We start from the raw sequence: 57671 nt of genomic DNA on the forward strand, positions 1-57671 counted from the left end.
CCTGAAGCCGTGGGTACCATTGAGGTATTCCATAAGAATATGCTCTTTTTCTTCGTAGGAATACTTATGTTTATATGCCATAATAATACTCCCTTCTAAGTGACAAGTTTTTATTATTTCACTTGTCTACCTAGAAGGGAGCATATCAGATGGTATTGTCCATGGTATTTTTATTCACTGCCTGCAGCGGGGGAGGCAGTTCATCCGGAACGCAGAGCGAAAACACAACGGAAGCGTCCGGCGCATCTGACGCTTCAACAGATACCGCGGCAGATGATACTGTAAAAGCCGATGGAAATATTTTAGTTGCTTATTATTCCCATACCGGCAATACAGAAGCAGCAGTTAAACAAATTGCGGATCTGACGGATGGAGATCTTGCCCAGATTCAGCGAAAGGAAGACTATCAGGATCTTCAGACGGAAGCGAAAGAAGAGATCGATCAGGGCGTCCGGCCGGAAATTACAGTGGATGTGGAAAATGTGGAAGATTATGATACGATTTTTGTGGGATATCCTAAACTGGAGCAGGGTTTTGCCCGTGTATAGAGTGTATAGCGTTTGAAAAATGAGATAGAAAACTACGCTATACACAAATAGAAAGACATACTGTGTATAGCGATGATATAGATCAAGAAAGAGTGAAAGGAGACTCTAAGCATGAAAAAGAGATTATTATCATTACTTATTGCAGGTGTTATGACAGCAGGTTTGCTGAGTGGATGTGGTGCTTCAGAAGATACTCAGGATCAGAGTGACAGTACGGCACAGTCAGATCAGTCTGCAGATGAAACAAGTTCAGATACAGAAGCGAATACGGAGGATACGTCAGACGGCGGTACATCAGATGGAAAAATGCTGGTGGTATACTATTCCGCAACAGGAAATACAGAAGCAGTGGCAAACTATATTGCGGATGCTACAGGAGGAGATTTATTTGAACTAGAGCCGGTAGAACCTTATACAGACGACGATTTGAATTATAATGATGAGAACAGTCGCGTGTCTCAGGAATATGCGGATGAAAGTCTGAGAGATGTGGAACTGGTTTCTGCGACGGTAGAAGGATTTGATGAGTACGAAAATATTTTTGTGGGTTATCCTATCTGGTGGCAAGTAGCTGCATGGCCGGTAAATCAGTTTATTGAGAATAATGATTTTACTGGAAAAACGGTGATTCCATTCTGCACATCGGCGTCTTCTGGAATCGGTGACAGTGGCACATTATTAGAGGAAATGGCAGGATCAGGTAACTGGTTAGAAGGGGAGAGATTCCGGTCAAGTGCTTCGGAAGAGGATGTTGTAGCTTGGGTGGGCAGCCTGGGATTGTAATTGAATAGGTGATTAAAAAAGCATGATTCGGGAACGGGTCATGCTTTTTTAGAAACGACAAATAAGAAGAAGTCTTGTAGATATGGTCAGATGCTTGTAGCTTTGCAGGCTTTGGAGTATAATGACATTGTATGGAAAATTTGACCTTTTTAGCAATTAGTATAACATGGATTTAAAAGGTGAATGACGAATATGAAAACAAGACCAATTTTGACTCCCAAAAAACCGAAAGATGCATCCCGTATATTTGATACTACAGAGCCTTTGTTAAGACTTAGAAATATGGGGGATGATGAATTTGAGCGTGTAGTTGGAGAGTGGGCCTATTCTTGTTTAAGAAGTTCAAAAAAGTATAGTAATGTAGCTTTGCTGGGAGGATCTGGGGATTCTGGAAGAGATTTGGTTGCTTACATTGATTCGGATATGAAAAAATTTGATATTTATCAATGCAAGCGGTATAATAAGCCATTGTCACCATCAGTTTATATGATTGAATTCGGGAAGTTGTGTTATTATACGTTTATAGGGGAATATAGTGTACCGCGGAAATATTATATAGTGGCAAGTAATGGAATTGGTAATTTGCTAAGAAGTTTAATAGAGAATCCTTCAGAAATAAACCTAAAATTGATTGAGGAATGGGATGAAAAATGCGGAAAGAAAGGACAGATTATTTCAAAAGGGATACAATTAACAGATGAACTAAAAAAGTATATTGAAGAATTCGATTTTTCGATTGTTTCAGATATATCCCCCATAACGTTGATAGAGGATTTTAGTAGCTCGGTGTGGTATAAATATCATTTTGGGGGAGGCTTAAAAAGACGTCCGAAATTTGAAAAGCCATCAGAAACATTACAGGCAGAAGAGAAGAAATTACCTTATGTTAGACAATTGCTACAGGTATATTCTAAGGAAGCAAAACAGGAATTTAAAACGCAAGAGGAACTAAAGCAGGAGCAAGGGTTCTATAGACATTTTTTACGACAGAGAGAAGGTTTTTTCTCGGCACAATCATTAAAAAGATTTGTAAGAGACGAATTAGTTGATGAAGAAAGCTATGAACAATTAAAAGAACAGGTAGAATATGGTGTAATGGATATATATGAGCGTGAATATGATAGCGAGTTAGAACGAGTGAAAAACACTACACAACAGGCAAATACATTATCTATTAGTACTGATGAAATAAAAAATGTTACTATACAAGATAAGACGGGAATGTGTCACGAACTTGTAAACGAGGATCGATTAACATGGAGTGAAATAAGTGAAAATATATAATACTAATGCAGAAATAGGGTGCAGAATATTACTATTGTTGGGAAGCGTAAAGGGACCATGTTCAGTTGAAAGGTTGAGCTATTATGACTACTTTTCTTTACATCTTAATGATTTAATAGATGGGTGTGAGGGCCTACATCCATCAAATCCTAATCATTCGTCTGAAATCATCATAAAAAGAAAAACTATTAAAAATGCGATAACATATTTGATAAGCAAAGGTTTGCTTACAGTTGTTTACAGTGCTTCTGGATTTAAGTACAAAAATACGAACTTGGCAGATCGTCTGATAGAATTGCTAGATAATACCTATTCATTGAAGTATAAGAAATGTGTTATAGAAGTTGACAAATTTTTCCGAGATATGCAAGATGACGATATAACAAAATATGTAAGAAACAATATCGGAAAATGGGTCGGACAATTTGAAAGTGAAAGGGACTAAAATGCATAGCAGATTGATATTAAAGAAGCTAATATTGACAGGAGATGGAAAACAGGATGCTGTTATCGATTTTCATGAAGGATTAAATGTTATTGCAGGAGCCTCGGATACTGGAAAGTCATTTGCATTTGAGTGTATAAATTTTATTTTGGGCTCAAGTGAAGTTCCATCATGTCCACCAGAAGCAAAAGGTTATCAGACTGTATTTATAGAAATTAAAGATTCATGTCAACAGGAAGTTTTTACTTTAAAACGCGATTTTTCAAAAGATAATTATAAATCAATTTTTATTTGCTATTCTGCGTACAAAGATATTAGACAGGGCACTTTTGAAAAGTTGTCAGTATCACATAAAGCAAAAAAAAGTCTATCCAAAAAGCTATTAGATATGTGTGATTGCCCATATGAAACGGTGATAGCTAAAAAGGCAAAAGGAACTACTCAGAGTTTTACATTTAGATCGTTTATTCCTATGATAATGATGGGAGAATTGCGGGTAACAGAAAAGCATTCAGCTATTTATAGAATAAATCCAAAAGGAAGTAATTCTTCTACGGCAGAATTGACATCATTTCAAACGGTTATTTCTGGTAGAGATTATGAAAAGAAAGAGAAAGAAGTCAGTCCTGAAATTATAAAAGCAAAACTTAGAGGGCAAATTGAAGAACTAAGTTACATGATAGATGAGTTGAGAACTGAAAATGCAGGTTTAGAAGTTCAGGATAAAATAAGAGATGGACAGGACATTGTAGAAAAAATAAAGGAAATCAACGAATTTATCGATTGTAAAAAGGAAGAAGTTAAAAAATATGAAACTGAGTATGAGCAACTTCAAAGTAAAAGCGGCGAAATAAGAAGAAAAATATTTAGATTAAATGACAATATAGATAAATTCCATTTATTGAAGAAAAATTATTTGTCTGATTTGGAAAGATTGGAATTTATTTTTGATGCACATGATTTAACACAACAGTTGATTGATGTTGAATGTCCGATATGCCATTCCCCTATGCGGGTAGAAGACGCGGAAAGTTCGAATGATTATTTTATTGCATTATCTAGTGAAAGGACAAAAATTCAAATCCAGATTTCAGAGTTAGATGATACGATTTTAGATCTGCAAAATGAAGTAAAGGAAAAGGAAAGGTCTCTTGAAGACATAACATTAAAGAGCGAGTTAATATCTCAGGAACTTAATGCTATATTGTTGCCGATTATTTCAGAGAAAGTTGCAGAAGTTCAAGCATTACTTGATATTCAAGAGCAGGTAAATATTGTTTTGAGAAATAGTGAAAAAGTTAAAAAATATAATGATAGAATATCTGAGTTGACAAATAAGATAGATAATACAAAAGCAGATAAAGGAAATGAAATAGAGCCTGTTGCAGAATCGTATTTAACGGGATTGTGCAATGAGATTTCTGCTTTATTAAAAGAATGTAATTTTATTGGTAAAGAAGAAAAAGTGGAGTTTAATAATAGAACCCATGATCTTGAAATAGATGGTAAACCAAAGGCTTCTTATGGAAAAGGAGCTAGAGCGATTATTAATTCTGTTTTTTTGTTGGGGATAATGAATTATTGCTTAGAACGAGATTTGTGTCATCCAGGGGTAGTAGTTTTAGATTCACCGTTGACAACATATAAGGAAAAGGATAAGAAAAATGGAGAAAATGACGAGAGTGTAGGACGAGGTATAAAAGAAAAATTCTATAAAATGCTTGCAGATGAAGGGACTTCAAAGCAGATAATAATTTTTGATAATGAAGAGCCGGATGAAGAAGTGAAAGGAAAGATAAATTATTTGCATTTTTCTGGGGAAGCAAAGATTGGAAGGAAAGGATTTATACCTGAATGAATCAAATAGATTAATAAGTATATATGGGGACAAGTGTATAAGTCCACAAAACTTGTAGAAGATGGTCTAAGTCTTATACTATCGAGTTAGTTTGTGTTACGTGAAAAAATGCTTTCTGATAGCATAGTTGACACAGGGTGTCTGGCTGCAATTTCAAAAGCAAAAATGTCTTAATCACATCATTTTATATGGTCATTTGTGCAAAACTTATTCGACACGGAAATTATTTCATAAAAGTGTTTGTGGATACTATGAATGATATGGTATCACATTTTGGAGCATTAGGACATTTTAAATGATCAAAATGTCCTAATAAACAACTAATTAAATGTCCTATAAGATGATTCTTTGGAGAAAAAGGGCTTGTCGAGCGTATTGGCAGCCGCAAATCAGGACAATGGATTATAAAATAGGATTTTACTCAGAGAAAAGATATGAAGAAAAAACTTCCGCTTAATCAGGAAATCTATCTGCCGGAATATCTCAGCGGTACTGTTGCCAGATCTTTTGAGAAAGAATCAGACCAGAGAATACTGTACTGGGATTTCAGCAAAGCTCTTGATGAAAAGCTTAAAATGCAGATAGAATTACTTCTGAACGAGATTGCAAAATCAATAAAAAATCGAGAAGAGAGACGAAACAGGTACTTGCTTCCACTCAAGTGCCTGTTTTGCTATGCTGAAAAAAGTGGATTGAAAGATATTATGAAAATGGAGAAAGCTCAGGAACAGGAATACTCTCTCATGCTTAAGCGGGAATATGGCAATCTCTGTTTGAGTCCAAAGAAATTCATCCTATTTTGCCGCAAGTTGTTGTTTCTGGAATCTAAGAATATAGACTGGGAGGCTAACGTCTGGTTTACGGAAAGACTGAATATTTCATCAGAGAGATATAGCCGTAGTAATGCCGTGGAGAGTTTTTCCTTTTTAGACATTCATTTTCATGAGAATCGTCAGGGCCTGCAAAGATACCTGAAATATCTTTTGACAGTTACGTCTTTAAATTTAGGAACCATTCGTATTCATCATACCTATATTAAAGAATTTTTAAGATTTCTAGAAGATGGTGGAAAGGTCATAACAGATATTGATCGTAATTCTATGGAAGAATATTTAAAAAGCCTGTCCATGAGTCGTATTACAGCTTAGAGTTATAATAATAAGCTGAAGATCATTTCAACATTTTTACATTATCTGCATGTGACAGATTATATTGGAAAGTTTTCAAATCCGATTCCACTGTATTATAAGAAGAGTTATCCGGGGGTAAATGAAATTGATAACCTGGATCAAAAATTGAATCTGCTGATAGCTCATCTTGGAGAATTTCTGGAGAATCTGCGGATTATGAGCCTCATTCTGCTTACTACAGGTATAAAAAAGGGCCAACTGTTTCTTTTGAGAAATGCAGATTTTTACTATAAAGATGAGAATAGTTGGATGAAGGTACCGGATACCGCCAGAAGTATACCAATTCCGGATATTTTGCATTGGCTTGTTCTGAGATATTCGGATAGAAATCACATATCTGTGGAAAACCTGCTTTTCCTGAATAACGGCAAAAGGTTTACTGCTGAAAGATTTCAAAATGCGATTATGAAACAATGCAGAAAGTCCGGTATTTTGACGGATGTGTATGTGTTTAAAGGTAATGGCTATCAAAAAGAAGTGCGTAAAGCATTTTATAGAAGTGGCACTTCGATTCAGGTAATCCGTGATTATATGGGTTATCAAACAGATGAAATTGTAAAGAAAAATATCGGATTGCTGGATGAAGAACTGGTGAAAAAGTCGATGGAGTATTATGCAAAAATGGAAAGCAGCCTGGGAGGAAATTTACTGATGGCAAAATACGATAAGATGAATGAGGCTAATCGGCAGGAAAGCAGAAGAAAAATTGAACTTGCTGTAGAAGAAATACGTAGAGCTGCTTCAGCGGGGAAAGATCTATCAGTGTCTGAAGTTTCAGAAAATACAGGACTGTCCAGAGGCTTTTTTTACAAGAACGAAGAAGTAAAGTCTGTGCTAGAGGAAGAGCGCGAAAAGATAGATCAAGGTAAATTGGCGCAGATTAAGCGGGAAGTTCGTGAGAAAAGCATGGAGAAACAGGTGGAAATCTATCAGAATGAGATAAAAAAGTTGTTGGAAGAAAATGAACGATTGAAAAAAGAGAATATAATGCTGACAAGAAAACTGGAAAGGTTGACAATGAAATAGGGGATCAGATTATCAGAAAGCATGAGAATGCTGAAAAAGTGTGTATTGTGTTAAAACGCTATAAAACAAGTGTTTTTAATAAATTATCCGATTTTATACCCCAATCTGGTGGAATGAAGTGCCGGCAATGATCGGAACATTTCTGGATTCCTATGATTTTTCAGGGAAAACTCTTGTTCCATTCTGCACCAGCGCCAGTGACAGGATTGACAACAGTTTGCACATCTTCAGCGAACTGTGTCCAGATGCCAATATTGCAGAAGGACTGACAGCAAATGATGACGCGGACATTGAGCCGTGGCTGCAAAAAACAGGGGCCGTTTAAGGGGCCCCGTTTGTATGTATATGAAATTAGGATTCAGATACCATTCCGGTTCTGCGGTAAGCAATGTATAGGTGTCCAAGGAAATGTTTCAGAGCCACCCAGTTGGATTCTGCCCAGACAAGAAAAGATCCGGTCAGGATCGGAAGGAAGCAGATCCATGCGCCGATCAGTCCAAACTGACGGCATGAAAGATAGGAAATCACAACGCCAATATGGAAGAAAGCCAGCACTTTGCCGAAAAATTCTCCCTTGTGGAGAGCTTTCGGATCTTTGCTGCATAGATATTCCGTCAGAGATGTAATGAACTGACGGAGATTGTTTGTTGAAAAAATACTGGATGCAGTATAGCCGTCAGCCCCGGAAAAAGAACACCACTGAATCGCCATGGCAAAAAACAGCGGATACAGGGCAATGAAGTCATTCAGATCAGATGGCAGCAGGCCGGTGATCAGCACGGCAGCGGCATCGACTCCCAGGCTGAAAGGCTTCATAGGCAGCCTGGTGTATTTGGGGAGAATGACGGTCAGGGACAGGGCAGCCGCATAGACTGCAAGTCCGATGATCCGGATCAGCCAGTCGGAATCCGGGTGTCCGGCAGTATCCATGGCAATAGAGATCAGATTGGAGGTCTGGGCGGAACCAAAAAGATCATGGTGGTTCAGAATCGCGAACCCGCCGAGAAATCCTCCGATTACAGCCATATTAAGATGAATCCAGCGTTGTAAATTTGATTTCATATTTTATCCTGCTTTCAAATTTTCTTTCTTTGCTATTATAGTTCGCAGAAGGAATGTTGTAAAATTGATATTTTGCTTATATAATATAAAAATAATTTATATTTTGTGAGAGAAGGTGAGAAATTTGGATTATATGGATGTTCATACGTTTCTTACGATCGTGTCCTGTGAGTCTTTATCAAAAGCGGCAGACCTTTTGTTTGTATCACAGCCGGCATTAAGCCACAGACTGACCAAACTGGAAAAAGAACTGGGCGTAAAATTAATGGTAAGGGGAAAAGGAGTCAGAAATATCCGATTGACGGAAGAGGGGAAGCATTTTATACCGATAGCAGAGAAATGGGAGAATCTTTATTTTGAGACACAAAAGATCCGGCAGTCGGACGCGAAAGAGCTGCTCCGGGTTTCCAATGTAGACAGTCTGAATGAGAGTCTGATGACAAGTGTATGTACAGATTTTCTGTCCAGGAATCGTCAGTGCAGACTGCATCTGACGACTCTTCGATCAGATGCCGCATATGAGGCTGCGGAGAATCATGAGATCGATCTGGGGCTGATCATGAATCCGAGATTTTCAAGAACGATACGTACAGTGCCATTATTTGAGGAAAATCTATCGTTTGTCTGCTCCGTGTCATCGGATTATAAAGGGCCTTTGGTTTCTGCCAGCCTGGATGCATCGGATGAAGTGTATATCCCCTGGGGAAATACTTTTTTAAGATGGCATGATTACTGGTTCGGTCCTGCGGCAGAAACAAGAATCACCATGGATCATATGGCTCTTCTGGAAAGGATGCTGAGTCTCGATCATACATGGGCTATTGTTCCTGCGACCATAGCAGCGAAACTGGTGAAGACAGGGAAGATCAGAAGAGTGCCTTTGGAAGACGGTCCTGCGCCAAGAACCTGTTACGGGATTCTGAAGCAGAATGAGAAAGAACGGTCATGGATTGCCGATTTCATAAAAGAATTCATACGGCAGGCAGAAAAAACGCCGGAAATCCGGGTGCTGGAAACATCACGCCAGCCGTCCTATGAATAAAAAATCCCGAAAGACTGTTTATGGATCTTTCGGGATTCGTTCTATATAGAAGTATTTATTATTTTGTCAGCATTTCCATGATCTTGTTGCTGCGGGCGATGAATTTTGTCATAGCTTCCGGCTCCAGCGGTTTATGGCTTAACATTGCCAGGTCATAGAGCTGCTCACAGATGATCTTGGCATTATCAGCATCTCCGTGTTCAAACAAATACTGAACCAAAGAGTTATTGGCATTTAATGTCAGAGATTCCTGAGCGCCTCCGAACATGTTCGGATCCATGCCAGGCATGCCGTACATCTTCATCATGTCCTGCATACGTCTGCTTTCCTCGGACAGCGTAATAATAGAAGAAATTTTCTCATCCTTTAATTTTTCCACATGAACATCCAGGTTTTCTTTTCCAAGAGTTTTGCGGAATAAGTCAGTCAGAGCTTTTGTAATATCTTCCAGTTCTTTTTCGTCGGTCTTTTCTTTCAGAGCCTCTTCCACATCGGCGTCAATTCGTTTGAATTTGATATGCTGGTTCTGCTGTTCAATCTGCGTAATAAACGCGGAATCAATGTTCTGATTTAAAATTACTGCGTCCATGCCCTGTTCTTTGAACATATTGATGTACTGGCTCTGCTGTACTTCATCTGTAATATAGTAGAGGGTTGTCACATCGTCATCGCTGGCAGGCGCAGGCACCAGATCGCTTAAAGTAACGTATTTGTGTTCCATATTCTTGAACAGAAGATAATCTTTGATCTTTTCTGCGAATTTCTGATCACGGATAAAGCCGAACTTGATGAACGGGCTGATATCGTCCCAGTATTTTTCATAAGACTCACGGTCGTTTTTGCACATACCGGTCAGTTTATCTGCTACTTTCTTTGTGATGTAGCTGGAGATCTTCTGTACGAATCCATCGTTCTGCAGTGCGCTTCTGGATACATTCAGCGGAAGATCCGGGCAGTCGATAACGCCTTTTAACAGCATCAGGAATTCCGGAATGACTTCTTTGATGTTGTCCGCGATAAATACCTGGTTGTTATATAATTTGATCGTTCCTTCAATGGAATCATATTCTGTATTGATCTGCGGGAAGTAAAGGATTCCCTTTAAGTTAAACGGATAGTCCATATTCAGATGAATCCAGAACAGAGGCTCCTTAAAGTCATGGAAGACTTTGTGATAGAATGCCTTGTATTCCTCATCGGTACAGTCGTTTGGACGTTTCATCCACAACGGATGAGTGTCACTTAAAGAAACCGGCCGTTTGTTGATCTTGACCATTTCTCTTGCCGGAGAAATTTCTACGGTTTCTTTTGTACCGTCCTCTTTTTCACGTTCTTCTGTCTTAGCATCCTCATGGATGTGTTCCACAACAACGTCATCTTCCTTCAGATCTTCTTCCGGGATGGTCTCATATTCCTGTTCTTTGCCTTCTACAGACAGGAAAATTTCCGTTGGCATAAAAGAACAGTATTTTTCGATGATTTCTCTGGCGCGGTATTCGTTGGTGAATTCCGTGCTTTCTTCATTCAGGAACAATGTAATCTCTGTTCCAACTTCAGATTTTGTACCTGTTTTCATAGTATATTCGGTACCGCCGTCACATTCCCAGTGAACCGGTTCAGCTCCTTCTTTATAAGAAAGAGTATCAATATGAACTTCATCGGCAACCATGAAGGCAGAATAGAAACCGAGACCAAAATGTCCAATGATCTGATCTCCCTCTGTCTTATCTTTATATTTTTCCAGAAATTCTGTTGCGCCGGAAAAAGCAATCTGGGTAATGTATTCTTCCACTTCATCGGCAGTCATACCAAGACCGGTATCTGTAAATTTCAGAGTTTTCTTTTCCGGATCCAGGATAACTTCTACTTTATTTTTATGACCTTCCGGATAGTTGTATTCTCCCATCATGTCCAGTTTGTTTAATTTGGTGATCGCGTCACATCCGTTGGAGATGAGCTCACGGAAGAAGATATCATGATCGGAATACAGCCATTTTTTTATGATCGGAAAGATATTATCGCTGTTAATAGAAAGATTTCCTCGTTTTTCAGCCATTTGATTACACTCCTTTATATGAATTTTTTCTTTTTTTGTTCTACATGATCTAGGACAATGTTCCTATAAAAGGTATTGTAGAACCATTTTTCCATAAAGTCAAGAGAAAATTAGCACTCATCCAAAAAGAGTGCTAACAAAATCGAATTTTACAAATATTAGAAATGTTTTACCTCTATTTAACCTGAATATGATATGTGATTGACCTATCTTTTTTATAATAAAGAAATCACAGGAAAAAAGGAGAAGGAGAAGAAGTGGAATTTACAGCAGAATGGCAGCCGGAAGCAAAACTTTGGGAAACAAAGAATTACGGCAGATATGATGAAGTGGATTATATCAGGACATTTCTGGGACGGGATCAGGCATACATACCGGTAAAAGATGTTTTGATTTTTGAAACCGCCAAAGGACATTACCGGGCAAATCCTTTTATGAAACAGGCGGCAGATTCCCTTCATTATAATCAGATTGAGATTATTGCATTTGACCAGGGCGGTTATGGCAGAGAAGGGGATTATAAGAAAATCCTGCGGCAGTGCGGATATCCGTATATTGAGAAAATTGCTCTTCCAGCGGCTTTTGGAAAAAAGAAGTGTGGCTTTGGATTTTTTAAGGAGATGACTGCATCTTTTGGAAAAGGTAAAAAATATGGAATCATTTCCAATAAAGCCGAGCTGTTTGCTGTGGCGAAACACGTAGACTTTCTGTTGTATACATCTCCGTCACAGTATCCGGGACGGTATTATCTGGGGAAGAAAAACGGAGAAGAAGAACAGTTTTTTGAAAATTTCATTAACGAACAGCTGCTGAATGGAACGGTGAAGGAATCCAGAGGATATCATTTCGGATATGCTTTTGAGGGAATCCTGATCTACGCATTCTGCAGCTTTTTGAAGAAAAGGATAGAAGCAGAAGGGACAGGGCGAATCTATTTTACGGCTCCATCGAGCACTGCCTTTCAGGCATATGCGGCGCTGCATCCGGAAGAAGAAATGGAAACTCTTTATGTATGGAAGCAGACCAGGAGGGACAAAGAACTGAAAAGTTATCTGGAGAAAAGGGTAGAAGACAAGGCGGTGATCGTGGATTTTTCTCTGGATCCGGAATGGAAAGACGAGCTGGAGGCATTGTGCCGGAGGGGATGCAGGGTGTTAACCCTGTGTGATCTGTTCGGACAGGATAATATCAGAAAGTATGGAAAAACAGTAAAAAAAGCAGTCGGTATGGCAAAAGAAAATAATTTCTCTGTAACATATTACAAAAATGGTCTTCCAGTATGGGAACAGGAGGAAGTAAGTATTCGGAAACTGCGCAACGGACAGGAAATCCAGAGAGGCATCATGGAATTTGTGATGCAGTTTGAAGAGTACCGCAGGCAGGAAAATCTTCCTGAGTTTGACTGCGGGGCAAAAGATATGCAGCTGATTGAGAAGGTCTTAAAGTATGCTTTTAACGAGGAAGAAAGAAAACGCCGGCATATGGAACCGTTCCAGGCATTGATTCAGTCCAGGACGGCGAAATGGGGCGTGCGGCTGCTAAAAAGCATGTATCGGAGGATAAGGAAAAAATGATTTTATATATAGGAGCTTCGATTTATCATATTTTATGCTTCAGTCTGCACAAACTGATCTATCATCCTGAGGAAGAAGCGGTGCTGATAATCTGCGATAATATTTTTTCTAAAAGCGGGATGGAAGAGCTGAAAGCAGATATTGATAAGTCGGAAATTTTTTCCCGCACCCTGATTCTTCATTATATTGAAGGGGCTTACAGCAATCCATATGTGCTGAAAGAAACATCCCCGGCAGAAGAAATCGATCGTTATATCGCATGGAATGAACAGTGGATCGAAGAGTGGATGGAACAGAACCAGCTGGATATCAGCGAGGCTGCAGAATTTAATACAGCGATCGATCACAGACATTTTGGTCTGTATCTGCTGTCAAAGAAAATTCCGTATCAGTATTTTGAGGATGGAAACGGACTGCTGTCCAGAGAACGGGTGCAGATGGAATTTCATAAAAAATCCCAGTATGCTTCCTACGCAGTGACAAAACGTCTCCATGCCCTGGGAAACAGCCGTTATGTGACGAAACGGTATGCTAACTCCAGCGCGCAGGTGCCAGGATTTTACGATGAAAAAATGGAAGATTTTAATGTGATCACTTTGTTCGCCGGATTGAAAGAAGAAGATAAAAAAAGACTTCTGAAGATGTTTCATGCCAAAAAGCTGGAACTGCCCCGGACAAAGAAGGGGCCGGTGCTTTATCTGACCCGGTATGTGAGATATCTTCAAAAACCCACCATACAAAATCATCATTATCTTTCCGCCATGATACTGGATTTATTTGCAGAAGACCATCTGGTGGTCATTAAGCCGCATCCAAGAGATTTTTCCGGAAGATACCGGGATCTGTTTCCGGATGCGGTTGTTCTGGACAAACATTTTCCGTCAGAGCTTCTGCCTTTCCTGTATGATGGAAAATTCCGCAAGATCATTACGATTGGCTCTACGGCAATTGATGCTCTGGAAAAAAATACGGAGGAGATCATAAAACTGGAAGAAGGATTTGAAAACAAGCTGGATTCGGTCTTTGGATATGTGGTGGCAGTCCAGGCGGTAAAATCATTGTTTCCGGAATTGAAAAAAGAAGAAATTACAGCAGCAGGATGCTTAAGAGAACTGCTGGATCCTCTGTGCCGGGATATACTGGGATTTACGGTGCCGGAGGCAGGAAAACAAGGACATTACAAAGTGGTGGTAGCAGACGAGATACCGGACAGGATACCAGAGGCGGATTTGATTTTGTATCTGAATACCGCCTGGGATTTCAAATTCGCAGACACAGATCCCGGTGTTTTTCAGAGACTTGCCTTTTTGGGGGTATCCGTAAAAACTGTTTCCCGAAAAAGTCTAGGGAAAGCCAGCGAGGCAGTTATCCTGGCAGAGGCCGGGGATCCGGAAATCAGAAAAGCGGCGGAGAACTTTCGGTTTCGGAAAGAGTTTCCAAGAACGGGTCTTGTGATGACTGCGGGAAATGAAACAAGACAAGAAAAAGAATATGGAAAAGTTATGGCAGAGATTTTGTGGATGAGTCATAAAACAGGGAAAGAAAACGGAATGCTGCTTCTGCCGAAGCGCAGAAGGAAGGTATCCATGGGAGATGTGGAAGCAGTCCGTCAGCTTTGCTCTGTGTTAAAGAAGGAGGAAGAAACTGATGAAAACCATCGCATTTGTACCAATGAAATTGAAGAATGAGAGACTGCCGGGTAAAAATACGAAACCATTTACTCATGGAAAGCCTCTTTGCAAATATATCCTGGAGACACTGAAAAAGGTAAAAGAGATCGATGAAATTTATGTATATTGTTCGGATCCTGCCATCCTTCTCTATCTTCCGAAAGGAATAAAGTTTTTAAAAAGAGATCCTGCCCTGGATGGAAGTCAGGTAAAGATCAATGAGGTACTGCGGGCATTTGCAGAAGATGTGCCGGCTGATCTCTATGTCCTTGCTCATGCCACGGCGCCTTTTGTCAAGGCGGAAACGATTTCCAGAGGCGTGCAGGCGGTACAATCTGGTGAGTACGACTCCGCTCTCACTGTATTTCGTCAGCAGGATTTCTTCTGGATGGATGGAAAACCATGGAATTATGATACGAAAGAAATTCCAAGAACCCAGGATCTTAAGCCTTTGTACCGGGAAACTACCGGACTTTATATTTATGAGAGCCGGCTGATCCTGGAAGAAAACCGCAGGATCGGAGAGAAGCCGATGCTTCTTGAGGCAGACTGGAAGGAAGCGGTAGACATCAATAATCCGGAAGATTTTGTGATCGCAGATGCCATTTACAATTACTGTATGAGAAAAGGAGAAAAGGTTTATGAATAGAGTTTCTGTATTGGACTGTACACTGCGGGACGGCGGATATGTCAATGATTTTAATTTTTCCAGCCGGACGATCAAGACGATGATTTCCAAATTAGGAAAAGCGCATATTGACATTATCGAATGCGGATTTATACGAGATACAGAATACGACAGGGAACGCTCTGTGTTCAGCCGGATCGAGCAGATAACGCCGTTTATTACCCCAAAGAAAAAGCATTCCATGTATGTAGGCATGATCGTTACAGGTACCATTTCCGCATCTAAAATTTCGCCAAGGACCAAAGATTCCATTGATGGAATCCGGATCACTTTCCATAAGAAAGAAATGGATGAGGCGTTTTCCCTCGGATATGCGCTGATGGATAAAGGATATGAAGTGTTTATGCAGCCAGTGGGGACAACGACTTATACGGATGCGGAGATTCTGGCTCTGGTAGAACGAATCAATGAAATGAAGCCGTTTGCCTTTTACCTGGTGGATACATTAGGGAAATTATACGCAAAACAGCTGTTAAAGTTATTCTATCTGGTGGATGATAATCTGGATGAGGAGATTGCCATAGGATATCATTCCCATAATAATCTTCAGCTGGCTTTTTCCAATGCACAGGAACTGATCGCAAGCTGCGGAAAAAGAAAGCTTTTTATTGACGCTTCCATCCTTGGGATGGGAAGAGGAGCAGGAAATCTCTGTACAGAGATTCTGACGCAGTATATCAATGAAAATATAGAATACCGCTATCATACGGAACTGCTGATCGAACTGGTAGATGAGTACATCAGTCCGATTTCATACATCCATCCATGGGGATATAATGCCGGATATTTTCTGGCGGCAACCAATAACTGCCATCCGAATTATGTGGGATTTCTGATGAATAAGCAGACCCTGAACATCAAGCGGATCTATCAGGTGCTGAAAGAGATTCCGGAGGAAGAGAGGGCTTTATACAATGAAAAGCTGATTAATTCCCTGTATCAGAAATTTCAGGAAAATGAAATTGATGATACAGAAACGATAAAAGCACTGAGAAAGATGATGGATGGAAAAGAAATCCTGATCACTGCTCCGGGAAAAAGCATACTGGATGAAAAAGAAGAGATCCAGGAGTATATCCGGCAGGAAAACCCCTTTATTATTTGTGTCAACAGCATGCCGGATTATATTGTGCCGGATCTGCTGTTTATCAGCAATCAAAAGCGGTTTCATCAGATAAAAAAAGAGTATGGAATGAAAAATCTTCCGTCTCCGGCAGTGGTTACTTCCAACATTGACGCAGGAAAATCCATAAAATACATTGTCAATTATTCAGAACTTACCATGTCAGATACGATGATTTCTGATAATGCCTGTCTGATGCTGTTTAATCTTTTGCAGAAGATGGGAATCGATGAGATCCATGTGGCAGGTTTTGATGGATACCATACTAATGTAGAGAGAAACTATTATGCCCGGAACCTGATCAATAACACAGACCGGGAGAAATTAAGACAGATCAACAAACATATACAAAAATATATGGAAAGGATCGAATCCCATATGCAGGTCCATTACCTGACAGAATCCATGTATGATAGGAGCAGAAACGATGTACAGTCAATTCAAGAGTAAAGTAAAAAATAAAATAAAGACCATAGGCAGGAAGATTCTCGGTATGGAACAAAAAAAAGAAATTGTATCTGCGGAACGATCCGGCAGAGTGAAGCCAACGGTTCTGGCCAGAAGACTTCTGGAATACGATGTGATTTCTTTTGACATTTTTGATACGCTGATCCTTCGGACCCTGTCCAAGCCTACCGATGTATTTATGTCTGTGGGACAGGAGCTGGGCATGCTGAATTACACGACTATGCGGCGTGAAATGGAACTGAGGTTAAGGGACGGGAAAGAGGCAGAGACCGGGAGCAGGGAAGTTACGTTTGAGGAAATTTATGAAGCCATGGAAAAGTACTGCGGCGTCAACGCCAAAGAAGGAATTGAAGCGGAATTCAGGGCGGAATTGAAATACTGCATTCCAAATCCGTATATGAAAGAAGTCTTTGATCTCCTGAAAAACTATGGGAAAACGATCATTATCGTTTCGGATATGTATTTTTCAAAACAATGGATGAAAAAACTCCTGTCAGCCTGTGGATACGAAGGATATGACCGTCTGTTTGTGTCCTGTGATTATGGGTTTGGCAAGAGATCCGGAAAACTGTATCAGAAAATTTCTGAGGAATATTTAAACGGCAGGAGTGTGATCCATGTGGGAGACAATCCGACGGTAGATGTGGAAATGGCTGAAAAACAGGGATGGGTTTCTGAATTTTATGAAGATATCCACACAAGAGGGAAAAAATACCGTCCGTCTCTGATGTCTTCCTGTATTGGAAGCGCATATCGGGCAGTGGTCAATATTAAGATGCATTCCGGGGCTTTTGAATCAGAAAAAGAAAGAGATCTTGCTTATCAGTATGGGTACATCAATGGAGGGATCCTGATCCTTGGCTATGTTCAGTGGATCCACCGTCAGGCAAAGGAAGAGCATATGGATAAAGTCCTTTTCATTGCCAGAGATGGATGGATCATGAAACAGGTTTACGATGATCTGTACGATGATATTCCATCAGAGTATGTTTATCTGTCCAGAAACGCGGCATTGAAGATGACCTGTGACTATAACCGGTATGAATTATTCCGGCAGTTCGTGGAGCGAAGAGTGGATTCAGAGAAACCATATACGATCCGGGATATCCTGGTTTCCATGGAACTTGAGAGCATTCTGCCAATGCTGGAAAAAGACGGAATTCATACAGGGGATATTGTTGATACAAAGGAAAAGGCAGAACAGGTGAAAGAAATGCTCCTGGACAGATGGGAACATGTCTGCGGAGTATATGAATCTTCCGCTCAGGCATTCCATCAGTATATGAAACCGATTCTTGCAGGCTGTCATCGTGTGGCGGCAGTTGATACCGGATGGAGAGGAACCTGTCCGGCCGCCATAAAATATATGATAGAGAAAAAATGGGAGGAAGACTGCGAAGTGACCGGTATGATGATGGGATCATGCAAATATAAGTTCAACAATACGATTCCTCTGATCAAAGATGGATCGATCAGAACGTATCTGTTTTCACCGCAGCATAATGATCATCTGGCGCGATTCCATTACAATAAAAATCTGATTCATAATACCTGTATAGAGTTCATCACATCAGCTCCGCATCCGTCTGTCACCAGTTTCCAAAAAGGAGATGATGAAAGCTATAAAATCCGGTTTGAATATCCGGAACAGGAAAATTATGAAATTACGGAAAATGTCCACCAGGGAGTACTGGATTTCGTAAAGGATTATAAAAAGTATCATGGAGACAGCCCGCTGTTTTGGGAAATTCCGGCGCTGGACGCATATTGGCCGATCCGCTTCGCGATGGAGCGGCGGTTTGAATCTGTGATCAAGAAAGCTTTCGGGGGCTATGTATATAATAAGTATGTCGGCGGACTGGAAGGCAAACGGGATATGGATACATTCCTGGACATGTGCAGAAAGGAGGGAGTATAGATGATCTTATATTACGGAGTCACCAGCTATCATATGCTGTGCTGCATCCTTCACAAGATGACCTGTCACCCGAAAGAAGAAGCGCAGCTGTTCCTTTCCGACACCCATCCGGAGTGCGGAAAACTGACAGCCTCTATTCGAAAAAGCGGGATTTTTCAGAAAGCGGAACTTTTTCCGGATAAAGGAAGGATGCTTCCTTATAAAAAGGAATACCAGAGAAACAAGACAGAAGAAAAGCTGGATTATTTCATAGAGGATCTCTGCAAAAAGACAGAAAAAGACTTTCCATTTAATCCGGAAGAAATCACGGAGTATAATATCTGCGGAGACCAGTATGCCCTGGGAATCTGGCTGATCCGCCGCAAAAAGAATTATAATTTTTTTGAGGAGGGATGCGGCGTTTATACGAGAAAGTATCTTTTGCTGGAAAATCTGGCCAGACTCAACCCGTTTCAGTATGATATGGCGGCAAAATGTCATTGTATGGGAGATTATGAAGGAATCACAAAAAAATATATTGAATTTTCTTCTCAGGAAGGAGAATTTGACCGGGAAAATTGTGAAGATTTTTCTGTGAAACATATACTGGCGGGAATGGAAGAACAAGAACTTGGTCTGGTAAAAGATATCTTTCAGGTGCCTGAAGTTTCTTCCATGGAAGGTTCCGATTCTGTACTTTTGCTGACGCAGCAGTTTGTAAATATGGGATTTTTAACGGTGCGGCAGGAAAAAGAACTGTATGATCTGATGCTGGATTATTTTGCGCTGGAGAGCATGCTGTATGTGAAGCCACATCCCAGTGACTGGCAGGGGCTGTATGGGGACTGGTATCCGGATGCAGTGACTCTTCCGCGTTTTATGCCATCGGAACTGCTGCCTTACACCAGCAATGGAAAATTCAAAACAGGGATCACAGTATCTTCCACTTCGATTTTCGGACTGGAACCTTACATGGAAAATATCATCTGTCTGGATTCTTCTCTGGAAGATCATTATGAAAATATAAACTGGTATTATGCCGTAGGGCAGATTCTGGATCAGGGGATCAGAGAAGCTGAAAGTATCCGCTATGAAGGGAAATGTCCAAGGCTTTTTAAGGCAGTGATGCCGGATATTGCGGAAGGCGGTAATCTGAAGGTTCTTGTAACCAGCCAGAGAGGAGAAAAACCAGCGGAAGATCTTGTGATCTATCTGAACGAAGAAGGAAAGAATCAGATTCCGGAATGGATGTTTGAGGAGACCGATCATCTGTGGCCTGCCGCAGTTTGTATAACCGATATGGAAAGCGGCTGGAAAGGATTTCACTACATATATATTTATTCCAGACAGCTGCAGGTCCTGGAAGCATTAAAGAAAACCGAGGTGAAAAAACAATTGAATTATTCAAAGAAAGAAGTATCAATGACTCCGGAAAAATATCAGGCTCAGTGCCGTGCTCTGGAAGGAATGCTGAATGCAGCCAATCAGAGGATCGAAGAACTGCTGAAGGAAAAAAAGGAGCTGGAACGGAAGTTAAATCAGAAATGAAATAAAAAATTGAAGCGGCGGGACCGCTTCTTTTTTTGAAAGATCAAAGAATTAAAGTTTTGGGGTAGGAGGAAGAAAGATATTCCCACAAGATTCCAAAAAACTGACTGACCGTAGGTTTATGGTTCATCGGATATCCTGCAATGTATTGAAGCAGGATGGGATTCCTCTTCCATATGACTCCGATCAGAGTTCTTATATCACGTTCTACAGTTTTCCATTCGGTTTGATAATGTTTTGCAATGTCTGGATACAGCCATTTTGTGACGAGCTGGAGTCTCATTTCATTGTTTTCTGACAGCAGCTTGAGGCCGTAAATTACGTATCGGAAACCAGCGTAGTTAGGGGTTCCGCCCAGCATGAAAAGTAGTCGCCGGGTACTGGCAATGCAAGGCATTAGGCTCACTCCCTTCTAAAACAAATCTTAAATCTTTAAAAAATTCCAACAGATCTTCCTCTGAAAGAAGAAGGATAAAGAATACCAGAGACATAGCGGAAAAACCGTACCGTCCGTGTTCCTGATCAAAATAAGATCTTGGCGATACGTGGAGGGCTTCTGCCATATTCTCTTGTGTCAGATGATTCTGGTGACGATAATCCTGGATCTGATGCCTAAGAAAATCCTGAAGCAAATGTTTATAATCATCCATTCATAATCCTCCTTTATTCGACGAGTACAGGGAAATTTTACCTTTAAATAACAAAAGTTACCATGAGGTGCACTTCAGGATGCAGGAGGGTTTTCCTTTCTATTTTGAAAAGCCGGAAAGAGGGCAATGAGGGAAGAAAAATAAGGGAAGTTTTGTAAAAAGATCTGGGAAATGAGAAACCATAAAAAGAAAATAAAAAAGGCAAAGAAGCTGTAAAAAACTTCTCCGCCGGTTGAGAAACCACGCAAAACCGCCATTTCACGCAAAAAATAAGGACACCAGCATAATTGCTGATGTCCTGTTATAAATCGGGGCGACAGGATTTGAACCTGCGACCTCGTAGTCCCGAACCACGCGCTCTACCAAGCTGAGCCACGCCCCGTGCATTTGCTATTATAGCTCCTTTTCCACTCATTTGTAAAGAGGAAATTTAAAAAAATTTGAAATAGTGTTACAATAAGGAAAAGGAGGACGGTAATGAAACAAGTTTACAGCATGTATTTCAGCGGAACCGATACGACAAAAAAGGTAACGGAGTTTCTGGCTGGCCGCCTTGCCGAGAATCTGAACAGAAAAAAGATTGTATATGATTTTACGCTGCCGGATGCAAGAAAAGGGTATCCGGAATTTACAGAAGATGATATAGTAATCTTTGGAACTCTTATGAGGATGAAGGCTGTCTTTATCATAAGAAGGAACTGGAAGAAATGTATGAAAGGCGGGCAGAACCGGAACTTTTTCTTTGATGAAAAGTCAGAGACAAGAATCTGCCGGAATCTGCCGCAGCAGGAACAAGGAAATGAATAAAATAAATTATCAAAAAAAACTGGATCAGATCATTGAGCAGGAGGCAGACCGAAGGCCAAGGCTTCTGCTGCACAGCTGCTGTGCGCCGTGCAGCAGCTATGTGCTGGAATATTTATCCCGGTATTTCCGGATCACGGTCTTTTACTACAATCCTAATATAGATTCCGCAAAGGAATACGAAAAAAGGGTAGAAGAGCAGAAAAGGCTGATCCGGGAGATGAAACTCGGAGAGATCAGCGTAATCGACGGCAGATATAATCCGCAGGTTTTTTATCAGGCTGTCCGCGGCTTTGAGAAAGAACCGGAAGGCGGAAAGCGATGCTATCTGTGTTATCAGCTGAGACTCAGGGAAACGGCGAAGTTAGCGTCGGCAGAGAAATTTGACTATTTTACAACGACTCTGACGATCAGTCCGCTGAAAAATGCTCAGTGGTTAAATGAAATCGGCGAGAAAGCAGGGCAGGAGTACGGAGTGGCATTTCTGCCGTCGGACTTTAAGAAAAAGGGTGGTTATCAGAGATCCATCCAGCTTTCGAAGGAATATTCTCTGTACCGTCAGAATTTCTGCGGCTGTGTTTTTTCAAAAAATGAAAGCCGGGAGCGGCAGAAGAAAAATACACAAGAGAGCCAGACGGAAAAACAAATTGAAAAAAATAAATGAGCAGGTGCGAAAAAAATCGGAAAAAGTACTTGCGTAAATGTTTAGAATGTGGTAAAATTTTTACAATTTGTAGAGAAATATTTCTAGGATAATAGCACAGGTTAGTATTGGGAAATGATCGGTTTTTCTAATACTTGGGTTTGTGATTTTTATTTTAGTTTTATTTCTCTTTTTTGCTAAAATTGGAACTTTTTTCAAAAACAGCAAAATGAAGAAAACAATTTCTACGAATTTTATTTAGGAGGAAATTTTCATGAATGCATTTTTGATACTGGAAGATGGACATGTCTTTAAAGGAAAGAGCTTCGGGGCACAAAAAGAAGTCATTTGTGAAGTAGTATTCAATACTTCAATGACAGGCTACCTGGAAGTGCTGACAGATCCATCTTATCAAGGACAGGGAGTGGTAATGACCTACCCGTTGATTGGAAATTATGGAGTCTGCCTGGAAGACGCAGAATCAGATAGGCCTTGGCACTCTGCCTTTATCGTAAGGGAGATTTCAAGGATGTCCAGCAATTTTCGCAGAGAGGAGGAGCTGGAAGCATATCTGAAGGAACATGATATCCCTGGAATCTGCGGTGTTGACACCCGCGCGATCACAAAGATTTTAAGAGAAGACGGATGCATGGGCGGAATGGTCACAACGAATCCAGATTATAATTTAGATGAAATTCTTCCAAAATTAAAAGCATATAGAGTCACAAACGCAGTTAAGACAGTCACAAGAAAAGAAAAGACTCATGTGGCAGGAGACGGACCAAAAGTCGCGCTGCTGGATCTTGGAACAAAGAAAAATATCATAAGATCTCTGAGCAAGAGAGGATGTGATGTAACGGTATATCCGGCCTTTACTTCCGCAGAAGAGATCCTTGGAGATCAGCCGGACGGAATCATGCTGTCCAACGGCCCTGGAGATCCGAAAGAATGTACAGAGATCATCAAAGAGATCAAAAAACTCTATGACAGTGATGTGCCGATCTTTGCCATCTGTCTTGGACATCAGCTGATGGCGCTTGCGACAGGAGCGGATACAGAGAAGATGCGCTGGGGACACCGGGGCGGAAATCATCCGGTGAAAGATCTTGCTACCGGAAGAGTTTATATTTCTTCCCAGAACCATGGATATGTGATCAAGAATGAATCCATTCCAAAGGATGTCGCAGAAGTTTCCTTTATCAATGTAAATGACAGGACAATCGAAGGATTAAACTATAAAAACAAGAAAATCCGTACTGTACAGTTCCATCCGGAAGCATGTCCGGGACCACAGGATACGGCTTACTTATTTGATGAATTTTTGGATGTGATGAAAGGAGCAAAAAATGCCTAAGAGAGAAGATATAAAGAAAGTACTTGTCATCGGATCAGGACCGATCGTCATCGGACAGGCAGCGGAATTTGACTACGCGGGAACTCAGGCCTGCCGTGCGCTGCAGGAAGAGGGCGTTGAAGTTGTACTTGTCAACTCCAATCCTGCTACGATCATGACAGATAAAGATATTGCAGATAAGGTATATATTGAGCCTCTGACTGCCCCTGTGATCGAAAAGATCATCGAAAAAGAAAAACCGGACAGCATTCTTCCGACTCTGGGAGGACAGGCAGCCTTAAACCTTGCTATGGAATTATGCGAGAGCGGATATCTGGAGAAAGCAGGCGTTGAGCTGATCGGAACATCTCCGGATACGATCAAAAAGGCTGAAGACCGTCTGGAGTTCCAGAAAACCATGGAAAAGATCGGAGAACCGATCGCAGCCGGACAGGTTGTAACAACCATCGAAGACGGTGTGAAATTTGCGAAAGAGATCGGCTATCCGGCAGTTCTTCGTCCGGCATATACGCTGGGAGGAAGCGGCGGCGGAATTGCCCATAACCAGGAAGAGCTGGAGGCCATTCTTGAGAATGGACTGCGCCTGAGCCGTGTTGGAGAAGTACTGGTAGAGCGTTACATCGGCGGATGGAAAGAAATCGAATATGAAGTAATGCGTGATGAAAACGGAACCTGCATCACAATCTGTAACATGGAAAATATCGATCCGGTCGGTGTGCATACAGGAGACAGTATCGTTGTGGCTCCTTCTCAGACACTGGGAGATAAAGAATATCAGATGCTGCGTACATCCGCTCTGAATATTATCACAGAGCTGAATGTGCATGGAGGATGTAATGTTCAGTACGCGCTGAATCCGGACAGTTTTGAGTATTGCGTAATCGAGGTAAATCCTCGTGTCAGCCGTTCTTCCGCGCTGGCTTCCAAGGCGACAGGATATCCGATCGCCAAGGTAACTGCCAAGATCGCGATCGGCTATACGCTGGACGAGATTGAAAACGCAGTCACAAAGAAAACATACGCAAGTTTCGAGCCGATGCTTGACTATTGTGTAGTCAAGATGCCTCGTCTTCCATTTGATAAATTCATTCATGCAAAACGAACGTTAACGACACAGATGAAAGCGACCGGAGAAGTTATGAGTATCGGAACCAACTTTGAGGGAGCTTTGATGAAGGCAATTCGTTCTCTGGAACAGCATGTGGACAGCCTGATCTTTGGTGATTACGATAAGCTGACAGATGAAGAACTGTTAAAAGAACTGGAAAAGATCGATGATTTAAGAATCTATGTGATCGCAGAAGCAATCCGAAGAGGATTCGACTATGATACGATCTTTAATATTACGAAGATTGACCGGTGGTTCCTGGACAAGATTGCCGTTCTCGTAGAGATGGAAAAGAAACTGAAAGAAGCAGATGCGCTGGATTATGACCTGCTCCTGGAAGCGAAACGTCTGGAATTCCCGGATAAAGTGATCGGCCAGCTGGTTGGAAAAACAGAACGTGAGATCAAAGAACTGAGAAATGAAATGAACATCCACGCTTCTTATAAGATTGTAGATACCTGCGCAGCAGAGTTTGATGCGGAGACACCGTATTTCTATTCCTGCTACGATGGGGAAAATGAAGTGGAAGAAACGTCTGGAAAGAAAAAAGTTATGGTACTTGGATCTGGTCCGATCCGTATCGGACAGGGAATCGAGTTTGACTACTGTTCTGTTCACAGTGTATGGGCGCTGAGCAAAGAAGGATATGAGACAATCATCGTCAACAACAATCCGGAAACGGTTTCTACAGACTTTGACGTAGCGGATAAACTGTATTTTGAGCCGTTAACAGCAGAAGATGTGGAAAGCATCGTAGAGCTGGAAAAACCGGATGGAGCAGTCGTACAGTTCGGCGGACAGACAGCGATCAAATTAACAGAGGCCCTGATGAAGATGGGAGTTCCAATCCTTGGAACAAGTGCGGAAAATGTAGATGCGGCAGAAGACAGAGAACTGTTTGATGAGATCCTGGAAGAATGCTGCATTCCAAGACCGAAAGGAACTACGGTATTTACCTGTGAGGAAGCTCTGGAAGCCGCTCACAGACTCGGTTATCCGGTTCTGGTACGTCCATCCTATGTTCTTGGAGGACAGGGAATGCAGATTGCGGTTTCAGATGAAGATATCACTGCCTTTATGGAAATCATCAATCGTTATGAGCAGGAACATCCGATCCTGATCGATAAATACCTGGTAGGAAAAGAAGTGGAAGTTGACGCCGTATGTGACGGAAATGATATCCTGATCCCGGGAATCATGGAACATATAGAACGTGCCGGAATCCATTCCGGAGACAGTATTTCCGTATATCCGTCCATTAACCTGAGTGACAAAGTAAAACGTGTCATTGCAGAATATACGAGAAAACTGGCAAAATCCCTTCATGTTGTGGGACTGATCAATATTCAGTTTATCGTTGCCAATGAAGAAGTGTATGTGATCGAGGTAAACCCACGTTCCAGCCGTACGGTTCCTTATATCAGCAAGGTAACCGGAATTCCGATCGTGGCACTGGCAGCCAAAGTGATCACAGGAGCGAAGATCAGAGATCTTGGATATGAACCGGGACTGCAGCCGGAATCAGAATATTATGCTGTGAAAAAGCCGGTCTTCTCATTTGAGAAACTTCGCGGAGCAGAGGTAAGCCTCGGACCTGAGATGAAATCAACAGGAGAGTGTCTTGGAATTTCCAAGAACTATCATGAGGCTCTTTACAAGGCGTTCTTAGGTGCAGGCGTTGACCTTCCAAAATACAAGAAGATGATCCTGACAGTAAAAGACTCTGACAAAATCGACGCGGTAGATATCGGAAGAAGATTTATCAATCTCGGATATGAAATCTTCTCAACAAAAAGTACCTGCAGAGTCCTGAACGAGGCAGGTGTTCCGGCGAAACCGATCAATAAGCTGGAAGAGCCGTCTCCGAACTTGCTGGATTTGATTTTAGATGATAAAATTGACTTAGTCATCGATACGCCATCCCAGGGTGTCGGACGAAGCAAAGATGGATTCCTGATCCGCCGTTACGCGATCGAGACAGGAGTGACATGTCTTACAAGTCTTGACACAGCGGATGCTCTGCTGACTAGTTTGGAAACAGGAAATAGAGATCAATTGACTGTTGTAGACATAGCGACAATTTAGCGAAAAAGAGGAGTGATGTTATGGGTCGATATACCAAGCAGGATATCATAGATCTGGTGAGGGAAAATGATGTCCAGTTTATAAGACTGCAGTTTTCTGATTTGTTTGGCGCGATGAAAAATGTAGCGATTACAGCGCGCCAGCTGGAAAAGGCACTGGATAATAAATGCACATTTGATGGTTCTTCTGTAGATGGATTTGTAAGGATCGAGGAATCAGATATGTATCTGTATCCGGATCTGGACAGTTTTCTGATCTTTCCGTGGAGTTCCGGAGGACGGGTTGCAAGGCTGATCTGTGATGTTTACGGACAGGACGGCATGCCGTTTGAGGGAGATCCAAGGAATATTCTCAAGAGAGTGATGCGCGAATGCAAGAAGATGGGATATAAGTTCAATGTAGGTCCGGAATGCGAATTCTTCTTATTCCATACGGATGAAGAAGGACAGCCAACGACATTGAGTCATGAAAAAGCGGGATACTTTGATGTGGCGCCTCTGGATCTGGGAGAAAGCGCAAGAAGAGATATGATCCTGAATCTGGAGGAAATGGGATTTGAGATTGAAGCTTCCCATCACGAGGTTGCGCCGGCTCAGCACGAGATCGATTTTAAATATGATAATGCGCTTCGGACGGCCGATAACATCCTGACATTTAAATTCGTAGTAAAATATATTGCAAAAAGGCATGGACTGTATGCAAGTTTTATGCCGAAACCAATTACCGGTGTGGATGGATCCGGAATGCATCTGAATATGTCTTTATGGAAAGACGGAAAGAATATTTTTGCGGATTCCAAAAACCATATCGGAGTCAGTGATGAGGCTTTCTATTTTATGGCAGGAGTTATGAAACATGCCAGGGAAATGAGCCTGATTACCAATCCGCTGGTGAACTCTTATAAGCGGATCGTTCCGGGATACGAGGCGCCGGTAGACGTTACCTGGTCTCCGGCAAACCGAAGCCCGCTGATCCGTGTGCCTGCGGCGAGAGGAAGCGGAACCAGACTGGAATTTCGAAGTCCGGATCCGGCAGCCAATCCATATCTTGCCCTGGCGGTCAGCCTGGCGTCAGGTCTGGAAGGAATCCGCGGCAAACTGACCCCTGGAAAAGGTACATCCAAGAACCAGTATGAGATGGCGGAAGGAGAGAAAAAAGAGGCAGGAATCATGATGCTGCCAAGAGATTTAAAGGAGGCTTTGGATATTTTCGAGAACAGTGATTTTATCAGAAAAACACTGGGAAATCATATTTTTACGAAATATTATGAAGCAAAGAAGAAGGAATGGGAGTCTTACCAGAAATTCGTATCACAGTGGGAAATTGATGAGTATTTATATAAGATTTAGTCCCCACGATAAGCAGATGCGAGGAGGTGAGAAGTCTGGTTAGCGTCATCGTTTTGTTCCCAAAACAGGAAATCGCCAGAAATATAAGGAATCTGCTTGTGCGCAGCGGTTTTGAAGTCATCGGAGTCTGTGTGACTGCGGCGCAGGTAATTCAGCGGATGGAAGGAATGGAAGAAGGTATTGTTGTCTGTGGATATAAATACGCAGATATGGTGTATACTGAACTGAGAGAATATCTCCCTGATGGAATTCAGATGGTGCTGATCGCTTCTCGGGCACATTTGGAGGAAGAGTGTGATATGGCCAACGTACACTATCTCTCCATGCCGTTAAAGGCTCACAGTCTGATCGAAACCATGAGAGAGATCGTCAGCAGTATTTCCAATAATCCGAAAAGGAAGAAACACAGGCCGAAAGAAAGGACCAGGGAAGAATTACAGCTGCTGGATGAAGTAAAAAGATTACTGATGGAGAATAACAGAATCAGCGAGGAAGAGGCGCACCGTTATATTCAGAAACGGAGTATGGACAGCGGTGTCAGCCTGATCGAAATGGCAAAAATGATTAAAGAATCACTTACATACTAGACTATTTTTAGGAGGAACTTATGTTTAAAATCAATGACAATTATTTAAAACTTCCGGGAAGCTATTTGTTTTCCACAATCGCTAAGAAAGTAAATGAATATACTGCAGCGAATCCGGATAAGGATATCATCCGTCTTGGAATCGGTGATGTAACTCAGCCTCTGGCTCCGGCAATCATCGAGGCTCTTCATGGCGCAGTGGATGAGATGGCTCATGCGGAAACATTCCATGGATACGCTCCGGATCTCGGATATGAATTCCTGCGCAGCGCGATTGCAAAAAATGATTATGCCGACAGAGGAGCAGACATCGCTGCAGATGAGATTTTCGTAAGCGATGGAGCAAAGTGTGATTCCGGCAATATTCAGGAAATTTTTGCACAGGATAATAAGATTGCCGTATGTGACCCGGTTTATCCGGTGTATGTTGACACGAACGTTATGGCTGGAAGAACAGGAACATATGATCCGAAAACAGAAACATGGAGTGATGTAATCTACATGCCTTGTACGGCAGATAACGATTTCGCTCCGGATTTTCCGGATGAAGTACCGGATATTATCTATCTGTGCTTCCCGAACAACCCGACAGGCTCCACGATCACAAAAGATCAGCTTCAGGGATGGGTGGATTATGCTAACAAGAATGGCGCTGTCATCATTTACGACGCTGCTTATGAGGCATATATCTCTGAAGACAATGTAGCGCATACAATTTATGAATGTGAAGGCGCAAGAACCTGTGCCATTGAATTAAAGAGTTTCTCCAAGAACGCAGGATTTACAGGAGTGCGTCTTGGATATGCGGTTGTTCCAAAAGACCTGAAATGCGGAGATGTAAGACTTCATGATCTCTGGGCAAGACGTCACGGAACAAAATACAACGGAGCTCCTTATATTGTTCAGAGAGCCGGAGAGGCAGTTTACTCTGACGCTGGAAAGGAACAGTTAAAGAAACAGGTTGGATATTACATGAATAATGCGAAAGTAATCTTCGAAGGATTAAAAGACGCAGGCTATACGGTTTCCGGCGGAGTAAATGCACCATATATCTGGCTGAAGACTCCGGATCAGATGACATCATGGGAGTTCTTTGATTATCTTCTTGAAAATGCAAATGTAGTAGGTACTCCTGGATCAGGATTCGGACCAAGCGGAGAAGGATATTTCCGGCTTACAGCGTTTGGAAGCTATGAAAATACAGTAGCAGCAATGGAACGCATTAAGAATATGTAAAAAGAAAAAGACGTATCGGAAGAAAACTGGTACGTCTTTTCGCTTTCGGCAGAAATACAGGGTAGAAAAAATTAGATTTTTTATATACGAAAGCTGTCAGTATATGATAGAATATTAAAAAGTTTGAGGTGAAAAAGGAGACATATCTATGAAAATGTTAAATCTGGAACAGGAATTACAGGCAAATGCTTATCCGGGAAGAGGAATCGTAATTGGAAAATCTCCGGATGGTACCAAAGCGGTAACTGCTTACTTCATCATGGGAAGAAGTGAAAACAGCAGAAACAGGATTTTCGCGGAAGAAGGGGAAGGAATCCGCACGCAGGCGTTTGATGAGTCAAAACTTACAGATCCAAGCCTGATCATTTATGCGCCGGTTCGTGTGCTTGGGAACAAGACCATTGTAACCAACGGAGATCAGACAGATACTGTATATGATGGAATCAAGGAAGGACTTACGTTTGAACAGTCTTTAAGAAGCCGTGAGTTTGAACCGGATGGTCCGAATTATACACCGAGGATTTCCGGTATCATGCAGGTAGAAGACGGAACATTTCATTATGCAATGTCTATCTTAAAGAGCAATAATGGAAATCCGGACAGCTGCAATCGTTATACGTTCACTTATGAGAATCCGGTTCCAGGAGAAGGACATTTTATTCATACTTATATGCACGACGGAGATCCTCTTCCAAGTTTTGAGGGAGAGCCAAAGCTGGTAGCGGTGGAAGATGATATTGATACATTTACAAAGACACTTTGGGAGAGCTTAAACGAAGACAACAAAGTTTCTTTGTTTGTTCGTTATATCGATATCGCAACCGGAACTTATGAAACAAGAATCGTCAACAAAAATCAGTAATCAAAAGAAAAAGGAGAAAAGCGAAATGAAAGAATTGGAATTAAAGTATGGCTGCAATCCGAATCAGAAACCTTCTAAGATCTGCATGGCAGACGGAAGCGATCTTCCGATCGAAGTGATCAATGGAAAACCGGGATATATTAACTTCCTGGATGCCTTCAATGGATGGCAGCTGGTAAGAGAATTAAAGAAAGCAACAGGACTTCCTGCGGCAACTTCTTTTAAGCATGTTTCTCCTGCCGGAGCATCTGTAGGCAGACCAATGTCTGATACATTAAAAAAGATTTACTGGGTGGATGATATGGGAGATCTGTCTCCTCTGGCATGTGCTTATGCAAGAGCAAGAGGCGCAGACAGAATGTCTTCTTTCGGTGATTTTATCGCTCTTTCAGATGAATGTGACGCAGATACAGCAAGACTGATCAAACGAGAAGTTTCTGACGGAGTCATTGCTCCGGGATACAGCGAGGAAGCGCTGGAACTTTTAAAGCAGAAGAAAAAAGGAAATTATAATATCATCAAGATCGATCCGGATTATGAACCGGCTCCGTTAGAGCACAAAGAAGTATTTGGCGTTATGTTTGAACAGGGACGTCAGGAACTTCCAATTGACGATGCGCTTTTATCCAACATTGTAACGGAGAACAAAGACATTCCGGAAGAAGCCCTGACAGATATGAAAATTTCACTGATCGTGTTAAAATACACACAGTCTAATTCTGTATGCTTTGTAAAAGATGGCCAGGCAATTGGCATCGGTGCCGGACAGCAGTCCCGTGTACATTGTACAAGACTGGCAGGACAGAAAGCAGACAACTGGTGGTTAAGACAGTGTCCGAAAGTCATGGAACTTCCATTTAAAGATAAAATCCGCCGTGCAGACCGTGATAATGCCATTGATCTGTATATTGGAGACGAATATATGGATGTTCTGGCAGACGGAGCATGGGAAAATATTTTCACAGAAAAACCGGAAGTATTTACAAAAGAAGAGAAGAGAGCATGGCTTGACAAGCTTACAGATGTAACACTGGGATCTGATGCGTTCTTCCCATTCTCAGACAATATTGAGCGCGCTCATAAGAGCGGTGTAAAATACGTAGCACAGCCAGGCGGATCCGTACGAGATGACGCGGTAATTGACTGCTGCAACAAATATGGAATGGCAATGGCATTTACAGGAATCCGTCTTTTCCATCACTAGAGCCGGGATTTTGGTATAAAACAGGCAGAGATGTCTCTGGATAAAAAAGAAGGATGAAAAACAGTTCTCCGTTTAAAAAGATTGTGAATTCAGTCTGCGGAGAACTGTTTTTATTTTATGGAGGATTGGGAAGACTATGAAAAGAGTTCTCGGGGAACTAAAATTGTTAAATATGAATAAAAAGGAATGAATAAATTGACAATGTTTATGAAATGTGCTAAATTAGAAACAACATATTTGTAACAATTTGGTAATTCTGTCAAGAGACTATCGTTTACAGGCCGGAATTGGATGAAGGGGTTTTAGAAGAAGAGGATATGATAAACGGCAGCCTTAGTTTTTACATAAGGAGGCGTTTTATGATCCGAAAGAAAATTCAGGCAGCGGCTGGTGCGGGAATGATTGCCTTTGGCATCTGGATGGAGTCCGCGGCAGCCCAGGGAGAGCAGTTTGCTTCGGCGGGAGTTGGCCGGGCGATTGAGAAGTATGTTGACCGTGTATCCGATTCTTCCAGGAAGAGCCAGCCTGCATATGTATCCTATGAAGGTTATGCGGCGGCAAGAGTGACCAGCCATCTTAACATCAGAAGTCAGCCGTCATCCGGAAGCAGGATTGTCGGTGAACTGAGAGACGGAGGCATAGGCAGGGTCACAGACAGGAAAGGCGGATGGACAAAGATCTGGTCGGGAACCGTAGAGGGATATGTGAATGACAAATATCTGATCTATGATGAAGACATCAGCGCATATGCGGAGAAGAAGAAGTATCCCAGGACAGCGGTTGTCACAGCAGAAGCCCTGAAAGTGAGGAAAGAACCGGATCTGAAGTCAGATGTGCTTGCTGTAGCGGAAAAGGGCACCAGTTATGAGATTATGGACAGCAGGGAAGAAGACTGCTGGACAAAAGTAAAACTTCAGGATGGAAAGGGCTATGTATCCAAAGAACATATTAAGGTTGGATATGATTTCGATGAGGCCAGACCGATAGAAAAAGCGGAAGAGGAGGCATCATCCGGTGAAAAGAAAACCCGGACATCAAAGGCATCCGGGGAACAGAAGGTAAGTGTATCCGGGAAAACTCTTGGAAGTCAGATTGCAGCTTATGCTGTAAAATATGTAGGCAACCCATACGTATATGGAGGTTCCAGTCTGACCAGGGGAGCTGATTGTTCCGGCTTTGTAATGAGGGTATATGAACATTTTGGATATCATTTAAGTCACAGTTCTGCCGCGCAGGCGGGAGAAGGACGGGAAGTGGCGGTAAGTTCCATACAGCCGGGAGATCTGCTGTTTTACCGAAGCGGGGGACGAATCAGTCATGTGACAATGTATATCGGGAATGGAAAAGTTGTCCATGCCAGCAATTCTGCCCCATATCCAAAGGGCGGAATCAAGATTTCAAATGTCAGCTACCGTACGCCGTGCAGGGCGGTACGGATTATAAAGTAGAGAGAGAAGATTAAATTTATCATACAAAAACAGGAGCGGCGAAATTTTTGATTTTGCCGCTCCTGTTTTTTTGATGCTGTCTTATTCGCTCTAAAGCAAAGGACATAGTTTTTTTATTTTCAAAAGTTTATACATTAAACCGGAATACAATAATATCTCCGTCTTTTACAACGTATTCTTTTCCTTCCTGGCGTACCAGACCTTTTTCTTTGCATGCGTGCATGCTTCCGTTTTCCATCAGATCATCATAGGATACGACCTCAGCGCAGATAAAACCGCGTTCAAAATCAGAATGGATCTTGCCGGCTGCCTGAGGAGCCTTGGTTCCTTTCTTGATGGTCCATGCGCGGGTTTCATCTTCTCCGGATGTAAGGAAACTGATCAGACCAAGAAGAGAGTAGCTGGCTGCGATCAGCTTTTCAAGTCCGGATTCCTTCAATCCGAGATCTTCCAGAAACTCTTTCTTTTCATCATCATCCAGTTCGGCAATCTCCTGCTCGATCTGCGCACATACAACGAAAACCTTTGCGTCCACATCTTCTGCATATTTGCGGACAGCAGCGACATAGTCATTCTCCTGGCCGTCCTCTGCCAGTTCATCTTCATTGACATTGGCAGCAAAAATGACAGGTTTTACGGTCAGAAGATTACAGGAATTTAAGATGAGCTGATCTTCTTCATCCTCCACGACAAATGTCTTGGCGAGTTTTCCGTCTTCCAGATGCGCTTTGACTTCCTTGAGAAATTCCACTTCATGGGCAAGGGCTTTGTCATTGCGGGCTCCTCTGGTAGATTTCGCGATCCGTCTGTCCAGAACTTCAATATCAGAGAAAATCAGTTCAAAGTTGATAGTTTCAATGTCACGCAGCGGGTTAACAGAACCATCTACATGGACAATATTGCTGTCATCAAAACAGCGGACCACATGAACGATCGCGTCAACCTCACGAATATTGGCAAGGAACTGGTTGCCTAATCCTTCTCCTTTGGAAGCTCCTTTTACGAGACCGGCAATGTCAACAAATTCGATGGCAGCCGGAATGACCTTCTTGGAATGATACATCTCGGCAAGATGATCCACCCGGGAATCAGGAACGGCAACGATTCCTACATTAGGATCGATGGTACAAAACGGATAGTTAGCTGATTCGGCGCCTGCCTTTGTCAGAGAATTAAATAATGTACTTTTTCCGACGTTTGGCAGCCCGACAATACCTAATTTCATAATCATTTCCTTTCTTATTGTATAATTTTTCATTTAATAGTCTAACACAAGGAACTTGAAAAGGAAAGAGAAATAGGATAAGATATGTATCTTAGGAAGTAAGGAGAAACAAAGCAGGGGATTTTGTATGCGCAAAAGAAAGGAAGAGATGTATGGCAAGTGAAATCCGATTCCCTAATCTGGGGATTGTACTGAAAAATGTAGGGGAAGGATTCCATATTGGAAATTTTGAGATAAGATATTATGGTGTAATGATCGCCTTGGGATTTTTATTTGGACTGACCCTGTCATATTATGCAGCAAAACGCACAAAGGGATTTGATCCGGAAATGGTTTTTGACTATCTGATCTGTATGGTCATTCCTGCGATCGCAGGTGCAAGACTTTATTATGTGATATTTTCCTGGGATTATTATAAGGAGCATCTGGGAGAAATTATAGAAATACGAAACGGCGGTCTGGCAATCTATGGCGGGATTATCGCTGCTGCGCTGGTGCTGTTTATTTTCTGCAGGGTGCGTAAAGTATCCATGGCTCAGTTTACAGATATCGCGGTCAAGGGACTGCTGGTTGGACAGATCCTGGGACGATGGGGAAATTTTTTTAACAGGGAAGCCTTTGGAGGATTTACAGATGGTCTGTTTGCAATGCAGATTCCAACAGATTTTTTCCTGGAACATGGAAGATTATCAGAAATCATAGAATCGGGGCTGTATGACAAAGCTGTATTTTTGGATGCAGGCAGCAGTGCAGCGTCCTATATTCAGGTTCATCCGACTTTTCTGTATGAAAGTGTTTGGAATCTGATGGTGCTGCTGTTCATTTTATGGTTTACCAAAAGAAAAGCTTTTGACGGAGAACTGACAGCGCTGTATGCCGCAGGATATGGAATCGGAAGATTCTGGATCGAGGGTCTGAGAACGGACTCGCTGATGATCGGAAATACCGGGATCAGAGTATCCCAGATGCTGGCAGCGTTTCTTGCGGCAGGAGGGATCATTGTCATTTGCTGGGGAAGACTACGAAAGAAAAAGAAAAAAACAGCAGAATAGATGAAAGAGCAGAGAAAAGCCAAAAAACCGGCAGATAACTCTGCTCTTTTTTGTTTTTAGGGCGGGGAGAGAAAAGGAGGGGGAAAATGTCGAAAAAATGTCGAATTTATAAGAAAAAACTAAGATTTGGTTGTGGATTATTCCTTGCTTTTTTAATATGTATCGTATAAAATGTTCATATAAGTGGTTAAAAGTGGTAGAAGGTGGGGGACAACCTCCCGATACCATAGACGAGAGTGGCAGGCACAAAGAGGTGAGTCCATGTTCATGGGGGAACACAAACACACAATTGATGCAAAGGGCAGGCTGATAATTCCTTCCAGATTTCGGGAAGAACTGGGACAAGAGTTTATCATTACAAGGGGATTAGATGGATGTCTCTTTATTTTCCCTCAAAAAGAATGGAAAGAATTTGAAATGAAACTGAGAGGCCTTCCGCTCATTGATAAAAATGCAAGAAAATTTTCAAGGTTTTTTCTTTCCGGAGCGGCAGCCTGCGAGCTGGATAAGCAGGGCAGGATTCTGATACCGGGAGCGCTGAGGGAATTTGCGGGTATGGAAAAAGAAGTCATGCTGGCAGGAATGCTGAACCGCATCGAGGTGTGGAGCAAAGAGCGGTGGGATGCTAATAACTCTTATGAAGACATGGATGAGATTGCTGCGGGCATGCAGGATTTAGGACTGAATATTTAGGTGGGCAAATGGAATTTAAGCATATTTCCGTATTACTGGAAGAGACAATCAGAGAACTTCATATAAAACCTGACGGCATCTATGTCGATGGTACGCTCGGCGGAGGCGGACATGCCTGGGAGATCTGCCGGCGGCTGTCTGATCAGGGACGTTATATCGGGATCGATCAGGATGCAGACGCAATCGAGGCAGGAAGCCGCCGTCTCAGGGAATTTGGAGACAAGGCAACGATCGTCAGAGATAATTATGTCAATATGCCCCGGATTCTTAAGGAACTGGGAATCGGAAAAGTTGACGGCATACTGCTGGATCTTGGGGTATCTTCTTTCCAGCTGGATGAGAAGGAGAGAGGATTTACATACCGGGAAGACGTTCCTCTGGATATGAGGATGGATCAGCGTCAGGAACTGACAGCCAGAGATATTGTCAATGATTACTCAGAGATGGATCTGTTTCATGTAATCCGGGATTATGGAGAAGAAAAATTTGCAAAAAATATCGCAAAACATATCGTCAGCAGACGACAGGAAAAGCCGATTGAAACGACAGGGGAATTGATTGAGATTATAAAAAATGCCATCCCGAAAAAGGTAAGGGCGGTTGGCGGACATCCGGCCAAACGGACGTTCCAGGCAATCCGGATCGAATGCAATCATGAACTGGATGTGTTAAAAGACAGTCTTGATGCAATGATCGATCTGCTGAACCCGGGGGGAAGGCTTTGCATTATTACATTTCATTCGCTGGAAGATCGAATTGTGAAACGTGCATTTAAGAAAAACGAAAACCCGTGTACCTGTCCGCCGAATTTTCCGGTGTGCGTATGTGGGAAAGTTTCAAAAGGAAGACAGGTGACACGCAAGCCGATTGTTCCCGGGGAGGAAGAGTTAGAACATAACAAAAGAGCAAAGAGCTCTAAGCTTAGAGTGTTTGAAAGAGGTATTTAGGGGGATCGGTTTATGGATAAGACAAGACAGGAACGTTACAATTTGATTTACGGCAATACGGCCCGCAAGATGGAAGCAGAACCAGTCAGACCGGAGCCGGAGAGAAGAAAGAAGAAAGTCAGACATAAAGCCAGACCGAAGACATCTGCCAGAACCAGACAGAATCAGCAGAAGGCAATGCAGATTGACTTCGCTTTTATTCGTGTTCTGATCGCGGCGGTTGTGATAGTTACCGCTGTCAGCCTTTTTTATCTGTCCGAACGTGCAAAGCTGGTGGAACAAAGAGAAGAATTGTCTGATAAGAGAGAACAGTTAAACACTCTTCAGGTGGAAAATGAGGACTTGAATCTGGAAATCGAACAGAGTATTGATCTGGATCAGATTGAAAAAACTGCAAAGAAATATGGAATGAAGGAGCCAGACTCCAGCCATATCATTCATTATGACAGCACGGACGTGGAATATGTCCGGCAGTATGATGATATTCCGGATGCCGACTAAGAGGTGATTGCTTTGAGAAGACGACGTAGACGAAAGAAAATAAAACGACTTAATCATGCTATGAAGGTGAGGACGATCGGAACGATTACCTTCATAGCAATTCTTTTTATCATTCTGGCAGGAAGACTTGTTTATTTCAGCGTTTTTAAAAATGGTATTTATGAAAAGCAGGTATTGTCCCAGCAGAATTATAACAGTGTCACGATTCCTTATAAAAGAGGGGATATTTTAGACCGGAATGGCAATACTTTAGCTACCAGCAAGAAGCTGTATAATCTTGTCCTTGAGCCGAAAAATATTTTAAGAACGGCAGATGTGCGGAAAAAGGTAGTGTCAGCACTGACAAAATATATGGGACTTGATAAGGACGCTCTGCTGTCTTATTTAAAAGAGAATAAAGATTCTTATTATTCTGTATATAAAGAAGACCTGACCTACAGCCAGGTGGCAGATATGAAAGAGTATATGGAAAGCGACGCCGGAGAAGATATTTCAGGGGTTGTATTTTCTGAGAAATATCAGAGAGAATACCCTAATAAATCTCTGGCCAGCCAGGTAATAGGATTTGTTTCTGATAACAGCGGAACCGGCGGAATCGAGCAGTATTACAACAGCACGTTATCCGGTGTGGATGGACGCCGGTATACGTATTTGAATGAGGAACTGGAATCTGATACTTCCATCGTAGATCCGCAAAATGGAAAGACGGTGGTATCGACCATTGATTCCAATATTCAGAAGCTGGCGGAACAGAGACTGGCCGCTTTTGAAAAAGAATACGGAAGCAAGGGAAGCAGTATCCTTGTTATGAATCCGAACAACGGAGAAGTTTATGCCATGGCTTCTTCTACATCTTTTAATCTGGAAGATCCGAGAAATGAGAAAAATCTTCTTACGAAATATAAAAAGAGTGAAATTGATAAAATGAGTGAGAAGGAAAAAGTGGAGGCTTTCAATGAGATCTGGAAGAATCCGATTGTATCCAATACTTTTGAACCGGGATCAACCTTTAAGCCGTTTACCGTGGCGGCGGGACTGGAAGAGGGAATTTTAAAAGGAGACGAGACTTTTATCTGTAACGGATATGAGCAGATCGGATCCAATAGAATCCACTGTTCTCACAGATCCGGACACGGCAGGATCACACTGTCAGAATCTATTTCTTTATCCTGTAATGACGCGATCATGCAGATTGCAGCGAAAGAAGGAAAAGATGTGTTTACGAAATATCAGAGGGAATTTAATTTTGGAAGTCTGACAGGAATCGATCTTCCGGGAGAAGCCAAAACAGACACCCTTCTTCATACTGCTGATAAGATGGAAGATGTGGATCTGGCTACCAGTTCTTTTGGACAGTCTTTTAACTGTTCTATGATCCAGATGGCAAGCGCATTTTGCTCTCTTGTTAATGGAGGCAGTTATTATGAGCCTCATGTAGTGCGCCAGCTGCAAAATGATAAAGGCAGTGTGATCAGCAATGTGGAACCGGCACTGGTTAAGCAGACAGTATCTAGGGATACATCTGACAAACTGAAAGAATATATGAGGGAAACGGTGGAATCCGGAACCGGAAAAAAAGCTCAGCTGGATGATTATACGGTAGGAGGAAAAACCGGTACTGCAGAAAAGATTCCAAGAAGTGCCGGAACCTATGTGGTTTCCTTCTGTGGATTTGCGCCAGTGGAAGATCCGCAGGTTGTTGTATACGTGGTCATTGATGAGATTCAGAAAGGATCTCAGCAGAATACGGGACTTACTGTTGAGATCGCCAGAGATGTGATCGAAGGTTCCCTGAAAGAACTGAAGGTGGCAAAAAGCACGAATCAGTAATATGAGCCGGATTTTTTCATACGTTTATAATAGTATGGAATTATGAGGCGCAGCCGGTGAAAACAGGATATAAAAAGAAGATTCTTGGAATTACAGGACTGATCTGTCTGGGATTTTCAGTTGTAGCGGTCCGCCTTGGATATGTTATGATTGCTCAGTCAGATAAATATCAGGAGCTGGCCAGGGATCTTCATCAAAGGGAGAGAGAAATCAAAGCCCCCAGAGGGAATATCTATGACCGTAACGGAGTAAAGATTGCTTCCAATAAAGCGGTTTATTCGATTTCTGTTATTTATTCTCAGATGACAGATAAGAAAAAAGTGGTTCAGGTTCTTTCAGAAGAACTGGGACTGGAAACAGAAGAAATCAAAGGAAAAGTCTATAAAAATTCTGTCCGGGAAAAGATCAAAAGCAATGTGGAGAAAGAAACCGCAGACCGGATCCGTGAATATAAACTGGATGGAGTAAAAGTAGATGAAGATTACAAAAGAGTGTATCCATACGACTCGCTTGCATCAAAGGTTCTGGGATTTACCGGAGGTGACAATCAGGGAATTGTCGGACTGGAGGTTTTCTATGATAAATATCTGAAAGGAAAATCCGGGAAAATCCTTACATTAACCGATGGAAAAGGAATTGAGATTGAAGGAGCCTATGAAGAGCGGGATGAGCCTGTGGCGGGAAATGATTTGTATACTTCTCTGGATGTGAATCTGCAGAATTATGTGACACAGGCTTGTGAAAAAGTAAAAAAAGAAAAGAATGCCAAACAGGTTTCCATGATTTTGATGAATCCGCAGAATGGAGAGATTTACGCCATGGCCAATGTGCCGGAATATAATCTCAATGAACCGTTTAAACTGAACAGCAGGCAGCAGCAGGCAGACAGCAAAAAGCAGCAGGAATATCTGAACCAGAAGTGGAGAAATTCCTGCATCAATGACACTTATGAGCCAGGATCGGTATTTAAGATCGTAACGGCGGCTGCAGGGCTGGAATCAGGGAAGGTAAAAGTGACAGATCATTTCAACTGTCCGGGATTCCGGATTGTAGAGGATCGTAAGATCCGGTGTCATAAAACTACGGGACATGGAAGCGAAACATTCCGGGAAGGAGTCATGAACTCCTGCAATCCGGTTTTCATGGAAGTAGGGGCCCGGGTGGGGGTCGATGGAATGTATGATATGTTCCGGAAACTCGGGCTGTTTGAAAAAACCGGAATTGATCTTCCGGGAGAGGCAAATTCTATCATGCATAAGAAAAAAAATGTGAAAGCGGTGGAACTGGCAACGATGTCATTTGGGCAGTCCATTCAGATTACACCGCTGCAGCTTCTGCGTGCTGCCAGCGCGGCAGTAAACGGAGGGAAGCTGATAACTCCTCACTTCGGAGTCCGCACGGTTTCTGCGGACGGGAAGAAGGAGAAGATCTTTGAATATCCGGAGAAAAAAGGAGTGATTCAAAAAGAAACATCAGAGACCCTGAGGGACCTGTTAAAAGCAGTTGTCTCAGAAGGATCCGGAAGAAACTGTAAAATCGAAGGGTTTTCCATCGGAGGGAAGACAGCGACCAGTGAAAAACTGCCGAGGGGAAACGGCAAGTATATTTCTTCATTTCTCGGATTTTCAAAAGCAGAAGATCCGACCGTTATGGGGATCGTGCTGATCGATGAGCCGGAAGGCACGTATTATGGCGGAACTATCGCGGCGCCGGTCATGCGCAGTGTTTTTCAGGTGGCGCTGCCGTATCTGGGAATTTCCAAAGATTATACAGCTGAGAAAGAAAATGAATAAGAGAACAGGATGGGAGATAACTCTTATCCTCACAAGCGGCGAGTAACAAATGAGGTGGCGATATGAATTATGGAATTGTAAAGCCGGTTTTGGCTGCCTTTTTCATCAGTGTGGCTTTAAGCCCTCTGATGATCCGATATCTTCATAAGCTGAAATTCGGCCAGTTCATCCGGGGAGAGGGCCCGGAATCACACCTGAAGAAGTCTGGCACTCCAACCATGGGAGGCCTGATCATTTTACTTGGCATCGTGATAGCTTCACTGTTTTATGTGAAAGATTATCCGGCCGTGATACCGATTTTGTTTGTAACTCTTGGATTTGGCTTTATTGGCTTTATCGATGATTATATTAAGGTAGTCATGAAAAGAAATCTTGGCCTGAAAGCATGGCAGAAAATGCTGGGTCAGATTTGCGTTACAGGCATATTTGCATATTATCTGATCAACTATACGGACACAGGAACGCTGATGCTGATTCCATTTACCCATGGGAAATATCTGGATCTGGGAATCTTTTTTGTCCCGGGAATTTTCCTTATTCTGCTTGGCACGGTAAATGGGGCAAACTTCACAGACGGTCTGGATGGTCTGGCGTCCAGTGTAACAGTGCTGATCGCTACCTTTTTTACAGTAGCAGCCATTGGTATGGGAGCATCTGGAAACGACCCGGGGATTTGGCCGATTTCCTGTGCGACAGTCGGCTCGCTTCTGGGATTTCTGGTGTTTAACGTATATCCGGCGCGGGTGTTTATGGGAGACACAGGATCGCTTGCCCTGGGCGGGTTTGTGGCAGCTACAGCGGTTATGCTGAAACTGCCGCTGTTCATACCGATCGTCGCGTTTATTTATATGATTGAAGTGATTTCTGTTATGCTGCAGGTATGTTACTTCAAAGTTACAGGAGGAAAAAGATTATTTAAAATGGCGCCGATCCATCACCATTTTGAACTTTCCGGATGGCCGGAAACGAAGGTTGTGGCGATTTTTGCGATCGTTACAGCAGTAAGCTGTCTGATCGGATTGGTAGCAATTTAGTAAGGAGAAGAACATGGCATTGAAAGATAAGAAAGTTTTAGTTGCGGGAGCAGGAAAAAGCGGGATTGGATCTGTAAATCTTTTGCTGAAAGCCGGCGCTGACGTTGTGCTGACAGATGGAAATAAAGATCTGGATCCAGAAGCCTTGTATCAGAAAATATATCAGGAAACAAAGATTCCTTTGATTTTAGGAGAAGTAAACGAAGAACAGGTTAAAGAGTTTGATCTTCTCGTTCTGAGTCCTGGAATTTCCGTAAACGCGCCGATCGCCTGTCTGTTTGCAGATCAGGGGAAACCGGTCTGGAGTGAGATTGAACTGGCTTATCAGGCGGGAAAAGGCAAAATCGCGGCGATTACAGGAACCAATGGAAAAACGACGACAACGGCTCTGACCGGAGAAATCATGAAAGGATATTATGACAGCACTTTTGTGGTGGGAAATATCGGAACTCCGTACACCAGTGTGGCTCTGGATACGAAAGAGGACAGCAGGATCGTTGCGGAAATCAGCAGCTTTCAGCTGGAAACGATCGTTGATTTCTGTCCGGATGTCTGCGCGGTATTAAATATCACGCCGGATCATCTGGATCGTCACGGCACGGTGGAAGTCTACGCAAAAACCAAGGAATCCATCGGGAAAAATCAGAGACCGGATCAGGTCATGGTTCTGAACTATGAAGATAAGACAACGAGAGAGATGGCAGACCGTGCAAAAGGCAGGGTGGTATTTTTCAGCCTTCATCATAAAGCAGAAGAAGGAGTTTATATGGAGGGAGACCGGTTTATCATCGAAGACGATGGAACAAAGACGGAAGTCTGTACTCTGGAAGACACCTGTCTGCTGGGAGACCATAATTATGAAAATATCCTGGCTGCCATTGCGGTATCTTATTATATGGGGGTTCCTGCCGAATATATCAGGGAAGGAATCAGGAAGTTTAAAGGAGTGGCGCACAGGATTGAATACGTAGATACGGTAAACGGAGTGGCTTATTATAATGATTCCAAAGGAACAAATCCAGACGCGGCCATCAAAGGAATCCAGGCGATGAACCGCCCGACTTATCTGATCGGCGGCGGATATGATAAAAAGGCAGCTTATGATGAATGGATAGAGGCCTTTGACGGAAAAGTAAAAGAGCTGATCCTTATGGGGGCTACGGCTTCGAAAATTGCCGAGACCGCAAAGGCGCACGGTTTTGAAGCTGTTGTATTTGTGGATTCCATGGAGGAAGCCATTCAGTACGCGGCAGACAAAGCAGAGGATGGAGATGCGGTACTGCTGTCTCCGGCGTGCGCAAGCTGGGGAATGTTCCCGAATTATGAAGTACGAGGGGATATCTTTAAAGAATGTGTAAAAAAATTAAAGGAGCTGTAGGCTGTGGCAAACCGGATTAAAGAGAAGTATTTGGCCAGAAAGAAATATTTTGATTATCCCATGCTGTTTCTGGTGATATTTTTGATATTATTTGGAATGGTTATGATTTTCAGCACAAGTTCATATAAGAGTACGATCACATATGGAAATCCGTATCACTGGCTGATACGTCAGGCGGCGGCAGTGGTAATTGGCGCGGTGTTTATGATCGCCTTTTGCAAGATCGACTACCGGGTATTTAAACATTTATTTTTTGCCAGAGGATGCTATGGACTCAGCATTGCGCTGCTGGTTATCGTGCTGGCGATTGGCGCGGCAAAAAAGGGATCCGTCCGCTGGATTTCTATTGGAGGATTTCAGTTCCAGCCGTCAGAGTTTGCCAAAATCCTTTTGGTCATGTATCTGGCGTACACGTTATCAAGAAATGCCGGTAAAATGAGGAGTTTCTGGGATACGCTGAAAGTGCTGCTCAAATGTGTGCCGGTCATCGGGCTGGTAGCATATCAGAATCTGAGTACGGCTCTGGTTATTTGTGCGATTACAGGTGTTATGGTCTTTGTGGTAAGTCCGAAAACAAAGGAACTGATCGGAGTTGCCCTCGGAATGGTGGGCGTTCTTGTGGCATATCTGGCATTTTCCAGCAGCTACCGAAACGAAAGGCTTCAGATCTGGCTTCATCCGGAATCTCATGAAAAGGGGCTTCAGACCATGCAGGCCTTGTATGCGATCGGTTCTGGAGGAATCTTCGGAAAAGGACTGGGACAGAGCATGCAGAAAATGGGATTTGTGCCGGAGTCTCATAATGATATGATTTTTTCGATCATTTGTGAGGAGCTGGGGCTGTTTGGAGCTATTTGTCTGATTCTTGTATTTATGGCACTGATCTGGAGGATGCTTCTGATTGCCATGAATGCGGAAGATCTGTTTGGATCTCTGATTGCGATTGGCTTTATGACGCATATTGCCGTGCAGGTGTTTATCAATATTGCGGTTGTTACCAACACGATACCGCCGACAGGAATCCCGCTTCCGTTTATCAGTTACGGAGGAAGCTCGATTCTGGCTATTATGGCGGAAATGGGAATTGTGCTTTCCATCTCCAAGAGAATACGGTTATAAAAGGATGAGTGCTTATGAAGGAAAAAGACGAGAAAAAAGTAATCCGGATGAGCGAACGCAAAGAACCGGAGAAGAGGAAGATCCATATTCCGGTGAAAAGAATACTGATCGGCCTGATTTTATGCCTGATTCTTGCGATTGGAGGAATCGCGGCATTTTGTCCGATCAAGACGATCAGGATCGCCGATGTGGAGGATTATACAAAGGCAGAAGTAAAGCAGGCTGTGAAGAAAAAAGGATATGTAAACAATACGGTCGCCTATTTTCTTTTAAGCAAAATCAAACAGCCGGAGCTGCTGCCATTTATTGAATCTTATGATGTGGAAATCAACGGACCAAATACGGTTACGATACATATCAACGAAAAGAAACGGGCCGGATGTCTTTTGTATAATGGAAAATATGTTTATTTTGACAAAAACGGGTATGCGCTGGAGAGCAGTCAGAAAAAATTTGATGATGTGCCTCTGGTTACAGGTTTGAAATTTGAAAAGCTGGTCATGCAGGAGAAAATACCGGTAAAGAAAAAGAATGTATTTTCTTTTATTCTGGAACTTGCCACGACTATTGGCAAATATAACATTCCGATTGACCAGATTTATATGGAAGATGACGGGACAGCGCTGCTGATCAGCGGTGATATTACTGTAGATTTATGTGACAATGAAAATATAGATATTAAAATTCCGGAATTGGCTGGAATTTTGAAAAAACTAAAAGGAAAAAGCGGAACTGTAGACATGAGATACTTTGATGAATACCAGAAAATAACGATTTTTCAGCCAAAAAATAGTTGAAAAAACATAGCAAAAACGGTATCATTAGATTAATGTATAGAATTATAGTGGGTTGTCGTTAGTGACATGAAGGAGGAGCAACGTGGTTGAGATTATGCCTAGTGTAGAGAATACACAAGCCAGGATTTTAGTGATAGGTGTTGGGGGAGCAGGAAATAACGCCGTCAATCGAATGGTAGATGAGAATGTCCAGGGCGTAGAGCTCGTAGGAGTCAATACAGATAGACAGGCTTTATCTTTATGTAAAGCTTCAACAAAGATACAGATTGGTGAGAAACTGACAAAAGGACTTGGAGCAGGAGCAAAACCTGAGATTGGGGAAGCTGCTGTGGAAGAGAACAGAGAAGAGATCACAGAACTTGTAACAGGCGCGGATATGGTATTTGTTACATGCGGTATGGGAGGAGGAACCGGAACAGGCGCGGCTCCGATCATTGCGGAGATTGCGAAAGGACTGGGCATCCTGACGGTCGGAGTTGTGACAAAACCTTTCTCATTTGAGGGAAAACCCAGGATGAACAACGCCATGTCAGGAATTGCGAGACTGCAGGATCAGGTGGATACGATGATCGTAATTCCGAATGACAAGCTTCTGCAGATTTGTGACAAGAGAACAACGATCCCGGACGCGCTGAAGAAGGCAGATGAAGTTCTCCAGCAGGGCGTACAGGGAATTACAGATATGATTTATAATCCGGGACTGATCAATGTGGACTTTGCAGACATTCAGACGGTTATGAGAGACAAAGGAATTGCTCATATCGGTATGGGAGTCGCAGACGAAGAGCTGGAAGCAATCAAGACAGCGATGGAGAGTCCGCTGCTTGAGACAACCGTTGCAGGTGCTACAGATGTTATTGTTAACTTCGCAGGCGCTGTCGGCATGCTGGAAGCTCAGCAGGCTGTGGAATACTTGAAAGACGAAGCCGGAGCGGAAGTCAACGTGATCTTCGGTACGGTCAATGCAGATTTTGGAGATCAGATCAGCGCAACGATCATTGCCACAGGCATCAAGAATACGGATGGAAGAAGCGCTGCGCGGACTGGATACAAGCCGCACACAGCATCAGGTCCGGCATTTTCCGGACAGCCGATCCATAATGGCAGAGTTGAGACGGAAGACAATACAGCAGCTGCATATGAACCAGACAATCAGACTGCAACTGTGGAGGACAAGGATTCCAAGATTGTGATTCCTGAATTTTTGTTAAAGAGCAGAAGAAAATAAGAAATACATATGCCGTTCAAGGACGTTTCTGATGGAAAGATCAGAAGAATGCCTTGGACGGCATTTTTGTTTTCAATGGATACAGAGAAAATTTCTTTGGAATTGGAATAAGAGAGTGTGAGAAACACTGCCGCCCGATCAAGGACGGTAGTTTCCCTGGGAAAATTCCAGCTGATAGCCAATGCTTTCAACTCTCTGGCTCAGACATCCGATGCATTCCGCGGCTTCCTCCCCTGTGCAGATTTTGTTGTCATAGAGCGCATAATCTTTTCGGACATCCGTAGGAGAGAGATTCGGCATTACGACATTGGCCCCGGCAAGAATTCCTTTTTCACGGCCGCTGGGATCGATAGTTCCCAGAGCTGTGGTGGACGGAAGGAGCAGATGGTGATCCATCAGCCGGAGAATACTGATCAGAAAGATGGTGAGTTCGGCAGTTCCGGCGGCAAAGTCACGGAACCGGGTGTCATGATGAGGGACAAAAGGACCGATCCCTGTCATTTGCGGATGAAGTTTCTGAATAAATAAAAGATCGTCCGCAAGATTTTCAAGAGTCTGAAAAGGAGCGCCGACCATAAATCCGGTACCTACCTGAAAACCGGCCGTACGCAGGTCATAGAGACATTGGATCCGATGCCGGAGAGACATTTTTTCAGGGTGAAGTTTTCCATAAAGCCGTGGTGAAATGGCTTCGTGGCGCAGAAGATATCTGCGGCCTCCTGCGGCGTGAAGCTTCTGATAGCTTTCCAGGGAACGTTCTCCAAGGGACAGGGTAATAGCGCAGTCAGGGAATGATTCATGGATGGCTTCCACAACCGGTACCATCCGTTCATCAGAAAAATAAGGATCTTCTCCTCCCTGCAGGACAAAACTGCGGTATCCCAGATCATATCCGTTCTGGCAGGCGCTTAAAATCTGTTCCTGAGACAGACGGTAACGGCTGATATTCCGATTAGAAGCCTGAATGCCGCAGTAATAGCAGTTATTTTTACAGTAGTTGGTAAATTCGATCAGTCCTCTTGGAAATACCTTGTTTCCGTAGATTTTCTGAGCTTCTTTTCTGGCCAGTTCTCCGAGACAGGAAGCAGTTTCCTCATCACGGTGTTCCAGAAGAAATACAAGTTCTTCTTTCTCCAGAGTCTGATCTTTATATAAAGTTTCAATTAAATTCCATACGTTCATATTTCATACTCCTTTACTCGGGTATTATAACATACAGGTAGTAAAAAGGGAAAGAAATATGATAGAATTAGAAAAAAGAAATAAAAGGAAGGGGAAATTGATGAGAGATAATGTAATCATTTTTGATCACCCGCTGATCCAGCATAAAATATCGCTGATCCGCAGTAAGGACTGCGGCACACGGGAGTTTCGTACAGTTGCAGGGGAAATTTCCATGCTGATGGGATATGAGGTTATGCGGGATCTGGAGACAGAACTGGTAGAAATTGAGACTCCGCTGGAAAAAATGAAAGGACCGATGCTGAAAGGCAAGAAGCTTGCGATCGTACCAATCCTGCGGGCGGGTCTTGGGATGGTAGATGGGATGCTGTCGCTGGTTCCAAGCGCGAAAGTAGGACATGTGGGCATGTACCGGGATGAAGAAACGCTGGAGCCGAAAGAGTATTACTGCAAACTGCCGGAGGATATCAGCCAGAGACTGGTGATTATTGTTGATCCGATGCTTGCTACCGGGGGATCTGCGGATGCGGCAGTAGATTTTGTAAAAAAACAGGGAGCAGAGCAGATTAAATTTGTGTCGATCCTTGCGGCTCCGGAAGGTGTGGAACGCCTGGCACAGGCACATCCGGATATCAGTATTTACTGCGGCGCGGTAGACCGGGAATTAAATGAACATGGTTATATTCTGCCGGGACTTGGTGATGCAGGAGACCGGATTTTCGGAACAAAATAAAAGAGAGGGTGCATACGGATGCTTTACTCCCGCACAGCTTTATGATAGAATAACAAAGTTATTGATTTATTTGAAGTAAGCATAATTTTGATTCAGAACATAAAGAAAGAAGGATACGATGAAGAGAGAAGACATAAGGAATATTGCAATCATCGCCCATGTCGATCATGGAAAAACAACATTGGTGGATGAGCTGCTGAAGCAAAGCGGAGCATTCCGGGAAAATCAGGAAGTTGCTGAGAGAGTTATGGATTCCAACGATATTGAAAAAGAGAGAGGAATTACGATCCTTTCAAAAAATACAGGCGTTGTGTATGACGGTGTCCGGATCAATATCGTAGATACGCCAGGACATGCGGATTTCGGAGGAGAAGTAGAGCGTGTTCTTAAGATGGTAAATGGGGTAATTCTCGTGGTAGATGCGTTTGAAGGACCGATGCCTCAGACAAAATTTGTGCTGAGAAAGGCATTGGAGCTGGATCTTTCCCTGATCGTATGTATCAATAAAGTAGACCGCCCGGAAGCCAGGCCGGCAGAAGTTGTAGATGAGACACTGGAACTTCTGATGGAACTGGAAGCCGGTGACAAACAGCTGGACTGCCCGTTTGTATTTGCTTCAGCAAAAGAAGGGTTTGCGGTTCTTGATATGGAGGATGAAAAGAAAGATATGAAGCCTCTGTTTGAGACGATCATTGATCATATCGAAGCGCCGGAAGGAGATCCTGAAAAACCGCTGCAGATTCTGATCAGTACGATTGATTATAATGAATATGTAGGACGAATCGGAATCGGAAAAGTTGACAACGGGTCCATTGCGGTTAATAAAGAATGTATGGTTGTAAACGAGCATGATCCGGAGAGAAGAGAAAAAGTCAGGATCACGAAACTGTACGGATTTGAAGGACTGGAGAAGGTAGATGTCAAGAAGGCGGAAATCGGTTCCATCGTGGCAATTTCAGGAATTGCGGATCTGACCATTGGAGATACGATCTGTGACCTGGAAGATCCACAGCCGATTCCGTTCCAGAAAATTTCAGAACCGACTATTTCCATGCAGTTTATGGTAAATGACAGTCCGCTGGCCGGACAGGAAGGAAAATATGTAACATCCAGACATTTAAGAGATCGTCTGTTCCGGGAATTAAATACGGATGTCAGCCTCCGGGTAGAGGAAAGTGACAGCACAGACAGTTTTAAGGTGTCAGGAAGAGGAGAACTGCATCTGTCCGTCCTGATTGAAAACATGAGAAGAGAAGGATATGAATTTGCAGTCAGCAAAGCGGAAGTCCTGTATCATACCGATGAAAATGGGAAGAAACTGGAACCGATGGAAATTGCTGTGATCGATGTGCCGGAGGAATTTTCCGGTGCGGTCATCGAAAAACTAAGCCAGAGAAAAGGAGAGCTTAGGAATATGTCCATGGCAACAGGAGGATATACCCGATTAGAATTTTCCATTCCATCCAGAGGACTGATCGGATACCGGGGAGAATTTATGACAGATACCAAGGGAAATGGTATTTTAAATACATTATTCGACGGATACGGCCCTTACAAAGGAGATATCCAGTACAGGAAACAGGGATCACTGATCGCTTATGAGGCAGGGGAGACCATCACATATGGACTCTTTAACGCTCAGGAGAGAGGAACGCTGTTCATAGGACCGGGAGAAAAAGTATATGCAGGAATGGTTATCGGACAGACAGGAAAGACAGAAGATATCGAGATCAATGTCTGCCGTGCCAAAAAGCTTACAAACACAAGGGCTTCCGGTTCAGATGACGCGCTGAAATTATCACCTCCGAAACGATTAAGTCTGGAACAGGCACTGGAATTTATCGATACGGATGAGCTCCTTGAGATCACACCAAAGAATATCAGAATCCGCAAGAAGATCCTGGACCCTACAATGAGGAAGCGGGCAAAATTTTCATAAAGTGTCGGAAAGGATCGGAATAAGCCGGGGAACTTTGTCGAAGGATTTTTCTTCTATTTGAGTCAATTTTGGAATAGTCTTTAAAGTATGACAATTGACACAAGAAGGGAGAAAAAGAGTATGACAGAGCAAGGAATCAATCATAATCAAGTGGAGGTGGCAGGACGGATTCAGTCCGAATTCCAATTCAGCCACGAGATTTTTGGAGAAGGATTTTATACAGTCAAACTTTTAGTAAACAGACTAAGCGAAGCGACCGATGAGATACCTCTGCTGATATCAGAACGATTAATGGATGTAACGAAAGATTACAGAGGCCGGCTGGTAAGAGCATGCGGGCAGTTCCGTTCCTATAACAAGCATGAGGAGAACAGGAATCATCTGGTGCTGTCTGTCTTTGTCCGGGACATTGAGTTCCTGGAATCCCTGGATGATGTAAAGCCGAATCACATCGTCCTGGACGGATTCATCTGCAAACAGCCGGTGTACCGCATGACGCCTCTTGGAAGAGAAATATGTGATATCCTGCTGGCAGTCAACCGGTCTTATGGGAAATCAGATTACATACCGTGCATCTGCTGGGGGCGGAATGCCAGATTTGCCGGAAACCTTGAGATCGGCTCCAGGATTGAACTGATCGGAAGGATCCAGAGCAGGGAATACCAGAAGCGGATCAGCGAAAATGAGATAGTAAAACGTACAGCCTATGAAGTTTCTGTAAATAAATTAGAAATCCACGAAAAGGATGCATAAATAAATTGGATTTCTTGTATTAAAAATGATATAATAAACCAATATTACAAAAGGAAGATTCTTTGAGGTGATGAGATGGAAGGACGAGTGGAAGTTTACTGTGGCCAGGGGAAGGGAAAAACATCCTGCGCCATCGGACACTGCATCAAAGCTGCAGGCCAGGCAAAGCAAGTCATTATTGTTCAGTTCCTGAAAGGAAAAGACACGGAAGAGATTGATTTTATCAGGCGGCTGGAGCCGGAAGTGCAGTTATTCCGGTTTGAGAAGTATGAAAAGCAGTATAAGGATCTCAGTGAAGAAGAAAAGAAGGAACAGGATCACTATATTTTTAACGGGCTGAAATATGCGAAAAAAGTCATTGATACCCGTCAGTGTGATGTTCTGATCCTGGATGAGGTTCTGGGGCTGCTGGATCTGAAGATCATTGAACCGTCAAATCTGATCGATCTGCTGAAAGAACGCAGTGAGGAATTGGATGTCATCATGACGGGGAGAAGTCTTCCGGAAGAATTGATGGACTACGTAGATGCCGTTTACTGCATCGAAACAATGAAAGAATCTTAAGATCAGACAGCATTTACATAAGATGATAGGAGGATGAATAGCATGTCAATATTTACAGGCGCAGGTGTTGCGATGATCACACCATTCAAAGAGGATTTATCCGTTGATTATGATCAGCTGGAAAAATTTATTGATTTTCAGATCGATAACGGAACCGACAGCATCATTATCTGCGGAACCACAGGAGAAGCATCCACGATGAGTCATGACGAACAGATTGAAGTCATCGGGGCATGTGTATCTCATGTAAATAAGAGAGTGCCGGTTATTGCCGGAGCCGGAGCCAATTGTACAGATGAAGCGCTGTCTCTTGGTAAAAGAGCGCAGGGAGTCGGAGCGGACGGACTTCTGGTTGTTACTCCGTATTATAACAAAGCGACTCAGGGCGGATTAAAAGAATATTACACAACGATCGCTGCGGCAGTGGATATTCCGATTATTATGTACAATGTTCCGGGACGTACAGGAACCAATATCCAGCCAAAGACAGCGGCAGAGATTGCAAGAACAGCGGAGAATGTCGTTGCCATCAAAGAAGCAAGCGGAGATCTTTCTCAGGTTGCCAATGTAGCTTATGAAAGCCAGGGAGATCTGGATATTTATTCCGGAAATGATGATCAGGTGCTTCCGGTCCTGTCACTGGGAGGAAAAGGAGTGATCTCTGTGCTGTCTAACGTAGCGCCAAGAGAAACTCATGATATGGTGGCAAAATTCATGGAAGGCGACACAAAAGGCGCGCTGGATATCCAGATGAAATACCTGGAAGTAATCCATAAATTATTCTGTGAAGTCAATCCGATTCCGGTAAAACGCGCCGTTTCCGAGATGGGATACTGCAGAGATCTTCTGAGAAGACCTTTGACAGAGATGGAAGAAGCAAATGCGCAGCAGTTAATAAAAGCAATGAAAGAAACAGGAATTCTCTAAGGAGTTGCAAAAGATGACAAAGATTATGATGCATGGCTGCAATGGAGTCATGGGACAGGTAATAACAAAAATAGTGGAAGAGACAGATGATGCGGTAATGGCAGCAGGAGTGGATCGCAGGGATGATGGACACAATGATTATCCGGTTTATACAAATCTGTCTGACTGCAAAGAAGATGTGGATGTAATCATAGATTTTTCAGCAGCGCCGGCAGTGGATGGCCTGCTGGATTATGCGGCAGAAAAGAAAATTCCGGTCGTGCTTTGTACGACAGGATTAACGGATGAGCAGCTTAAGAAAGTGGAAGAGGCAAGTAAAAAAACCGCCATTCTTCGTTCTGCTAATATGTCACTTGGAATCAACACATTATTTAAACTCTTAAAATCCATGACAAAACTTCTGGCAGACGCAGGCTTTGATATTGAGATCGTGGAAAAACACCACAGAAGAAAGCTGGATGCTCCGTCAGGAACTGCTCTGGCTTTAGCGGAAGCGGTCAATGAACCACTGGACAATGAATATGAATTTGTATTTGACCGCAGTCAGAGAAGAGAACAGCGTCCAAAGAAAGAGATTGGAATCTCTGCCGTAAGAGGAGGAACCATCGTGGGAGAGCACGAGGTGATCTTTGCGGGACAGGACGAAGTGATCGAGCTCAAACATACAGCTTATTCAAGGGCTGTTTTTGCGAAAGGAGCTGTAAGTGCAGCGCTTTATCTGGCAGGAAAGCCGGCAGGAATGTATGATATGAGCGATGTGATCGGATAATAAAAACAGAATGTCGTTTAAGCAGAATCTCAGGACAGCAGGTGAGCTGTTTCTGGGATTCTTTTTCATTTCATAGGGAACTGCGTTCCTATGAAATAAAAAACGCTCCGCGAGGATCGCACTGCGGCGGAACGGAAACTGCCGCTCATGCGCCCGCCGCAGGCGGAGAATCCTGCAAAGCAGGATTCTTTCTTAATTTGCTTCAAAATATAGAAATCAGTACAAAATTATCTGTTAATTTATTCACAAAATTTCTGAGAAAATGTAATTGTATACATTTAAAAACAATTCACTTCGACAAATGTTCAGCGAATTTGCGTTGATATCCCTGACAGATTTGATAGAATAAATGCATAGAAATTCATAAGAGGATTCGGTTTGAGAGAAAGGAGCATCACATGAAGAAGATCGTAGACGATTGGCGCCTGATTTATAAAGTATGCAGTCTGTATTATGAAGATGGAATGAAACAGCAGGAAATCAGCGATTATCTTGGAATTTCCAGAGCAACGGTATCCAGAATGCTTCAGAAGGGGAAAGAGGGCGGAATTGTCAAAGTGGAAGTAATCAATCCGGTGCAATTTTCTTATGGAAAGCTGGAGAAAGCCCTGGAAAGGAAATACGGTCTGAAGGATGTGATTGTAGTGGAGAGCAGTTCTCTGGATACAAAGACCGAGTCCATATCCAAACTGTATGAACGGGCAGCGCTGTACTTGTCTCAGTTTTTTAAAGACGGCGATAATATCGGCGTTTCCATGGGTATGACGCTGCATAATGTAGCGAAAACGAAACGGGCATTTCCAAAAGACAACCACTATATGTTTGTTCCGATCATCGGAGGAATCAGTCCGACCACAGTGAATAATGTGGATGTGCAGAGCAATCAGATTGCCCGGGAATATGCCGAGAAATTTGGAGGAACATATACCCAGTTTCTGGCTCCTGCACTGTTTTCGGAGAAGCGAGTAAAAGAATATTTCCTGAAAGAGAAGACGGTAAATTTTATCTTTGACGATTTTCAGAAGTTAGATGTCCTCGTAATGGGAATTGGCGCCACATCTACATGTACAGATTCTACCATGATCCAGGGAGGATATATTACCAGTGAGGAGACAAAAGCGCTGGTTGAAAATGGAGTAGCAGGAAATGTGGCACTGCAGTTTTTTGATGAAGATGGGAATACAGAAAAATTTCAGGCTTTCAATGAAAGGGTAGCCGGAATGTCCCAGGATATGATAAAAAGAGTAAGAAGCAGAATAGGAATCGGAGGAGGAGAAGACCGGGCAAAGGCGATTAAAGGCGCGATCAAAGGAGGATTCATTAATATTTTGATAACAAATAATGCCTGCGCAGAGCAACTTTTGTAGTCATTGGAAAAGAAAACTAATTGAAAAAAGTACAGTTTCGATTAGTTTTCCTTTTTTGGACAATTTTTCTGTAAAAAATTTCTAAAAATAGAAATATAAGGGAATATAAAGATGAATAAAAAGAACCCTGTACCAGGATTCTTTCTTTGCACGGCTGTTATGAAAGTTCAGATTTCTCATCCAGAAGAGACAGAGCCGTTTCTTTCGTTGTAAAAAATGCGTTGATCAGATGAAGGGATAAAACGGCATGGATGATTTCTGTCTTGTAGATCCCTTCGGCAATGCCGATGGACAGGCGTGAGTTACGGGCGGTTTTAAAAATATCTGCCTTAATCATTCGGCGGGTAATATCCGTATCCACAGGCTTTCCGGTTTTGCTAAGAAACTGGAGAGCGATATCACCAATTGCATCGGCGTCTTTAAGGGTCTGGATTTCTTCTTTGGACATGATTTCATAACGGGTGAGGAAAGAAGTTTCAAAAGTTCCAATGCCGGTAACTACAATATCCGCATGTTCCGCCAGAGTAAGCAGATGACTGGTCCGCTCATTGGTAATCAGAGTCTGATATTCTTCCTGCGAAGAACAAAATGCCGGGATATGCAGTAAATGAACGGTTCCGCCGGTAAGATCAGCCAGCCGGATCGCATTGTAATTTGGGAGGATTTCAAAAGTAGCGCCGAAACTTCCGGCCAGAGGGATGATCTGTGTGTCAGGGAATTTCATCGGATGCAGATTTTTGATGAACCTGGATACTGCATTTCCCCATCCTATGCCGATGATATCATTAGGTTTGATCTGGGAAATGAAGTAATTGACTGCGGACATAGCCACATAATCTCTGGAAGAATCATGGCTGTCAATTACGCTTGCGTAAGTCAGATTATATTTTTGACACAATTGTTCCTCCAGCTGAGAATTACCGGAAATAGGAGACTCAATTTCAATCTTAACAATGCCAAGTTCTTCTGCTCTGGAGAGAAGTTTGGAAACCCAGGGCCTTGAAATATGTAATTTTTTTGCAATTTCCTGCTGGGAAAGCTTGTCTTTGTAATACAAAGTAGCGATTAATGTCATTTTGTCCAGCATGGAGTCATTATTTTCATTGTTCTTCATAAACTTAGTTCCTTTTGATAAAAATGTAAAAGCACAAATGTAACCATTGTATAAGGAGATTATATTGTAAAAATGCCCAAAATTCAAGAAAAATGGAGAAAAAAATAAAGGATATTGACGAACATAATTTAATTGTTTATAATACAAATAACAAAAGTGAGTTAAAAGCACAAATGTGACTTGTGAAAGTTGCACAAAAGGATGTTAGAAAGGAAGTTGAAAAAATGAGTGGAATTTCTATAATGCTGTTGATTGTTTTTGCGCTGTTTGTGCTTCAGGCGATAGGAGGAGTTTTTCAGATACTGAATTATAAAAAAGCGATTCGAAGGGTACATAAATTTGGAAATGTAGGTTTCGGACAAAAAAGAGGGGGATTATCTGCGGGGTATATTGTTATGATAGCCTGTGACCAGAATGGGACGATTACGGGCGGTGAGATCATGAAGGGATTCAGTTTCCTGGCCAGATTCAGGCCATGGAAAAGTTTTCTTGGGAGAGATGTGATGGGAGAAAGCATCTACAGTTATCTGGATGAACTTCATCAAATGGATAAGAAAAAGAGGAAACGATATAAAGGATATATCAATGCTCTGGAGGCTCTGGATCAGAGGCTGAACCGAAAGGAAGAAGAGCAGGATACAGGAGAAGAAACAAAACTGCTTGGAACAACGGGCAGAGCAGTCTAAAAATTCAGATATATATGGAGCGAAGTACAGATGGGAAGGGACGCGTCAAGGGCCCGGAAGTGTTTCTTTCTCTGTCTGTTCTGCGGGACATTTATATAAACTTAGTGAAACTTACAAAAAGGAGGATCAATTATGGAAGTTATTTCTAATGTGGCGAATGCGTTTATCGGCCTGTTTAACGCAGGCGGTGAACAGTTTGTGAGCTGGGTAACAGGAATCATCCCTTTGGTTGTATGTCTGATGACGGCTGTCAATGCAGTCATCGGATTTATCGGAACAGACAGGGTGGAGAGATTTTGTCAGAAAATTACGAAGTATACCATTCTGCGTTATACACTGCTTCCTATTTTAGCGGATATATTCCTGACAAACCCGGCACAGTATACATTTGGAAGATTCGTAAAAGAAGAACACAAAGCAGCATTCTATGATGCAAGTGTTTCCTTCTG

The 57671-nt window shown here is 42.6% G+C and carries 53 protein-coding genes and 1 tRNA gene (1 of these 54 running past the window's edge); 45 read left to right on the plus strand and 9 right to left on the minus strand.

The window, feature by feature from the left end:
• The first annotated feature begins 161 nt into the window (after positions 1-161).
• From JMF81_RS07065 to JMF81_RS07095, 8 genes are all read left to right on the plus strand, one after another.
• The gene (locus JMF81_RS07065) at positions 162-548 is read left to right on the plus strand and encodes a flavodoxin (protein ID WP_201310754.1); all 387 of its coding nucleotides are present in this window, start codon (positions 162-164) and stop codon (positions 546-548) included.
• 111 nt (positions 549-659) lie between these two features.
• Positions 660-1331, plus strand: coding sequence for a flavodoxin (locus JMF81_RS07070; protein ID WP_201310755.1), 672 nt, complete (start codon positions 660-662; stop codon positions 1329-1331).
• Between the two features lie 192 nt (positions 1332-1523).
• Positions 1524-2615, plus strand: coding sequence for an ABC-three component system protein (locus JMF81_RS07075; RefSeq protein WP_201310756.1), 1092 nt, complete (start codon positions 1524-1526; stop codon positions 2613-2615).
• Positions 2602-3060: an ABC-three component system middle component 2 gene (locus tag JMF81_RS07080; protein WP_201310757.1), complete on the plus strand. Its 459-nt coding sequence runs from the start codon at positions 2602-2604 to the stop codon at positions 3058-3060. The genes JMF81_RS07075 and JMF81_RS07080 overlap by 14 nt, the downstream gene beginning before the upstream one ends.
• A 34-nt stretch (positions 3061-3094) precedes the next feature.
• Positions 3095-4918: an AAA family ATPase gene (locus tag JMF81_RS07085; protein ID WP_201310758.1), complete on the plus strand. Its 1824-nt coding sequence runs from the start codon at positions 3095-3097 to the stop codon at positions 4916-4918.
• 434 nt (positions 4919-5352) lie between these two features.
• Complete coding sequence (locus tag JMF81_RS16375) at positions 5353-6066, plus strand: site-specific integrase (RefSeq protein ID WP_243282569.1); 714 nt, start codon at positions 5353-5355, stop codon at positions 6064-6066.
• Positions 6067-6264: 198 nt separating this feature from the next.
• Positions 6265-7134: a DUF6262 family protein gene (locus JMF81_RS16380; protein WP_243282570.1), complete on the plus strand. Its 870-nt coding sequence runs from the start codon at positions 6265-6267 to the stop codon at positions 7132-7134.
• Between the two features lie 103 nt (positions 7135-7237).
• Entirely contained in the window at positions 7238-7459 is a 222-nt protein-coding gene (locus tag JMF81_RS07095; RefSeq protein WP_279323886.1) for a flavodoxin, read from the plus strand.
• Positions 7460-7485: 26 nt separating this feature from the next.
• Here the strand turns inward: JMF81_RS07095 and JMF81_RS07100 are convergent, their stop codons facing one another.
• Complete coding sequence (locus JMF81_RS07100) at positions 7486-8196, minus strand: YoaK family protein (RefSeq protein WP_201310760.1); 711 nt, start codon at positions 8194-8196, stop codon at positions 7486-7488.
• A gap of 133 nt (positions 8197-8329) precedes the next feature.
• On the opposite strand from JMF81_RS07100, the gene JMF81_RS07105 reads away from it, so the two are divergent.
• On the plus strand, positions 8330-9238 hold the full coding sequence (locus JMF81_RS07105; protein ID WP_243282575.1) for a LysR family transcriptional regulator: 909 nt from the start codon (positions 8330-8332) through the stop codon (positions 9236-9238).
• A 58-nt stretch (positions 9239-9296) separates the two neighbouring features.
• Here the strand turns inward: JMF81_RS07105 and htpG are convergent, their stop codons facing one another.
• On the minus strand, positions 9297-11294 hold the full coding sequence (gene htpG, locus JMF81_RS07110; RefSeq protein ID WP_201310762.1) for a molecular chaperone HtpG: 1998 nt from the start codon (positions 11292-11294) through the stop codon (positions 9297-9299).
• Positions 11295-11551: 257 nt separating this feature from the next.
• Here htpG and JMF81_RS07115 point away from each other — a divergent pair, with 257 nt between their 5' ends.
• The 6 genes from JMF81_RS07115 to JMF81_RS07140 are packed head-to-tail and all read left to right on the plus strand — an operon-like array spanning position 11552 to position 20262.
• Positions 11552-12868, plus strand: a complete 1317-nt coding sequence (locus JMF81_RS07115; RefSeq protein WP_201310763.1) for a hypothetical protein — start codon at positions 11552-11554, stop codon at positions 12866-12868.
• Positions 12865-14556, plus strand: coding sequence for a glycosyltransferase family 52 (locus JMF81_RS07120; protein WP_201310764.1), 1692 nt, complete (start codon positions 12865-12867; stop codon positions 14554-14556). The genes JMF81_RS07115 and JMF81_RS07120 overlap by 4 nt, the downstream gene beginning before the upstream one ends.
• A complete protein-coding gene (locus JMF81_RS07125; protein ID WP_201310765.1) occupies positions 14516-15187 on the plus strand; it encodes an acylneuraminate cytidylyltransferase family protein in 672 nt (223 codons plus the stop codon). The genes JMF81_RS07120 and JMF81_RS07125 overlap by 41 nt, the downstream gene beginning before the upstream one ends.
• Entirely contained in the window at positions 15180-16799 is a 1620-nt protein-coding gene (locus JMF81_RS07130) for an aldolase catalytic domain-containing protein (RefSeq protein WP_201310766.1), read from the plus strand. The genes JMF81_RS07125 and JMF81_RS07130 overlap by 8 nt, the downstream gene beginning before the upstream one ends.
• Positions 16800-16842: 43 nt before the next feature.
• Positions 16843-18735 (plus strand): HAD family hydrolase, encoded by a 1893-nt coding sequence (locus JMF81_RS07135; protein ID WP_201310767.1) that lies wholly within the window; start codon positions 16843-16845, stop codon positions 18733-18735.
• A complete protein-coding gene (locus JMF81_RS07140) occupies positions 18736-20262 on the plus strand; it encodes a polysialyltransferase family glycosyltransferase (RefSeq protein ID WP_201310768.1) in 1527 nt (508 codons plus the stop codon). It abuts the gene before it with no gap.
• Positions 20263-20305: 43 nt separating this feature from the next.
• Here the strand turns inward: JMF81_RS07140 and JMF81_RS16785 are convergent, their stop codons facing one another.
• The 4 genes from JMF81_RS16785 to JMF81_RS07160 form a co-directional block, all read right to left on the minus strand.
• Positions 20306-20659: a sporulation initiation factor Spo0A C-terminal domain-containing protein gene (locus tag JMF81_RS16785; protein WP_201310769.1), complete on the minus strand. Its 354-nt coding sequence runs from the start codon at positions 20657-20659 to the stop codon at positions 20306-20308.
• A complete protein-coding gene (locus JMF81_RS07150) occupies positions 20604-20912 on the minus strand; it encodes a helix-turn-helix transcriptional regulator (protein WP_201310770.1) in 309 nt (102 codons plus the stop codon). The genes JMF81_RS16785 and JMF81_RS07150 overlap by 56 nt, the downstream gene beginning before the upstream one ends.
• A gap of 74 nt (positions 20913-20986) precedes the next feature.
• On the minus strand, positions 20987-21178 hold the full coding sequence (locus JMF81_RS07155) for a hypothetical protein (RefSeq protein ID WP_201310771.1): 192 nt from the start codon (positions 21176-21178) through the stop codon (positions 20987-20989).
• Between the two features lie 42 nt (positions 21179-21220).
• Positions 21221-21294 (minus strand) — tRNA-Pro (locus JMF81_RS07160).
• Between the two features lie 95 nt (positions 21295-21389).
• Here JMF81_RS07160 and JMF81_RS07165 point away from each other — a divergent pair.
• The 10 genes from JMF81_RS07165 (at position 21390) to JMF81_RS07210 (ending at position 33591) form a co-directional block, all read left to right on the plus strand.
• Positions 21390-21719: a hypothetical protein gene (locus JMF81_RS07165; protein WP_201310772.1), complete on the plus strand. Its 330-nt coding sequence runs from the start codon at positions 21390-21392 to the stop codon at positions 21717-21719.
• On the plus strand, positions 21712-22380 hold the full coding sequence (locus JMF81_RS07170) for an epoxyqueuosine reductase QueH (RefSeq protein ID WP_201310773.1): 669 nt from the start codon (positions 21712-21714) through the stop codon (positions 22378-22380). Before JMF81_RS07165 ends, JMF81_RS07170 begins: the two co-directional genes overlap by 8 nt.
• Before the next feature lie 253 nt (positions 22381-22633).
• On the plus strand, positions 22634-23713 hold the full coding sequence (locus JMF81_RS07175) for a carbamoyl phosphate synthase small subunit (protein ID WP_201310774.1): 1080 nt from the start codon (positions 22634-22636) through the stop codon (positions 23711-23713).
• Positions 23706-26906 (plus strand): carbamoyl-phosphate synthase large subunit, encoded by a 3201-nt coding sequence (gene carB, locus JMF81_RS07180; protein ID WP_201310775.1) that lies wholly within the window; start codon positions 23706-23708, stop codon positions 26904-26906. Before JMF81_RS07175 ends, carB begins: the two co-directional genes overlap by 8 nt.
• Before the next feature lie 20 nt (positions 26907-26926).
• Positions 26927-28255, plus strand: coding sequence for a type I glutamate--ammonia ligase (glnA, locus tag JMF81_RS07185; RefSeq protein WP_201310776.1), 1329 nt, complete (start codon positions 26927-26929; stop codon positions 28253-28255).
• Between the two features lie 26 nt (positions 28256-28281).
• A complete protein-coding gene (locus JMF81_RS07190) occupies positions 28282-28842 on the plus strand; it encodes an ANTAR domain-containing response regulator (RefSeq protein WP_243282572.1) in 561 nt (186 codons plus the stop codon).
• A 20-nt stretch (positions 28843-28862) separates the two neighbouring features.
• Entirely contained in the window at positions 28863-30077 is a 1215-nt protein-coding gene (locus JMF81_RS07195; RefSeq protein WP_201310777.1) for an LL-diaminopimelate aminotransferase, read from the plus strand.
• Between the two features lie 148 nt (positions 30078-30225).
• Complete coding sequence (locus tag JMF81_RS07200) at positions 30226-30939, plus strand: IMP cyclohydrolase (protein ID WP_201310778.1); 714 nt, start codon at positions 30226-30228, stop codon at positions 30937-30939.
• 25 nt (positions 30940-30964) lie between these two features.
• The gene (locus JMF81_RS07205; RefSeq protein ID WP_201310779.1) at positions 30965-32143 is read left to right on the plus strand and encodes a phosphoribosylaminoimidazolecarboxamide formyltransferase; all 1179 of its coding nucleotides are present in this window, start codon (positions 30965-30967) and stop codon (positions 32141-32143) included.
• A gap of 359 nt (positions 32144-32502) precedes the next feature.
• The gene (locus JMF81_RS07210; protein WP_201310780.1) at positions 32503-33591 is read left to right on the plus strand and encodes a C40 family peptidase; all 1089 of its coding nucleotides are present in this window, start codon (positions 32503-32505) and stop codon (positions 33589-33591) included.
• 127 nt (positions 33592-33718) lie between these two features.
• Here JMF81_RS07210 and ychF read toward each other — a convergent pair whose 3' ends face one another.
• Positions 33719-34816: a redox-regulated ATPase YchF gene (gene ychF, locus JMF81_RS07215; RefSeq protein WP_201310781.1), complete on the minus strand. Its 1098-nt coding sequence runs from the start codon at positions 34814-34816 to the stop codon at positions 33719-33721.
• A 152-nt stretch (positions 34817-34968) separates the two neighbouring features.
• Here ychF and lgt point away from each other — a divergent pair, with 152 nt between their 5' ends.
• From lgt to ftsZ, 11 genes are all read left to right on the plus strand, one after another.
• Positions 34969-35868 (plus strand): prolipoprotein diacylglyceryl transferase, encoded by a 900-nt coding sequence (gene lgt / locus JMF81_RS07220; protein WP_201310782.1) that lies wholly within the window; start codon positions 34969-34971, stop codon positions 35866-35868.
• Between the two features lie 261 nt (positions 35869-36129).
• Positions 36130-36561, plus strand: coding sequence for a division/cell wall cluster transcriptional repressor MraZ (mraZ, locus tag JMF81_RS07225; protein ID WP_201310783.1), 432 nt, complete (start codon positions 36130-36132; stop codon positions 36559-36561).
• Positions 36562-36569: 8 nt separating this feature from the next.
• Positions 36570-37508, plus strand: a complete 939-nt coding sequence (gene rsmH, locus JMF81_RS07230; RefSeq protein ID WP_201310784.1) for a 16S rRNA (cytosine(1402)-N(4))-methyltransferase RsmH — start codon at positions 36570-36572, stop codon at positions 37506-37508.
• 12 nt (positions 37509-37520) lie between these two features.
• Entirely contained in the window at positions 37521-38009 is a 489-nt protein-coding gene (locus JMF81_RS07235; protein ID WP_201310785.1) for a septum formation initiator family protein, read from the plus strand.
• A 12-nt stretch (positions 38010-38021) separates the two neighbouring features.
• A complete protein-coding gene (locus JMF81_RS07240) occupies positions 38022-39839 on the plus strand; it encodes a peptidoglycan D,D-transpeptidase FtsI family protein (protein WP_243282573.1) in 1818 nt (605 codons plus the stop codon).
• Positions 39840-39895: 56 nt separating this feature from the next.
• Positions 39896-41632 carry a peptidoglycan D,D-transpeptidase FtsI family protein gene (locus tag JMF81_RS07245; protein WP_330597397.1) on the plus strand — a complete coding sequence of 579 codons (1737 nt, stop codon included), beginning with the start codon at positions 39896-39898 and terminating at the stop codon, positions 41630-41632.
• Between the two features lie 62 nt (positions 41633-41694).
• A complete protein-coding gene (gene mraY / locus JMF81_RS07250) occupies positions 41695-42666 on the plus strand; it encodes a phospho-N-acetylmuramoyl-pentapeptide-transferase (RefSeq protein WP_201310786.1) in 972 nt (323 codons plus the stop codon).
• Positions 42667-42679: 13 nt separating this feature from the next.
• Complete coding sequence (gene murD, locus JMF81_RS07255; protein WP_201310787.1) at positions 42680-44044, plus strand: UDP-N-acetylmuramoyl-L-alanine--D-glutamate ligase; 1365 nt, start codon at positions 42680-42682, stop codon at positions 44042-44044.
• Positions 44045-44047: 3 nt separating this feature from the next.
• Positions 44048-45163 (plus strand): FtsW/RodA/SpoVE family cell cycle protein, encoded by a 1116-nt coding sequence (locus JMF81_RS07260; RefSeq protein WP_243282574.1) that lies wholly within the window; start codon positions 44048-44050, stop codon positions 45161-45163.
• Between the two features lie 14 nt (positions 45164-45177).
• Complete coding sequence (locus tag JMF81_RS07265) at positions 45178-45960, plus strand: cell division protein FtsQ/DivIB (RefSeq protein ID WP_201310788.1); 783 nt, start codon at positions 45178-45180, stop codon at positions 45958-45960.
• Positions 45961-46042: 82 nt separating this feature from the next.
• Positions 46043-47188, plus strand: a complete 1146-nt coding sequence (ftsZ, locus tag JMF81_RS07270; protein WP_330597396.1) for a cell division protein FtsZ — start codon at positions 46043-46045, stop codon at positions 47186-47188.
• 138 nt (positions 47189-47326) lie between these two features.
• Here the strand turns inward: ftsZ and hydE are convergent, their stop codons facing one another.
• Entirely contained in the window at positions 47327-48370 is a 1044-nt protein-coding gene (gene hydE / locus JMF81_RS07275) for a [FeFe] hydrogenase H-cluster radical SAM maturase HydE (protein ID WP_201310789.1), read from the minus strand.
• Positions 48371-48470: 100 nt separating this feature from the next.
• Here hydE and upp point away from each other — a divergent pair, with 100 nt between their 5' ends.
• The 7 genes from upp to JMF81_RS07310 all read left to right on the plus strand — a co-directional run bounded on the left by upp (position 48471) and on the right by JMF81_RS07310 (position 55422).
• Entirely contained in the window at positions 48471-49103 is a 633-nt protein-coding gene (upp, locus tag JMF81_RS07280; protein WP_201310790.1) for a uracil phosphoribosyltransferase, read from the plus strand.
• Between the two features lie 118 nt (positions 49104-49221).
• Positions 49222-51042: a translational GTPase TypA gene (gene typA, locus JMF81_RS07285; RefSeq protein ID WP_201310791.1), complete on the plus strand. Its 1821-nt coding sequence runs from the start codon at positions 49222-49224 to the stop codon at positions 51040-51042.
• 120 nt (positions 51043-51162) lie between these two features.
• Positions 51163-51795 carry a single-stranded DNA-binding protein gene (locus JMF81_RS07290; protein WP_201310792.1) on the plus strand — a complete coding sequence of 211 codons (633 nt, stop codon included), beginning with the start codon at positions 51163-51165 and terminating at the stop codon, positions 51793-51795.
• 75 nt (positions 51796-51870) lie between these two features.
• Entirely contained in the window at positions 51871-52359 is a 489-nt protein-coding gene (locus JMF81_RS07295; protein ID WP_201310793.1) for a cob(I)yrinic acid a,c-diamide adenosyltransferase, read from the plus strand.
• Between the two features lie 42 nt (positions 52360-52401).
• The gene (gene dapA / locus JMF81_RS07300; RefSeq protein ID WP_201310794.1) at positions 52402-53286 is read left to right on the plus strand and encodes a 4-hydroxy-tetrahydrodipicolinate synthase; all 885 of its coding nucleotides are present in this window, start codon (positions 52402-52404) and stop codon (positions 53284-53286) included.
• 13 nt (positions 53287-53299) lie between these two features.
• Positions 53300-54055: a 4-hydroxy-tetrahydrodipicolinate reductase gene (gene dapB, locus JMF81_RS07305; protein ID WP_201310795.1), complete on the plus strand. Its 756-nt coding sequence runs from the start codon at positions 53300-53302 to the stop codon at positions 54053-54055.
• A gap of 398 nt (positions 54056-54453) precedes the next feature.
• A complete protein-coding gene (locus tag JMF81_RS07310; RefSeq protein ID WP_201310796.1) occupies positions 54454-55422 on the plus strand; it encodes a sugar-binding transcriptional regulator in 969 nt (322 codons plus the stop codon).
• Between the two features lie 157 nt (positions 55423-55579).
• On the opposite strand, the gene JMF81_RS07315 is transcribed toward JMF81_RS07310, so the two are convergent.
• Positions 55580-56536, minus strand: a complete 957-nt coding sequence (locus JMF81_RS07315) for a sugar-binding transcriptional regulator (protein ID WP_201310797.1) — start codon at positions 56534-56536, stop codon at positions 55580-55582.
• A 224-nt stretch (positions 56537-56760) separates the two neighbouring features.
• On the opposite strand from JMF81_RS07315, the gene JMF81_RS07320 reads away from it, so the two are divergent.
• Together JMF81_RS07320 and srlA are read left to right on the plus strand one after the other, a co-directional pair.
• On the plus strand, positions 56761-57222 hold the full coding sequence (locus JMF81_RS07320; RefSeq protein WP_201310798.1) for a transcriptional regulator GutM: 462 nt from the start codon (positions 56761-56763) through the stop codon (positions 57220-57222).
• 132 nt (positions 57223-57354) lie between these two features.
• Positions 57355-57671, plus strand: the 5' portion of a protein-coding gene (gene srlA / locus JMF81_RS07325; RefSeq protein WP_201310799.1) for a PTS glucitol/sorbitol transporter subunit IIC. Its footprint extends 193 nt past the window's final position; the window shows 317 of its 510 coding nt (coding positions 1-317); it begins with the start codon at positions 57355-57357; the stop codon falls past the right edge of the window.

It is taken from the genome of Anaerostipes butyraticus (assembly GCF_016586355.1).
Lineage (GTDB): Bacteria > Bacillota > Clostridia > Lachnospirales > Lachnospiraceae > Anaerostipes > Anaerostipes butyraticus.

Excerpts from the sequence above, each read along its gene's own strand:
- JMF81_RS16785 (WP_201310769.1), bottom strand. The coding sequence starts at position 20,659 with ATGCCTTGCATTGCCAGTACCCGGCGACTACTTTTCATGCTGGGCGGA.
- lgt (WP_201310782.1), top strand. The coding sequence starts at position 34,969 with ATGGCAAGTGAAATCCGATTCCCTAATCTGGGGATTGTACTGAAAAAT.
- typA (WP_201310791.1), top strand. The coding sequence starts at position 49,222 with ATGAAGAGAGAAGACATAAGGAATATTGCAATCATCGCCCATGTCGAT.
- JMF81_RS07130 (WP_201310766.1), top strand. The coding sequence starts at position 15,180 with ATGAATAGAGTTTCTGTATTGGACTGTACACTGCGGGACGGCGGATAT.
- JMF81_RS07175 (WP_201310774.1), top strand. The coding sequence starts at position 22,634 with ATGAATGCATTTTTGATACTGGAAGATGGACATGTCTTTAAAGGAAAG.
- JMF81_RS07210 (WP_201310780.1), top strand. The coding sequence starts at position 32,503 with ATGATCCGAAAGAAAATTCAGGCAGCGGCTGGTGCGGGAATGATTGCC.
- JMF81_RS07165 (WP_201310772.1), top strand. The coding sequence starts at position 21,390 with ATGAAACAAGTTTACAGCATGTATTTCAGCGGAACCGATACGACAAAA.
- JMF81_RS07295 (WP_201310793.1), top strand. The coding sequence starts at position 51,871 with ATGGAAGGACGAGTGGAAGTTTACTGTGGCCAGGGGAAGGGAAAAACA.
- JMF81_RS07135 (WP_201310767.1), top strand. The coding sequence starts at position 16,843 with ATGGAACAAAAAAAAGAAATTGTATCTGCGGAACGATCCGGCAGAGTG.
- JMF81_RS07065 (WP_201310754.1), top strand. The coding sequence starts at position 162 with ATGGTATTTTTATTCACTGCCTGCAGCGGGGGAGGCAGTTCATCCGGA.
- JMF81_RS07140 (WP_201310768.1), top strand. The coding sequence starts at position 18,736 with ATGATCTTATATTACGGAGTCACCAGCTATCATATGCTGTGCTGCATC.
- dapB (WP_201310795.1), top strand. The coding sequence starts at position 53,300 with ATGACAAAGATTATGATGCATGGCTGCAATGGAGTCATGGGACAGGTA.
- glnA (WP_201310776.1), top strand. The coding sequence starts at position 26,927 with ATGGGTCGATATACCAAGCAGGATATCATAGATCTGGTGAGGGAAAAT.
- JMF81_RS07125 (WP_201310765.1), top strand. The coding sequence starts at position 14,516 with ATGAAAACCATCGCATTTGTACCAATGAAATTGAAGAATGAGAGACTG.
- JMF81_RS07100 (WP_201310760.1), bottom strand. The coding sequence starts at position 8,196 with ATGAAATCAAATTTACAACGCTGGATTCATCTTAATATGGCTGTAATC.
- mraY (WP_201310786.1), top strand. The coding sequence starts at position 41,695 with ATGAATTATGGAATTGTAAAGCCGGTTTTGGCTGCCTTTTTCATCAGT.
- JMF81_RS07315 (WP_201310797.1), bottom strand. The coding sequence starts at position 56,536 with ATGAAGAACAATGAAAATAATGACTCCATGCTGGACAAAATGACATTA.
- JMF81_RS07205 (WP_201310779.1), top strand. The coding sequence starts at position 30,965 with ATGAAAGAATTGGAATTAAAGTATGGCTGCAATCCGAATCAGAAACCT.
- dapA (WP_201310794.1), top strand. The coding sequence starts at position 52,402 with ATGTCAATATTTACAGGCGCAGGTGTTGCGATGATCACACCATTCAAA.
- JMF81_RS07265 (WP_201310788.1), top strand. The coding sequence starts at position 45,178 with ATGAAGGAAAAAGACGAGAAAAAAGTAATCCGGATGAGCGAACGCAAA.
- JMF81_RS07290 (WP_201310792.1), top strand. The coding sequence starts at position 51,163 with ATGACAGAGCAAGGAATCAATCATAATCAAGTGGAGGTGGCAGGACGG.
- carB (WP_201310775.1), top strand. The coding sequence starts at position 23,706 with ATGCCTAAGAGAGAAGATATAAAGAAAGTACTTGTCATCGGATCAGGA.
- JMF81_RS07120 (WP_201310764.1), top strand. The coding sequence starts at position 12,865 with ATGATTTTATATATAGGAGCTTCGATTTATCATATTTTATGCTTCAGT.
- mraZ (WP_201310783.1), top strand. The coding sequence starts at position 36,130 with ATGTTCATGGGGGAACACAAACACACAATTGATGCAAAGGGCAGGCTG.
- htpG (WP_201310762.1), bottom strand. The coding sequence starts at position 11,294 with ATGGCTGAAAAACGAGGAAATCTTTCTATTAACAGCGATAATATCTTT.
- rsmH (WP_201310784.1), top strand. The coding sequence starts at position 36,570 with ATGGAATTTAAGCATATTTCCGTATTACTGGAAGAGACAATCAGAGAA.
- JMF81_RS07070 (WP_201310755.1), top strand. The coding sequence starts at position 660 with ATGAAAAAGAGATTATTATCATTACTTATTGCAGGTGTTATGACAGCA.
- JMF81_RS07235 (WP_201310785.1), top strand. The coding sequence starts at position 37,521 with ATGGATAAGACAAGACAGGAACGTTACAATTTGATTTACGGCAATACG.
- upp (WP_201310790.1), top strand. The coding sequence starts at position 48,471 with ATGAGAGATAATGTAATCATTTTTGATCACCCGCTGATCCAGCATAAA.
- JMF81_RS16375 (WP_243282569.1), top strand. The coding sequence starts at position 5,353 with ATGAAGAAAAAACTTCCGCTTAATCAGGAAATCTATCTGCCGGAATAT.
- murD (WP_201310787.1), top strand. The coding sequence starts at position 42,680 with ATGGCATTGAAAGATAAGAAAGTTTTAGTTGCGGGAGCAGGAAAAAGC.
- hydE (WP_201310789.1), bottom strand. The coding sequence starts at position 48,370 with ATGAACGTATGGAATTTAATTGAAACTTTATATAAAGATCAGACTCTG.
- JMF81_RS07195 (WP_201310777.1), top strand. The coding sequence starts at position 28,863 with ATGTTTAAAATCAATGACAATTATTTAAAACTTCCGGGAAGCTATTTG.
- ychF (WP_201310781.1), bottom strand. The coding sequence starts at position 34,816 with ATGAAATTAGGTATTGTCGGGCTGCCAAACGTCGGAAAAAGTACATTA.
- JMF81_RS07320 (WP_201310798.1), top strand. The coding sequence starts at position 56,761 with ATGAGTGGAATTTCTATAATGCTGTTGATTGTTTTTGCGCTGTTTGTG.
- JMF81_RS07170 (WP_201310773.1), top strand. The coding sequence starts at position 21,712 with ATGAATAAAATAAATTATCAAAAAAAACTGGATCAGATCATTGAGCAG.
- JMF81_RS07150 (WP_201310770.1), bottom strand. The coding sequence starts at position 20,912 with ATGGATGATTATAAACATTTGCTTCAGGATTTTCTTAGGCATCAGATC.
- JMF81_RS16380 (WP_243282570.1), top strand. The coding sequence starts at position 6,265 with ATGAGCCTCATTCTGCTTACTACAGGTATAAAAAAGGGCCAACTGTTT.
- JMF81_RS07200 (WP_201310778.1), top strand. The coding sequence starts at position 30,226 with ATGAAAATGTTAAATCTGGAACAGGAATTACAGGCAAATGCTTATCCG.
- JMF81_RS07310 (WP_201310796.1), top strand. The coding sequence starts at position 54,454 with ATGAAGAAGATCGTAGACGATTGGCGCCTGATTTATAAAGTATGCAGT.
- JMF81_RS07105 (WP_243282575.1), top strand. The coding sequence starts at position 8,330 with ATGGATGTTCATACGTTTCTTACGATCGTGTCCTGTGAGTCTTTATCA.
- JMF81_RS07075 (WP_201310756.1), top strand. The coding sequence starts at position 1,524 with ATGAAAACAAGACCAATTTTGACTCCCAAAAAACCGAAAGATGCATCC.